51 protein-coding genes are annotated in these 55,905 nt (G+C 69.3%); 19 read left to right on the forward strand and 32 right to left on the reverse strand.

Going from position 1 to position 55,905, the window contains the following annotated elements:
• Window positions 1-76: 76 nt before the first annotated feature.
• Window positions 77-328, reverse strand: a complete 252-nt coding sequence (locus EPL03_RS19870; RefSeq protein ID WP_168216203.1) for a UPF0175 family protein — start codon at window positions 326-328, stop codon at window positions 77-79.
• Between the two features lie 64 nt (window positions 329-392).
• A complete protein-coding gene (locus EPL03_RS06750) occupies window positions 393-1,151 on the reverse strand; it encodes a GNAT family N-acetyltransferase (protein ID WP_244605216.1) in 759 nt (252 codons plus the stop codon).
• 199 nt (window positions 1,152-1,350) lie between these two features.
• On the opposite strand from EPL03_RS06750, the gene EPL03_RS06755 reads away from it, so the two are divergent.
• The 3 genes from EPL03_RS06755 to EPL03_RS06765 all read left to right on the forward strand — a co-directional run bounded on the left by EPL03_RS06755 (window position 1,351) and on the right by EPL03_RS06765 (window position 4,290).
• Window positions 1,351-2,340, forward strand: a complete 990-nt coding sequence (locus EPL03_RS06755) for an NAD-dependent epimerase/dehydratase family protein (RefSeq protein ID WP_135828600.1) — start codon at window positions 1,351-1,353, stop codon at window positions 2,338-2,340.
• Window positions 2,341-2,480: 140 nt separating this feature from the next.
• A complete protein-coding gene (locus tag EPL03_RS06760; protein WP_135828601.1) occupies window positions 2,481-3,146 on the forward strand; it encodes a hypothetical protein in 666 nt (221 codons plus the stop codon).
• 94 nt (window positions 3,147-3,240) lie between these two features.
• Window positions 3,241-4,290: an NAD(P)-dependent glycerol-1-phosphate dehydrogenase gene (locus tag EPL03_RS06765; RefSeq protein WP_135828602.1), complete on the forward strand. Its 1,050-nt coding sequence runs from the start codon at window positions 3,241-3,243 to the stop codon at window positions 4,288-4,290.
• A 390-nt stretch (window positions 4,291-4,680) separates the two neighbouring features.
• Here EPL03_RS06765 and EPL03_RS06770 read toward each other — a convergent pair whose 3' ends face one another.
• The 4 genes from EPL03_RS06770 to EPL03_RS06785 all read right to left on the reverse strand — a co-directional run bounded on the left by EPL03_RS06770 (window position 4,681) and on the right by EPL03_RS06785 (window position 7,915).
• The gene (locus EPL03_RS06770; protein ID WP_368277069.1) at window positions 4,681-5,145 is read right to left on the reverse strand and encodes a DoxX family protein; all 465 of its coding nucleotides are present in this window, start codon (window positions 5,143-5,145) and stop codon (window positions 4,681-4,683) included.
• 60 nt (window positions 5,146-5,205) lie between these two features.
• Complete coding sequence (locus EPL03_RS06775; protein WP_135828604.1) at window positions 5,206-5,628, reverse strand: PIN domain-containing protein; 423 nt, start codon at window positions 5,626-5,628, stop codon at window positions 5,206-5,208.
• Entirely contained in the window at window positions 5,625-5,882 is a 258-nt protein-coding gene (locus EPL03_RS06780; RefSeq protein ID WP_135828605.1) for an AbrB/MazE/SpoVT family DNA-binding domain-containing protein, read from the reverse strand. The genes EPL03_RS06775 and EPL03_RS06780 overlap by 4 nt, the downstream gene beginning before the upstream one ends.
• A gap of 218 nt (window positions 5,883-6,100) precedes the next feature.
• Window positions 6,101-7,915, reverse strand: a complete 1,815-nt coding sequence (locus tag EPL03_RS06785; protein ID WP_135828606.1) for a S9 family peptidase — start codon at window positions 7,913-7,915, stop codon at window positions 6,101-6,103.
• A 164-nt stretch (window positions 7,916-8,079) separates the two neighbouring features.
• Between EPL03_RS06785 and EPL03_RS06790 the strand changes: the two genes are divergently transcribed.
• Entirely contained in the window at window positions 8,080-8,643 is a 564-nt protein-coding gene (locus EPL03_RS06790) for a DUF7344 domain-containing protein (protein WP_135828607.1), read from the forward strand.
• A gap of 36 nt (window positions 8,644-8,679) precedes the next feature.
• Here the strand turns inward: EPL03_RS06790 and EPL03_RS06795 are convergent, their stop codons facing one another.
• From EPL03_RS06795 to EPL03_RS06855, 13 genes are all read right to left on the reverse strand, one after another.
• A complete protein-coding gene (locus EPL03_RS06795; RefSeq protein ID WP_135828608.1) occupies window positions 8,680-10,875 on the reverse strand; it encodes a type II secretion system F family protein in 2,196 nt (731 codons plus the stop codon).
• A complete protein-coding gene (locus EPL03_RS06800; protein ID WP_210424926.1) occupies window positions 10,875-12,533 on the reverse strand; it encodes a type II/IV secretion system ATPase subunit in 1,659 nt (552 codons plus the stop codon). The genes EPL03_RS06795 and EPL03_RS06800 overlap by 1 nt, the downstream gene beginning before the upstream one ends.
• 133 nt (window positions 12,534-12,666) lie before the next feature.
• The gene (gene cdd, locus EPL03_RS06805) at window positions 12,667-13,053 is read right to left on the reverse strand and encodes a cytidine deaminase (protein WP_135828609.1); all 387 of its coding nucleotides are present in this window, start codon (window positions 13,051-13,053) and stop codon (window positions 12,667-12,669) included.
• 503 nt (window positions 13,054-13,556) lie between these two features.
• Window positions 13,557-14,600: an ABC transporter permease gene (locus EPL03_RS06810; protein ID WP_135828610.1), complete on the reverse strand. Its 1,044-nt coding sequence runs from the start codon at window positions 14,598-14,600 to the stop codon at window positions 13,557-13,559.
• Window positions 14,597-15,949 (reverse strand): ABC transporter permease, encoded by a 1,353-nt coding sequence (locus EPL03_RS06815; RefSeq protein WP_135828611.1) that lies wholly within the window; start codon window positions 15,947-15,949, stop codon window positions 14,597-14,599. The genes EPL03_RS06810 and EPL03_RS06815 overlap by 4 nt, the downstream gene beginning before the upstream one ends.
• Window positions 15,946-17,502: an ABC transporter ATP-binding protein gene (locus EPL03_RS06820; RefSeq protein WP_135828612.1), complete on the reverse strand. Its 1,557-nt coding sequence runs from the start codon at window positions 17,500-17,502 to the stop codon at window positions 15,946-15,948. Before EPL03_RS06820 ends, EPL03_RS06815 begins: the two co-directional genes overlap by 4 nt.
• A 169-nt stretch (window positions 17,503-17,671) precedes the next feature.
• Window positions 17,672-18,859: a BMP family lipoprotein gene (locus tag EPL03_RS06825; protein ID WP_135828613.1), complete on the reverse strand. Its 1,188-nt coding sequence runs from the start codon at window positions 18,857-18,859 to the stop codon at window positions 17,672-17,674.
• Window positions 18,860-18,969: 110 nt separating this feature from the next.
• A complete protein-coding gene (locus tag EPL03_RS06830; protein ID WP_135828614.1) occupies window positions 18,970-20,334 on the reverse strand; it encodes a phosphopentomutase/phosphoglucosamine mutase in 1,365 nt (454 codons plus the stop codon).
• A gap of 195 nt (window positions 20,335-20,529) precedes the next feature.
• Window positions 20,530-21,675: a carboxylate--amine ligase gene (locus tag EPL03_RS06835; RefSeq protein WP_210424927.1), complete on the reverse strand. Its 1,146-nt coding sequence runs from the start codon at window positions 21,673-21,675 to the stop codon at window positions 20,530-20,532.
• 220 nt (window positions 21,676-21,895) lie between these two features.
• Entirely contained in the window at window positions 21,896-24,235 is a 2,340-nt protein-coding gene (locus EPL03_RS20300) for a DUF7282 domain-containing protein (protein WP_210424928.1), read from the reverse strand.
• 140 nt (window positions 24,236-24,375) lie between these two features.
• The gene (locus tag EPL03_RS06845; RefSeq protein WP_135828616.1) at window positions 24,376-24,933 is read right to left on the reverse strand and encodes a metal-dependent hydrolase; all 558 of its coding nucleotides are present in this window, start codon (window positions 24,931-24,933) and stop codon (window positions 24,376-24,378) included.
• A gap of 518 nt (window positions 24,934-25,451) precedes the next feature.
• Window positions 25,452-27,107: a gamma-glutamyltransferase gene (ggt, locus tag EPL03_RS06850; RefSeq protein WP_135828617.1), complete on the reverse strand. Its 1,656-nt coding sequence runs from the start codon at window positions 27,105-27,107 to the stop codon at window positions 25,452-25,454.
• A 91-nt stretch (window positions 27,108-27,198) separates the two neighbouring features.
• Window positions 27,199-28,527, reverse strand: coding sequence for a hypothetical protein (locus EPL03_RS06855; RefSeq protein ID WP_135828618.1), 1,329 nt, complete (start codon window positions 28,525-28,527; stop codon window positions 27,199-27,201).
• 117 nt (window positions 28,528-28,644) lie between these two features.
• Between EPL03_RS06855 and EPL03_RS06860 the strand changes: the two genes are divergently transcribed.
• From EPL03_RS06860 to EPL03_RS06885, 6 genes are all read left to right on the forward strand, one after another.
• Entirely contained in the window at window positions 28,645-28,857 is a 213-nt protein-coding gene (locus tag EPL03_RS06860; RefSeq protein WP_135828619.1) for a hypothetical protein, read from the forward strand.
• A gap of 126 nt (window positions 28,858-28,983) precedes the next feature.
• Window positions 28,984-29,763 carry a UTP--glucose-1-phosphate uridylyltransferase AglF gene (aglF, locus tag EPL03_RS06865; protein WP_135829519.1) on the forward strand — a complete coding sequence of 260 codons (780 nt, stop codon included), beginning with the start codon at window positions 28,984-28,986 and terminating at the stop codon, window positions 29,761-29,763.
• Between the two features lie 305 nt (window positions 29,764-30,068).
• The gene (locus EPL03_RS06870; RefSeq protein WP_135828620.1) at window positions 30,069-30,542 is read left to right on the forward strand and encodes a DUF5793 family protein; all 474 of its coding nucleotides are present in this window, start codon (window positions 30,069-30,071) and stop codon (window positions 30,540-30,542) included.
• Between the two features lie 274 nt (window positions 30,543-30,816).
• On the forward strand, window positions 30,817-31,668 hold the full coding sequence (locus tag EPL03_RS06875) for a UbiA family prenyltransferase (RefSeq protein ID WP_135828621.1): 852 nt from the start codon (window positions 30,817-30,819) through the stop codon (window positions 31,666-31,668).
• A 276-nt stretch (window positions 31,669-31,944) separates the two neighbouring features.
• Window positions 31,945-32,616 (forward strand): DUF7282 domain-containing protein, encoded by a 672-nt coding sequence (locus tag EPL03_RS06880; protein WP_135828622.1) that lies wholly within the window; start codon window positions 31,945-31,947, stop codon window positions 32,614-32,616.
• 244 nt (window positions 32,617-32,860) lie between these two features.
• The gene (locus EPL03_RS06885) at window positions 32,861-33,757 is read left to right on the forward strand and encodes an alpha/beta fold hydrolase (protein WP_135828623.1); all 897 of its coding nucleotides are present in this window, start codon (window positions 32,861-32,863) and stop codon (window positions 33,755-33,757) included.
• 24 nt (window positions 33,758-33,781) lie between these two features.
• Here the strand turns inward: EPL03_RS06885 and EPL03_RS06890 are convergent, their stop codons facing one another.
• Window positions 33,782-34,318 (reverse strand): hypothetical protein, encoded by a 537-nt coding sequence (locus EPL03_RS06890; protein WP_135828624.1) that lies wholly within the window; start codon window positions 34,316-34,318, stop codon window positions 33,782-33,784.
• A gap of 144 nt (window positions 34,319-34,462) precedes the next feature.
• Here EPL03_RS06890 and EPL03_RS06895 point away from each other — a divergent pair, with 144 nt between their 5' ends.
• Complete coding sequence (locus EPL03_RS06895; RefSeq protein WP_135828625.1) at window positions 34,463-35,098, forward strand: type 1 glutamine amidotransferase; 636 nt, start codon at window positions 34,463-34,465, stop codon at window positions 35,096-35,098.
• On the opposite strand, the gene EPL03_RS06900 is transcribed toward EPL03_RS06895, so the two are convergent.
• A complete protein-coding gene (locus EPL03_RS06900) occupies window positions 35,099-36,280 on the reverse strand; it encodes a redox-regulated ATPase YchF (RefSeq protein ID WP_135828626.1) in 1,182 nt (393 codons plus the stop codon).
• Window positions 36,281-36,399: 119 nt separating this feature from the next.
• Here EPL03_RS06900 and EPL03_RS06905 point away from each other — a divergent pair, with 119 nt between their 5' ends.
• The gene (locus EPL03_RS06905; protein WP_135828627.1) at window positions 36,400-37,587 is read left to right on the forward strand and encodes a tRNA sulfurtransferase; all 1,188 of its coding nucleotides are present in this window, start codon (window positions 36,400-36,402) and stop codon (window positions 37,585-37,587) included.
• A 111-nt stretch (window positions 37,588-37,698) separates the two neighbouring features.
• Window positions 37,699-38,154, forward strand: coding sequence for a DUF5804 family protein (locus tag EPL03_RS06910; RefSeq protein WP_135828628.1), 456 nt, complete (start codon window positions 37,699-37,701; stop codon window positions 38,152-38,154).
• A 15-nt stretch (window positions 38,155-38,169) separates the two neighbouring features.
• Here EPL03_RS06910 and EPL03_RS06915 read toward each other — a convergent pair whose 3' ends face one another.
• Together EPL03_RS06915 and EPL03_RS06920 are read right to left on the reverse strand one after the other, a co-directional pair.
• Window positions 38,170-38,469 (reverse strand): hypothetical protein, encoded by a 300-nt coding sequence (locus tag EPL03_RS06915; protein WP_135828629.1) that lies wholly within the window; start codon window positions 38,467-38,469, stop codon window positions 38,170-38,172.
• Window positions 38,470-38,558: 89 nt separating this feature from the next.
• A complete protein-coding gene (locus EPL03_RS06920; protein WP_135828630.1) occupies window positions 38,559-39,536 on the reverse strand; it encodes a PLP-dependent cysteine synthase family protein in 978 nt (325 codons plus the stop codon).
• A gap of 598 nt (window positions 39,537-40,134) precedes the next feature.
• On the opposite strand from EPL03_RS06920, the gene EPL03_RS06925 reads away from it, so the two are divergent.
• Window positions 40,135-40,518 carry a thioredoxin family protein gene (locus EPL03_RS06925; RefSeq protein ID WP_135828631.1) on the forward strand — a complete coding sequence of 128 codons (384 nt, stop codon included), beginning with the start codon at window positions 40,135-40,137 and terminating at the stop codon, window positions 40,516-40,518.
• Window positions 40,519-40,533: 15 nt separating this feature from the next.
• Here EPL03_RS06925 and EPL03_RS06930 read toward each other — a convergent pair whose 3' ends face one another.
• Together EPL03_RS06930 and EPL03_RS06935 are read right to left on the reverse strand one after the other, a co-directional pair.
• Window positions 40,534-42,666 (reverse strand): CHAT domain-containing protein, encoded by a 2,133-nt coding sequence (locus EPL03_RS06930; protein ID WP_135828632.1) that lies wholly within the window; start codon window positions 42,664-42,666, stop codon window positions 40,534-40,536.
• Window positions 42,667-42,714: 48 nt separating this feature from the next.
• A complete protein-coding gene (locus EPL03_RS06935) occupies window positions 42,715-43,446 on the reverse strand; it encodes a DUF7504 family protein (RefSeq protein WP_135828633.1) in 732 nt (243 codons plus the stop codon).
• 167 nt (window positions 43,447-43,613) lie between these two features.
• Here EPL03_RS06935 and EPL03_RS06940 point away from each other — a divergent pair, with 167 nt between their 5' ends.
• Window positions 43,614-43,757, forward strand: a complete 144-nt coding sequence (locus tag EPL03_RS06940) for a rubrerythrin-like domain-containing protein (protein WP_135828634.1) — start codon at window positions 43,614-43,616, stop codon at window positions 43,755-43,757.
• On the opposite strand, the gene EPL03_RS06945 is transcribed toward EPL03_RS06940, so the two are convergent.
• A complete protein-coding gene (locus tag EPL03_RS06945; protein WP_135828635.1) occupies window positions 43,758-45,944 on the reverse strand; it encodes a thioredoxin domain-containing protein in 2,187 nt (728 codons plus the stop codon).
• Between the two features lie 699 nt (window positions 45,945-46,643).
• On the opposite strand from EPL03_RS06945, the gene purD reads away from it, so the two are divergent.
• Together purD and EPL03_RS06955 are read left to right on the forward strand one after the other, a co-directional pair.
• Complete coding sequence (purD, locus tag EPL03_RS06950) at window positions 46,644-47,936, forward strand: phosphoribosylamine--glycine ligase (protein ID WP_135828636.1); 1,293 nt, start codon at window positions 46,644-46,646, stop codon at window positions 47,934-47,936.
• Window positions 47,937-48,019: 83 nt separating this feature from the next.
• Window positions 48,020-48,379 carry a DUF7344 domain-containing protein gene (locus EPL03_RS06955; RefSeq protein ID WP_135828637.1) on the forward strand — a complete coding sequence of 120 codons (360 nt, stop codon included), beginning with the start codon at window positions 48,020-48,022 and terminating at the stop codon, window positions 48,377-48,379.
• A 25-nt stretch (window positions 48,380-48,404) separates the two neighbouring features.
• Here the strand turns inward: EPL03_RS06955 and EPL03_RS06960 are convergent, their stop codons facing one another.
• From EPL03_RS06960 to EPL03_RS06970, 3 genes are all read right to left on the reverse strand, one after another.
• A complete protein-coding gene (locus tag EPL03_RS06960) occupies window positions 48,405-49,229 on the reverse strand; it encodes an HTTM domain-containing protein (RefSeq protein WP_135828638.1) in 825 nt (274 codons plus the stop codon).
• Window positions 49,226-49,801 (reverse strand): hypothetical protein, encoded by a 576-nt coding sequence (locus EPL03_RS06965; protein WP_135828639.1) that lies wholly within the window; start codon window positions 49,799-49,801, stop codon window positions 49,226-49,228. Before EPL03_RS06965 ends, EPL03_RS06960 begins: the two co-directional genes overlap by 4 nt.
• Before the next feature lie 151 nt (window positions 49,802-49,952).
• Window positions 49,953-50,264 (reverse strand): hypothetical protein, encoded by a 312-nt coding sequence (locus EPL03_RS06970; RefSeq protein ID WP_135828640.1) that lies wholly within the window; start codon window positions 50,262-50,264, stop codon window positions 49,953-49,955.
• A gap of 131 nt (window positions 50,265-50,395) precedes the next feature.
• Between EPL03_RS06970 and EPL03_RS06975 the strand changes: the two genes are divergently transcribed.
• Window positions 50,396-50,935, forward strand: a complete 540-nt coding sequence (locus EPL03_RS06975; protein WP_135828641.1) for an acyltransferase — start codon at window positions 50,396-50,398, stop codon at window positions 50,933-50,935.
• Window positions 50,936-50,988: 53 nt separating this feature from the next.
• Here EPL03_RS06975 and EPL03_RS06980 read toward each other — a convergent pair whose 3' ends face one another.
• The 3 genes from EPL03_RS06980 to EPL03_RS06990 form a co-directional block, all read right to left on the reverse strand.
• Window positions 50,989-51,294, reverse strand: coding sequence for a hypothetical protein (locus tag EPL03_RS06980; protein ID WP_135828642.1), 306 nt, complete (start codon window positions 51,292-51,294; stop codon window positions 50,989-50,991).
• A gap of 87 nt (window positions 51,295-51,381) precedes the next feature.
• Window positions 51,382-52,152 (reverse strand): TrmB family transcriptional regulator, encoded by a 771-nt coding sequence (locus tag EPL03_RS06985; RefSeq protein WP_135828643.1) that lies wholly within the window; start codon window positions 52,150-52,152, stop codon window positions 51,382-51,384.
• Window positions 52,152-55,373, reverse strand: a complete 3,222-nt coding sequence (locus EPL03_RS06990) for an MMPL family transporter (RefSeq protein ID WP_135829520.1) — start codon at window positions 55,371-55,373, stop codon at window positions 52,152-52,154. Before EPL03_RS06990 ends, EPL03_RS06985 begins: the two co-directional genes overlap by 1 nt.
• Before the next feature lie 244 nt (window positions 55,374-55,617).
• Here EPL03_RS06990 and EPL03_RS06995 point away from each other — a divergent pair, with 244 nt between their 5' ends.
• Complete coding sequence (locus EPL03_RS06995) at window positions 55,618-55,893, forward strand: HalOD1 output domain-containing protein (RefSeq protein ID WP_135828644.1); 276 nt, start codon at window positions 55,618-55,620, stop codon at window positions 55,891-55,893.
• Window positions 55,894-55,905: the final 12 nt, after the last annotated feature.

Genomic DNA, 55,905 nt, shown 5'->3' on the forward strand with positions numbered 1-55,905 from the left:
GCTGGCGACGTGGCGCCAGCAGGGACGCAACCCATACGAGGAACTTACGCGGGTTGTCCACGACAACGAAATGATCTCACGAGAGCAGACTGTGCCGGTTGTTGAGACCTCGGGGTAAACACGTACCGTAGTCATATCTCAGGCCACTGATTTCGGCCGCGCGATTGAGGCTCACGTCGCCCGTCTTGTAGCGTTCGACCGCGAGTTCGACCCGGAGTTCCGGGCGTTTGTCGAGGAGCGCGCGGAACGCCTCCTCCAGAAACTCCTCCTCCGAAGCGAACCGTCCGGACCGCCGAAGGAGGTCGATATCCCGCTTGATTTCGCTCATGGACTGAGTAGCTTCAGTGTCCCCAGTACCGTCTCGGGCTAATAAAAGCGGGGTGGACAACAGTCTACAGGTACGAGGCGTCCCACCGCACCGGCTTCTTCTGGTTGCCGCAGTCGTTGCACTCCAGTCGCTCCATCGAGTCCATCGCGGTGTCGAAGCTCTCGCAGTTCGAGCAGAACCAGCCGTAGAGTTCCTCGCCGTCCTCGTCGGTGTAGGCCGCGTAGAACGGCGCGTCCGACCCGCGCTCGCTCTCGGCCCAGTTGACGTAGAGGGTCCGGTCCTCGAACTCGCGGGGTTCGTACTTCACCCGTCCCTCGTGGACGTAGAGGTTCTCGACGTACGTCTCGTCGCCGATGGTCGTCTCGCGCTCGCTGACCTTCTCGAAGCCGTTGGCCTCGTAGAAGCCACAGCCGCGCTCGTTGGCGGCCAGCACCTCGGCCGCGATGCGGTCGACGCCGCGCTCCGAGAGGGTCGCCTGCGTGTGGTTCAGCAGCGTGCTCCCGACGTTCTGCTCGCGGTCGTCCGGGTCGACGTGGAGCCAGAGGACGGTACCGGTGCCGTCCGCGACGAGGCTCTGGGAGAAGCCGACCACCTCGTCGCCGGCCACCGCGACGACGTACACCATCCCCTCCTCGGCGAGTTCGGCGTCGAGGGCGTCCCCGCCGTACCAGTTGTCGACCGCCGCCTCGATTTCTCCGTCGTCGAGGACGTGGTCGTAGGAGGCGCGGAGCGACTGGAGCGCGACGCTCCGAATCCCCTCGGCGTCCCCCGACTCGGCTTCGCGGATTTCGATGCCGTCGGACTCGGCCTTGCTCTGACCCATGGACCCGTCCTACCACGTTCTCACTGATAAGCGTTGCACCCGATTCGGGAAAATTGGCGGGTAATTGGACGTTCAGTCGAGTATATCTCGAAAATCGACACGAACGTCGCAACTCGGGGATTTCGATTGGCGAGCGATGCATCCGGAAGCCCCGTCCGGCTTCGGTAGCGTTTTGCTGTCGGGCGGCCATTCCGGCGACATGGACTCCGCACTCGTCGTCGGCGGCACGCGATTCATCGGTCGCCACCTCGTCGAGGAACTGCTCGCACACGACTACGACGTCACCACCTTCAATCGCGGGAACCACGACGACCCCTTCGCCGAGGAGGACGCGGTCGACCGCGTCGAGGGCGACCGGACCGACGAGTCGGCCCTGAAGGCCGCGAAGCTGTCGGTCGAACCCGACGCCGTCTTCGACTGCGTGGCCTACGAGCCCGGCGAGGTTCGGACCGCGACCGAGATATTCTCGGACGTCGACGCCTACGTCTACATCTCCAGCGGCGACGCCTACGACGCCGAGGAGGTGCCGAAGCGCGAGGGCGAGACGCCGTTGCGGCCCTGCACGGACGAGCAGGCCGTCGACGACTCGGGCGAGACCTACGGCAACCGGAAGGCAGAGGGCGACCGCGCGGTGTTCGAGGCGGCCGAGCGCGGCGTGAACGCCCACAGCGTCCGCCCCTGCATCGTCTACGGCCCGCACGACTACACCGAACGCCTCGACTACTGGATAGACCGCGTCGCCAACTACGACCGAATCGTCGTGCCGGGGGACGGCGACAACCTCTGGCACCGCGCCTACGTCGAGGACGTGGCGAGCGCGCTCCGGGTCGTCGCCGAGGAGGGGACCCCGGGCGAGGCGTACAACGTCGGCGACCGCCGCGTGGTCACCATCGACGAGATGGTCGACCTCGTCGCGGACGCGCTCGATACTTCCGTCGACGTGGTCCACGCGGGCGAGCGCGAACTCGCGGCGGCGGACCTCTCGCCCGACGACTTCGTGCTGTATCGGGACTACCCCCACGTCCTCGACACCGACAAACTGGCCGCGCTGGGGTGGGAGTCGACCCCGCTCGACGAGGCGATGGCCCACACGGTCGACGAACACCTCGACAGCGACCGCGACGGGAGCGACTACGACCCCGGCCGGGACGCCGAGGAGCGCGTGCTGGGCGTGCTGGACACGGTGTGAGTCACCGTTAATCTCATCCGGAACCGCTCGCAGGGGCGCGCTACCGGTTTCAGGTAGCTGATAACAAACACCGCTCCGGACCTACGGTGGTCCATGTCGCGGACGCATCGCGGTCGAACGCCGCTCGACGGGGTTCGGCGATGATACGCGAGGCCATCCTGGTGACGGTCCGGGGAGTCGGCGTCCTCCTGTTGACGGCGGTCGAGGTCACGGCGCTGTCGGTCTGGCTCGGCATCGCGATCGACGCGCCACCCGCGTCGGCCGGCCTGGCGGTGGGCGTGGGCGCGCTCGCTGCCGGGATGCTGGTCGCCGGCCTGCTGTCCTACGTCACGGTCAACGGCTGGGGTCGTCCGATTCCGGCCCGGACCGTGGCGGCGCTGGCGCTGGTCGGGACCGCGCTGTGGGTCGGCTGGCTCGCGGCGGTCCAGTCGGCCGACGGGTTCGCGGGAATCGTTGCCGCCGGGGTCGGACTCGCGGCCGCGCTCGTGCCCCGCCACTCGGTCGCCGACAGCGCGGTCCGAGGGCGGCGACTGCTCGGCTCGCTCGTCCAGCGCGCGACCATCGGCCTCGCGGTGCTGGAGGCGGCGGGTGCGACCGCGTGGTTCCTCGTCGTCACCGGCACCGTCCCCGTCCCGGCGTGGGTCGCGCCGGTGCCGCCGTTCTCGCCCGCCGCCTTTGTGGGCCTGCTCGTCCTAGCGGCCGTGACGTTCGTCAAGCACCTGCTGGCGGTGCGCCACGCGCTCCGACCGACGCGGCAGTCGAGCGACGCCGGGTGGGGTTCGTCGCGGGGGACGCTCCGGGAGTAGGCTCGCTCCGTGCGCCCAGAGCGGGACGGGGAGCCGCGGGCCGGCCCTCCCGGAGAGGTAAACTGTTTTGCCCGCCCGCGAGAGACTGGTGAGTATGTTCGACAAGTCGACGTGGATTCGGCTCCCGCGCAACGTGGTGGTCGGCCACGGCGTCCTCGACCGGACGGTCGAGGCGGTGTCGGAGCTCCACCTCCACGGGCGGCCGCTGGTGGTCACCAGCCCGACGCCCCGCGAGGTGGCGGCCGACCGCGTGGCGGCCGACTTCGAGGCGGCCGGCGAGGACCCCGCGCTGGTCGAGATCGAGACGGCCAGCTTCGAGGCGGTCCAGCGCGTCATCGAGGTGGCCCGCGAGGCCGAGGCGGGCTACCTCGTCGGCGTCGGCGGCGGGAAGGCCATCGACGTCGCCAAGATGGCGAGCCACGACCTCGAAACCGGCTTCGTCTCGGTGCCGACCGCCGCCAGCCACGACGGCATCGTCTCGGGCCGGGGGTCGGTGCCGGAGGGCGACACCCGCCACAGCGTCGCGGCCGCGCCGCCGCTGGCGGTCGTGGCGGACACCGAGATTCTGGCCGACGCGCCGTGGCGGCTCACCACGGCGGGCTGTGCGGACATCATCAGCAACTACACCGCGGTCGAGGACTGGCGGCTGGCCAACCGGCTCCAGAACGTCGAGTACTCCCACTACGCCGCCGCGCTGGCCGAGATGACCGCCGAGATGCTGGTCGACAACGCCGACTCCATCAAGCAGGGGTTAGAGGAGTCGGCGTGGGTGGTCGTGAAGGCGCTGGTCTCCTCGGGCGTGGCGATGTCCATCGCCGACTCCTCGCGGCCCGCCTCGGGCGCGGAACACCTCTTTTCCCACCAGCTCGACCGGATGGTCCCCGACGCCGCGCTCCACGGCCATCAGGTCGGCGTGGGCACGATAATCGCCGAGTACCTCCACGGCGGCAACTGGGAAGGCGTCCGAGGCGCGCTGGCGACCATCGGCGCGCCGACCACGGCGGCCGAACTCGGCGTCGACGACGACACGGTCATCGAGGCGCTGACCTCGGCCCACGAGATACGCGACCGCTACACGATTCTGGGCAACGGGATGAACGAGGCGGCGGCGGTCGAGGCCGCCGAGACGACGGGCGTCATCTGAGGTGTCGCTTCGGGTCGCTGCGCGCCGGCCTCACGTTCCGGTTCGGCGCGGGCTGGCGCGCTCTCTCGTGAGCGCGCCAGCCCGTGCGAGGTCTGCGCAAGCGAAGCGCGCGCAGGCTCGTCGGAGCGTGTCTCCGACGGTGGCGGGGCGCGTTCGTGCGCCCCGAGGCTGGGGAGGTGTGAGGCTCTCGCGGTGCTGTGCGGTTTCTCATAGGCCTCGGCAGTAGTTCGCTCGGAACTGACTCCGGAGTCGACACCGACGCGAAGCTAGCTACTGCTTGAGCCTAGGGGACACCGCACAGCACCGCGACCACTACCGCATCCGCGACCACTACCGCATCCGCATCCGCGACCGTGACCACAACCCCACCGCAGCGAGGGAATCCTATCGCTACTCGTCGTCGGCGACCCGAAGGAACGCCAGCGCCGCGCCCAGCAGCGCGGCGTTCTTCAGGAAGTGAATCTGCTGCTGTTGGGCCTCCTCGGCGTCGTCTATCGCCCAGAAGTCGTGCATGACCGGCGTGATGGAGACGAAGAACGTCGCGGCCGCACCCGCCGCCAGACGCGGCAGTTTCCAGAGGGCGACCCCGAGCCCGCCGAACAGCAACGTCCCGCTGATGGCCGGCACCGTGGTCTCGGCCATCGGCGCGCCCTCGCTCTCGGCGTACCCGACCATTTGCTCGCTGTTCCGGAGGTTGTCGGTCGCCATGAACGCCAGCACGCCGCCGTACAGCAGGCGGGCGAGTCTGAACGCGGTCGAGTCGACGTCGGTTCCGGACTCGTCCCGGACCGTCTCGACCGCGCGCTCTGCGGTTTCCGCGAGGCGCTCGGTGGATTCGCTCTGACGTAGTTGCACGGACCACGGTAGCCCGGCCAGCGACTTACGTCTGTTCGCCGCGTTCGGACCTGCTCCGCGTCAGTCCCAGACGGTGGGCGCGTCCCCGTCCTCGATTGCCCCGTCGGTCGTCAGTATCGCGTCCGTATTTCGGGTCTCGTGGCTGGCGACTATCATCGCGTCGTGGATGGACAACGAGTCCATCCGTCGGGTGACGCGGCGAACTTCGTCGTATCCGGTTTCGACCAGTTCGAGCGGCGACCCTCGTTCTATCGTCGCGAGAACGGCTTCGACGTCCGCCGGTTCGGAAACGTCCCGGACGTCGGTCCCCCGTATCTCGTCGCGTTTTTTCAGGATGAACGCGGTTTCGACCAAGACGATGGCCGGTACTTCGAGTCGCACCGCTCCGGATTCGGCTCGCTTGACTATGCCCGACGCTCGGTCCGGCAGGATGTCGAGTAGATAGTGGAGGAGCGCGACCGAGTCGACGGTGTACGATTTCATTCGACGGTCCACTCCTCGTCGCGCTTCGAACGTATCTCCGCCCCGAGTTCCTCCGCAATCGCGCGTCGCTCGTCCTCGCTCATCTCACCGGCGAGCAGTCCTCTGGCCTCGGTGCGGTCGTGCTTTTTGACCACGATTCCGTCGTCGGTGTCCTCCCAGACGACCGTATCTCCCGGTTCGAGTCCGTACTCCTCGCGCAACTCCTGTGGAATGGTCGTCTGACCCTTTCGGGTGATCCGGGTGGTTTCGCCCATACTGAGTATTACTGCCTGTAGTACTAAAGCGTTTTTCCGCGCTCGCCATCCGCTCGGCCACTCCGAAGTCGGCTCCACCACCGGCGAGAAAAGCGGGATTTAGCCGGAGCGAGGGCTGCAGCTCGTCCGAGCACTCATCGCCAACCAATGGGCGCTTGATCCGGTTAGGCACGCCCTACCGGCGGTCGAATTCGGACGTCTCCGGCGAACGCCGTCCCTCAAACGTGTTCGTCGAGGAAGTCCGCGACCGCCGTGTACGCCTCGATGCGGTTTTCGAGCTTCGAGAAGCCGTGGCCCTCGTCCTCGAAGATGAGCTTTTCCACGGGGACGCCCTGCTCGGCCGCGATGTCGGCGATCTGTTCGGCCTCGCCGACCGGGACGCGGGGGTCGTTCGCGCCGTGGAGCACCATCAGCGGGGCCGCGATGTTCTCGGCGTTGTTGATAGGGCTGATGGATTCGAGCAACTCGCGGTCCTCGGAGAGACTCCCGTACTCGGCCTCGCGGTGTTCGCGCCGCCAGTCGCCGGTGTTTTCGAGGAACGTGACGAAGTTGGCGATGCCGACGACGTCGACGCCCGCGGCCCACAGCGCCGGGTACTCGGTCAGCGCGGCCAGCACCATGAACCCGCCGTACGAGCCACCGAGCGCCACGATTCGGTCGGGGTTGACCTCGCGGCGGTCCCGAAGCCACTCGACGCCCGCTTTCAGGTCGGCCACCGAGTCCATGCGCTTGTCGACGTCGTCGAGATGGGTGTAGGCTGTCCCGTAGCCCGCCGACCCCCGGACGTTCGGCTCGAAGACGGCGTACCCCCGATTCAGGTAATACTGCTTGGTCGCGCGGAACGAGGGGCGGCGCTGGCCCTCGGGGCCGCCGTGGATGTCCACGATGACGGGGATTCCGTCCTGCTCGCCGCCCTCGACGTCGTCGGGGGTCGAGAAGAACGCCGGAATCTCCCTGCCGTCGAACGTCTCGTAGTGGACGAGTTCGGGCGCGACGAACGACGATTCGGGCAGGCCCGCCGTCGAGGCGTCGGTCCAGCGCGCGACCGCGCCGGTCTCGACGTCGACCACGTAGACGTTGGCGTTCTCGGTGCTGCCCGTAACCGTCACGGCGACGCGCTCGGCGTCGTCGTCGAACGACCCGCCGCCGACGACGCCGCCCGGGAACTCGGGCGCGGACAGCTCCCGGTAGTCGGCCGGGCCCGTGAGTTCGCCGAGGGTCAGCTCGGAGTAGCCGTCGACGTTCCGGCCGACGAGCAGCCGGCCGGTGTCCTCGTCGACCCGGACCGTCTCGACGTTCCACTCCCCGCCGTCCTCGACCACGTCGAGCTCGCGGGTGTCGACGTCGAGCCGGGCGAGGTACTTGGTGTCGGCGTCGGCGTCGGTCGCCAGATAGAGGGCGTCGCCGTCGGGACCCCAGTTGACCGACGAGTAGCGCACGTCGCCCTCGTGGGGCGTGACGTGGTCGAAGTCGCCGGTATCGAGGTCGAGGACGTACAGGTCGGTGTCGAAGCTGGAGTGGGCCTCCCGGACCGCCAGATAGCGGTCGTCCGGGCTCCACCCGACGACCGAGAGCCAGCCGTCGCCCTCGTGGACCAGTTCGGCGTCGTCGCCGCGCTCGTCGCGGCCCTGCACGTAGACGTCGAACACCGACTCGTCGCGGCGGTTCGACGCGAACGCGAACTTCGACCCGTCGGCGTTCCAGCCGCCCCAGTAGTGGATGGCGTCGGGGCGGTCCGTGAGGGGCGTGACGGTCTCGCCGTCACCGTCGAGCCGGAACAGCTGGGTGCGCTCGTCGCCGCCCTGGTCCATCCCGAAGACGAGTTCGTCGCGCTCGGGCGACCACGACGCGAAGCTCACCGCGTCCTCCTCGAAGGTGAGCTGGGTCGGCCACTCGCGGGGGTCGTCGAGCCGCCACACCTGCGGGACGCCCGTGGTGTCCATCAGGAACGAGACCCGCTCGCCGTCCGGGCCGAACGACGGCGCGTGGGCGGCCCGAACGTTGAGATAGCGCTCGAAGTCGTAGGTCGGCATGGGAACTGGTTCCAATCCGAACGGGATAGCCCTTTGGACTCCGGAACGGGAAGTTTCCCCTGTGCCGTCGGGCACAATTTTCGGTTGAAAGCGTGAACCGTCGGAGCGGTCGGTGAACGGTGAGAGCGGTTTATGCCCGCGTCGGCCGTCACGCTGGTTCGGTAATGAGTTCCCGGAGCACGCGACCGTCCCGCGAGGAGGTGTTCGACGCCGTCAAGAACCTGCGTCGCCGGTACGTCCTCTACTACCTCCAGCGGTACGGCGGCCCCGTGGAACTGGGACCGCTCGCCGAGCAGGTGGCGGCGTGGGAGAACGACGCGACCGTCCCGGAGGTGTCGCCCAGCCAGCGCAAGTCGGTGTACAGCGCGCTCCACCAGACTCACCTCCCGAAACTGGAGGCGGCCGGCGTCCTGGACTACGACGCCGACCGGGGACTGGTGTCGCCGACCGAGCGTGCGGCGAACCTCGACCTCCGACTGGCGAGCGACCCGCAGGCCTCGGTCCCGTGGCACCACCTCTACCTCGCGCTGTCGGCCGTGAGCCTCCTCGCGCTGGCCACGGTCCGGGCCGGGGTGTCCCCGCTCGGGCCGCTCTCGGGCACGGAGTACGGCCTGCTGGTCGTGGTCGCGTTCGGCGCGACGGCGCTGGGTCACACCTACGACCTCCGGCGGTGGCGGCGGCGCGCGAATCAGGCCGCGCCCGACTTCATCCTCGAACTCGACGAGTGAGCGCCGCGTCGCGTCCGGCCGAGCGCCCGGGACGGCTCACGGCAGGGCGAGAAACAGGCCGTACGCGACCGTCAGCAGGACGGTGGCGTGCTTGGCCCCGTTCCGGACGCTCCCCTCGGCCATCTGGCCGGCGACCAGGCCGGAACAGACCGCCTGTATCAGCGCGGTGTGGAAGAAGAGCAGGGTGTAGGCGTCCACGTTCACGTCCGAGATGCCGCCTATCGGTCCGCTCACGCCGATTTGGCTCCCGCCGGCGGGCATGCTCACGCCGGTCGGGAGGTTGGGGATGAGGATGCTGTCGAGCGACACCACGATGACGAGGAAGACCAGAAACGAGAGGTAGATGATGACGTTGTAGGTCATCAGTTCCTGGCGGCGCTTGCGTTCGAGTCGGCGGGTGTCCTGCGCGTCGTCGGCCGCGATGCGGAGCACCCGCGAGAGGTTGCCGCTGGCGTGCATCGCGTTGGCCAGCAGGGTGACGACGCGGGTGATGATGGGCGTGTCGATGCGGTCTTCGAACCGGTAGAGCGCGGTCTCGGCGTCGACGCCCCACTCGACGTCGGTCCACAGCTTCGCGACCTCGTCGTCGAGCGCGCCGAGGTCGCTCCGGTTGACCCGACCGAGGCTCTCGATGATCGACATGCCCGCCTCGTTGGTGCTGGCCAGTCGGTCGAGGAAGTCGGGGACGGCGGCCGAGATGGCCGCGATGCGTCGCCGGTGGAGCTCCTGTACCACGGAGAACGCGACGAGGACGAAGAGCGCGGCCTGCACCACGAAGTCGTCGAGGACCCGCGGCGTGACCGTCCCGGCCGTGAGGTGGGGCCACGCGCGGACGACCACCGAGAGCAGGCCCAGCGGGACCGTGGCGTACAGCACCACGTCGGGGTCGTCCCGGAGCGTCTTGACGGGGTCGGTCAGCCACTCGCGGAGCCAGTGCACGCGCTCGAAGACGTCGAGGCGCTCGAAGTTGACGACGCCCCCGCCGGCCGAGGCCGACCCCGCGCCGTCGTTCGGTCCCGCGTCGGCCGCCGAGGGGTCGGCGTCCGCGACCGATTCGCCGCCGTCCGAGCGCACCGCGGCCAGGTCCTCGGGCCGCTCGATTCCGGCGCGCTCGGAGTCCGGGTCGCCGGTCCGCCGGACGCCGGCCAGCGACGCGGCCGCGAGGGTCACGTCGCGGTCGCTCCGCGAGGCGCTCAGCGACTCGGTGATGCTGTCGAGGTAGACGACGAACCCGACGGTCGCCAGCGGGATGGCGACGTACGCGATGACCCGGAGCAGGTCCAGCGTGTCGCCAAGCGCCATCAGCCCCATCACGACGAGGATGGTGATGAAAAGCAGCGGCGCGACCACGAACACCGAGACGTACGCTTCGGCGAGCGTCGCCAGCAGTTCGAGAAACGACTCCTGCTGGGCCTCGGCGTCCTCCTGATAGCGCTCGTACTGGCCGTCGAGGTACGCCGAGACGTTCTGGCCGCTCTGGAGGACGCTGGCGAGGTTGTCCGCGAACTCGCCGAACTTCTCGCTGGGCGTGCGTTCGGAGAGGCGCTCGATGGCCGTCAGCATGTCGAGCCCGCCGTAGTCCATGGCCTGCACGGCCACGGACACCTCCGTTGCCGCCTCGCCGTACACGTCCCGGTTGCGCGACAGGGTGCGCAACACGTCGGTAAACGCCATCCCGCTCCGGGAGAGCGCGTAGACGAACGCCACCGTGCGCGCGAGGCTCTCGTCTATCTGGCGCTCGCGGGCGTTCGCCCGGTAGCTCAGGTTCTCCCAGCGCAGCCAGTAGGTCACCCCGGCCGACGCCACGCCGAGGGTGGCGCTGCTGGCCAGCAGGATGACGAACAGTTGCCCCGCAGAGAGGTCGGGGAGGACGAGCAGGCCCGCGAGGAAGTTGAGCTGACCGGGCAGCACCTCGCGCATCGTCTCGGGCGAGATACGCAGGATGGCCAGCCCGCCCGCGACCAGATACACGCCGAGGACGCTGCCCGCGATGGCGGCGATGCCGGTGTACAGCAGCGTCTTCGAGGCGAACATCCGGTAGGTCTCGCGGGCGTGGACCGACTGGAGCAGCGTCCGGCGGGCGTCGCGGTTTCTGCCGTGGTCGGTGACCCAGTCGCCGAACCCGGCGAGCGCGACCCGGGTGACGAAGTGGTCGAACCGGCGCGAGACCGGCGCGAACGCGACCGGAACCAACACGAGCGCCACCAGCGCGAGCGGGACGAGCCAGAGCATCAGTCGAAGCCGGTCGTGACCCCGTCGTCCAGTTCGATGGTGTCCAGCACGCGCTCGGGGTGGGCGTAGTACTCGTTTATCATCGCGGTGAACCGTCGGTAGTCGGTGACCTCCTGGTCGCAGAGGTACCGGAGGACGCGCTTTCGGTTCCGGAGCTCCTCGAGGAGTTCGGCCCGCGACCATCCCTTCTCGGACTGTATCTCGTCGAGGATGGTGCTGTCGTTCTGTCGGAACGAGTCGTCGGCGGCCCGCCACGAGAACGTCGTGGAGTAGTCGAGGTCGCCGGTGCGCTGGTCGATGCCCTCGATTTCCGCGATGACGTCGCTGCGGCGCACGCGCTCGTCGCCGACGTAGGTGAGCGTCTGGACCGAGAGGATGTCGAGGCTCTGTATCATCGCCCGGGGCACGTTGATGGGCTCGTTCTCCAGCCGGTTGATGACGGTCTGGACCGAGTCGGCGTGCATGGTCGAGTAGGTGGTGTGGCCCGTGTTCATCGCCTGAAACAGCGTCATCGCCTCCTCGCCGCGCACCTCGCCGACGACGATGTACTCCGGGCGGTGGCGCAGCGCCGACCGCAGCAGGTCGTACATCGTGATGTCGGCGCTCTCGCCCCGGCGCTCGCGGGTGACCGACGACAGCCAGTTGTCGTGGTACAGCGCCAGCTCGCGGGTGTCCTCGATGGTCAGCACCTTCGAGCGCGGCGGGACGAACATCGAGATGGCGTTCATCGAGGTGGTCTTACCCGACGCGGTCCCGCCGGCGAAGATGAGCGACCGGTTGTTCTCGATGGCGAGCCAGAGGTACGCCATCTGGTCGAGGTTGAAGGTGCCGTACTGTATCAGGTCGACCGGCGTGAACGGCTCGTCGGCGTACTTCCGGATGGTGAACGCCGACCCGCGCGGGGTGACCTCCTCGCCGAGCGCGAGTTCCGCGCGCGAGCCGTCGGGCAGGGTGGTCTCGACCACGGGCTCGCCGATGCTGACGTGGCGGCCCGACTGCTGGGCCAGCCTGACCACGAGGTTGTCGAGCTCCGTCTGGCCGTACGTCAGGTTGGTCTCGATGTCGGTGTACTCGTCGTGATAGACGAACAGCGGCAGGTCGTAGCCGTCACACGAGATGTCCTCGATGTGCGGGTCGGCCATCAGGGGGTCGAGCTTGCCGAACCCCTGGAACGACCGGTAGAGGTAGTAGAACAGCCGGTAGAAGCTCGCGGGGTCGACCTCGACGCCGTACACCGACAGCAGGTCGCGGAGTTCGGCCTTCAACACCGCCTCGGGGTCCGCGCCGTCCGCGGTCGCGTCCCCGGACGCTCGCCGACTGACCAGCGAGTCCCGGACGTCTTCGAACAGCCGGTCGAGCAGTTCGGCTTCGAGGTCGTCGAGGTCGGGTTCGACGACGTGGTAGCGGTGCTCGTTCTCCACGTCGTCGTAGTTTATCGAGACGAACGCGAACGGGGCGTTCACCCAGTAGCGGTCGACCTCCTCGAACCCGACCAGTCCGGAGAACGACACCAGCGGCTCGTGTGCGGCGGGGTCGTACTCGCCGACGTCGACCGACGACCCGCGGAGTACCTCGACGGTCCGGCGGAGCGTGCGCTCGAACTCCCGGACGCGAACCCGAACCTCGTCGGTCCACTCGGACAGGGGTGACTGTGACATGGGTGGCGTTCGATGCTCGCGGCACTCCCTGCGTGCGTCAGTTCACGCACCACGTCTCGTCGCCAGTACTTAAATCACCGGTCAGACGAGTCGCGGAACGGGACGGCGCTTGGAGCCGGGTCGATGCGCCCGGTCAGTCCAGCATCTCCTCGCTGATGGTGTCGGGCAGGAGTTCGCCGAGCGTGTACTCGCGCACCCCCTCGCCCGCGTCGCAGACGACGCGCAGGTCGTCGTCGCAGAACTCCGCGAGCGTCTGGCGACACATCCCACAGGGGGTTACGCCGTCGCGGCGCTCGGAACTCACCGCCAGCGCCGCGAACTCGCGGTGGCCTTCCTTGACGGCCTCGGCGACGGCGACCTCCTCGGCGTGGAGGCTGTTGCTGTAGTTGGCGTTCTCGATGTTACACCCGACGTACACCGTGCCGTCGGCGGTCCGGAGCGCCGCGCCGACAGGGTAGTCGGAGTACGGGACGTGGGCGTCGGCCTGCACTTCGCGGGCGGCGTCGATGAGGTCGTCCATGTGCGATACTTGGAGGGCACCGTCAAATATCTCTCGTCTGGAACCATCGACCACAGAAAGACACCGGAACGCTCGCGGGGTGAACCTTTAAATACGAGAGCGGGGCGAAACAGGGTTGGACGCCTCGTGCGGTCGCGGGCAGCTCGCCGGCGAGTCAGCCGGCGCAGTCGACGACCCCGCGACCGCCAGTCCGACTAACCCGAGAGGGCTGCGCCAACGCTTCCGTCGACCGTCGCTCCCGCAATCCCACGCGTCGGAAGTGACGACACTCCACGGCATCCACGCGACGGCGGGAATCGAGAGGGGCAAACCGTCGCCGAGGTCGAGGGGAAACCGCACCGCGACCGCATCCGCACGGGACTGCCACCGCATCCGCACGGGACGGGGACCGCACGGCACCGGGCCGCGAGAGCCTCACGCGCCCCAGCCTCGGGGCGCACGAGCGCGCCCCGCCACCGTCAGGGACACGCTCCGACGAGCCTGCGCGCGCCGAGGTGGGCCGGTCACTCCTCGCCGGACTCGTAGTGGTCCCCGGCCTCCGAGGGCGTGCGGGTGTGGCCGACGAACGCCAGCACCACGACCACCGTCAGGTAGGGGATGATGCCGATGAGTTCGCTCGGGACGTTGTATCCGACCTGCTGGAGCCGAATCTGGAGCGCGTCGAGGCTCGCGAACAGGAACGACGCACCGAACGCGCCCAGCGGGTTGTAGTTGCCGAACAGGTAGGCCACGATGCCGATCCAGCCCCGGCCGCTTATCATCGTCTCGCCGCCGCCGATGAACTGACCGACGCGGCCGAGCGCCAGCCCCGCGCCGCCGAGTCCCGAGAAGAACCCCGAGAGCAGGACGCCGGTGTACCGGACCTTCCGGACGTCGACGCCCACGGTGTCGAGCGCCTTCGGGTTCTCGCCGCTGGCCTCTATCCACCGGCCGAACGCGGTGCGGTTGAGCGCGTACCACGCCAGCGGGACCGAGACGAGCATCATGAACACCGGCGGGCTGGCCGCGAACAGGACGACGTCGGTGAACGGAACGGAGAGCGTCCAGCCGTCGAGCGTCCCGATGGGCGGGCTGTTGACCTGGCCCCAGATGACGTTGCTGGTGAACGGCGCGAGTCCGAGCGCGATGAGCCACACCGCTAGCCCCGCGATGATCTGGTCGGCCTTGAACTCGATGCAGACGACCGCGAACAGCAGCGCGAACAGCACGCTCGCCAGCACCGCCACCCAGAAGCCGATCCACAGTTGGGGCTGGGTGGGCGAACCGCCGCCGAGCAGGCCCGCGACCGCGATGGAGGTGAACGCCGAGATGATGAGCAGGCCCTCGAGGCCGATGTTGATGACGCCGCTCTTCTCGGCGAAGATGCCCCCGAGCGCCGCGAACGCGATGGGGACCGTGAGCCGCAGGACCGCCTGCAGGTAGTTCGCGTCGACGATGCGGACGAGTTCGCCGACGAACGGCGAGACGAACTGGAGCGCGGCGACGCCGGCGACGAGGAGGACGAGCGCGACCAACCACCGGCGGCCCCGCGAGTCGGCGTAGCTCATCGGCGGTCACCTCCCGCGTCGTCGGTAGAATCGGGCGTCCCGCCGGCCCCGTCGTCGCCGCGAGCGACCGGGTCGTCAACGCCGTCGTCGTGACGAACCGGGCCGCCGGCCCCGTCAGTGGCCACGCTGGGTTCTCCCTCGCCGAACCGGAACCGCTTGCCTATCATCCGGAAGAACTCCGGCATGGCGACGAACAGGATGACCAGCCCGCGCAGCACGCCGACCAACTGCTGTGGGACCGACAGCTGGAACTCGATTGCGAGGCTGCCGCCCTTCAGCGCGCCGAACAGCAGCGCGGCCGGCACCACGCCGAGCGGGTTGTTGCCCGCGAGGATCGAGACCGTGATGCCGTCGAAACCCAGCGACGGAATGCCGTTCTGCCAGTAGCCGGCGACCATCATCACGTACACCGCGCCGCCGAGGCCACCGAGCGCGCCCGACAGCGTCATGCTCGACACCATCATCCGCTTCGAGTCGACCCCGCCGTACTCGGCGGCCTCCGCCTGGACGCCGCTGGTCCGGAGGTCGTAGCCGAACGCGGTGCCGTTGAGCAGCCAGTAGATGCCGACCGCGAACGCGAGCGCGATGAGCAGCGCGAATATCGAGAAGACCGTGGTGTCGAAAAACACCGGCTGGAGCTGGGCGTACTCGGGGAGCGCCCGGGTCTGGACCGTCGGGCTCTCGGGGTCCTTGAACACCTCGGAGACGAGCGTGAACGCGACGCCGGTCGCCACGAAGTTGAGCATGATGGTCGTGATGACCTCGTTGGCGTCGGCGTAGGCCTTGAGCGCGCCGGGAATCGCGCCCCACACGCCGCCCGCGACCGCGCCGACGAGCAGACCGAACGGAATCAGGACCAGCGACCCCACGAGCCCGGCCGGGACGAACGGCGCGACCCACAGCACCGCCAGCGCGGTGGCGAGCGCGCCCAGGACGAGTTGACCCTGCGTCCCGATGTTGAACATCCCCGCGCGGAACGCTACTGCGACCGCCAGGCCGGTGAACAGCAACAGCGTGGTCTCCTTGAGCGTGACCGCGACGTTGTACGGCGGCCACACCGCGCCCTGGAAGAGGACGTAGTACACCGAGACGGGGTCGTAGCAGAACGAGCCCACGCCCGGGACCGCGAAGAACGGCGAGTCGCAGGTCGCCAGCAGCCCCGAGACGAGGATGACGAGCGCGCCGACCAGCACCGAGAGTACGAGCGCCGCGACGCTGATGAGGATGCGCTCGGCTGCCGAGGCGTCGACGAGTCGTCCGAGCGTGCGGTCGGCCCGGTCGCGCCACGAGTCGTCCGAATCCGGGCCGCTCGGCTCGTCGTCCGGCCCCGTCTCGCCGGCCTCGCTCATGGCTCACCCCCGGGAGCGTCGGCGATGCTCGGCGCGTCCTCGGGGATTTGGCCGGCCATCAGCAGGCCGAGTTCCTCCTCGGTCACGCGGTCGGGGTCGACCACGTCGACGAGTTCGCCCTCGTACAGCACCCCGAGCCGGTCCGAGAGCTGCTGGACCTCGTCGAGCTTCGAGGAGACCAAAAGCACCGTCTTGCCCGCCCGCCGGAGGTCGAGGATGCGGTCGTGGATGAACTCGATGCTCCCCACGTCGACCCCCCGAGTCGGGTGGGACGCGACCACGACTTCCGGGTCGCGGGCGAACTCCCGACCGACCACGAACTTCTGCTGGTTGCCCCCCGACAGCGACTCGGCGTCGGCGTCGGCGTTGCGGGGTCGCACGTCGTACTCCTCGATGACCTCCTCGGCGTGGTCGCGGGTCCGCGCCCAGTCGATGCGTCCGCCCTCGGCGAACTCCCGCGTGTGCTGGCTCCCGAGCAGGCCGTTCTCCACCAGGTCGAACTCCATCACCAGCCCGCGCTTCTGGCGGTCCTCGGGGACGTAGGCCATCCCGGCCTCGATTCGCTCGCGCCGCGAGAGGTCGGTCACCGCCCGGCCCGCGAGCTCGACCGCGCCGGTCTCGGGCGTCCGCAGGCCGGTGATGGCCTCCACGAGCTCCGACTGGCCGTTGCCGTCCACCCCGGCGATGCCGAACACCTCGCCCTCGCGGACGTCGAGGTCGACGCCCCCGACCTGCTCGACGCCCCGGTCGTCGGTGACCCGGAGGTCCGACACCGACAGGCCGACGTCGCCGGGGTCGGCCGGCTCCTTGTCGGCTTCGAGCAGGACCTCCCGACCCACCATGAGCTCGGCGAGCTCCTCGCGGGTGGTGTCGTCGGCGTCCACGGTGCCGACGTTTTGCCCGTCCCGCAACACCGTGATGTCGTCGGCGGCGTCCATCGCCTCGCCCAGCTTGTGAGTGATGAAGATGATGGTCTTGTCCTCGGCCGCGAGTTCCTCGAACACGCCGAACAGGTCCTCGACCTCCTGGGGCGTGAGGACGGCGGTCGGCTCGTCGAGAATGAGCACGTCCGCCCCGCCGTACAGCGCCTTCAGAATCTCGGCCCGCTGCTGGACGCCCACGCTGACGTCCTCGACGCGGGCCTCCGGGTCGACGTCGAAGCCGTAGCGGTCGGCCAGCTCGCGGACCTCGCGGTCGGCCCGGGCGCGGTCCATCGCGAGCCCGAACCACTTGCGAGGTTCGTGTCCGAGCGCGATGTTCTCGGCGATGGTCAGCGTGTCCACGAGCATGAAGTGCTGGTGTATCATGCCCACGCCCGCGTCGATGGCGTCGCGTGGCGTGTCGAACTCCCGCGGTCGCCCGTGGAGGTGGACGGTGCCGCCCTCCGGCTGGTAGAGCCCGTAGAGGACGTTCATCAGCGTGGTCTTGCCCGCACCGTTCTCCCCGAGGAGGGCGTGGACGCTCCCCTCCTCGACTTCGAGGTCGACCTGGTCGTTGGCGACGACCCCGGGGAATCGCTTGGTGATTCCCTCGAGGTGGACGGCTACGCTCATCTTTGGTCGGTGTTCTCGATGCCCCCGCTTAAACGGCCCGGATTTGGCGGGCGTCTCTCGGCTGGAATACGTTTTCGACCGACTGAATCCCGCGTATTCGGGCGCTTCCGCGGTGGAAACAATCCGAGGCGATTCGGGCCCGAGCGACCGACGTCGCGGCGGTCCCGACCTACCGGTCGGTCGTGGTCGCGCCGACCTCGCCGGGTCGAGTCGGAACCTCGATGTCGCCCGCGACGATGGCCTCGCGGGACTCGTCGAGCGCGGATTTGACCTCGTCGGGGATTTCGGACCCGAGTTGCTGGCCGTACACCGCCTCGACCCCGTTCTGTTCGAGGCCGAGTTCGTTGACCCCGCCGCCGTCGAACTCCCCGTTCACCACGTTTGCGACCGACTGGAAGACGGCTTCGTCGACGTGCTTGACCATGCTGGCGAGGATGACGTCGCTGTACTCGGGCAGGCTCTGGGACTGGTCGGCGTCGACCCCGATGGCGTAGCGGCCCTGCTCTTGGGCCGCCTGGAACACGCCGTTGCCGGTGCCACCTGCGGCGTGGTAGACGATGTCGGCACCCTCGTCGTACATGGAGTTGGCGATGGACTGGCCCGTCCCCGGGTCGTTGTACGCGCCCGCGTACGCCGACCGCACCTCGACGTCCTCGCTGGCGTGGGCCGCACCGGCCCGGTAGCCGGCCTCGAAGCGCTTGATGAGCGGCGTCTCCTCGCCGCCGACGAAGCCCAGTATCGCGTCGTCGGTGGTCTCGCCCGCGCCCGCGCTGAAGTCCTGCTGGGTGAGCAGGCCCGCGAGGTGGCCGACCTGGAACGAGCCCTGGTGTTCGAGGAAGGTGTAGTTCGACACGTTGTCCCGCTCCACGACGGAGTCGACCAGCATGAACCGCTGGTCGGAGAAGCGCTCGGCGTTGGTTTCGAGCGCGCTCGTCTGGACGTACCCGATACAACACACCAGGTCGTAGTCGCTCCCCTGGGCGAACCGGCGCTGGAGCGACTCGACGTCGCTCTGGCTCTCGGGTTCGGCGTTCTGGTAGGAGACGCCGTACTCGGACTCGGCGTCCTGGACGCCCCGGTGGGCCATGTCGTTGAACGAGTTGTCCCCGAGCCCGCCGGTCGCGTACACCATCCCGACGTCGATGGAGTCGGACGACGCCGTGGTCTCGTCGCCCTCGGCGTCGGTGGTCTCCCCGCCGTCGTCGGCGTCCGCGCCCGATTCGGTCTCGTCGTCGGAGCCGGACCCCTCGGTGGTCGTCTCGCTCCCGTCGCCTCCGCCGCCGAGACAACCCGCCAGTCCCGTTCCGAACAGCCCCGCACCGCCGACTCTCAGTAGCTGTCGCCGCCGTTCGTCCATATCGGACATGCTACTCCAAAGGGCTCAATAGTACTCTATAAAACCGTCGCTTCGGGGGAAGCGCAGCCACCGTCGAACCGACGACGACGCTCGCGAGGGCGGGAACCGCGTCAGACGCGAACCGCCGCGACCGCCTCTTCGACGGCGTCGGTCGCCTCGGCGACCAGTTGCTCGACGTCGCCGCTCTCGGCGTAGACGCGGATGTACGGCTCGGTGCCGCTGGGCCGGACCAGCACCCACGACCCGTCGGGGAACGTCGCCCGGACGCCGTACTCGGTGGCGACCGACGCCTCGGGGAACCGCTCGGGCACGGCGGTCTCCAGTCGCGCCATCGCCCGCTCTTTTGCCTCGTCGGGACACGAGACGCTGACCTTGCGGTAGGGTCGCTCGGTCACGGGCTCGCGGAGGGGCGCGAGTCCGCCGGCGTCGGCCACGAGTCGGGCGACGACGGCCGCGCTGGTCACGCCGTCTATCCAGCCGCCGAACCGGGTGTGGACGTGCTTCCACGGTTCGGCCGCGAAGACCACCTCGATCCCTTCGTCGCCGTCCTCGCGGGCGGCCGCGATGCCCTCGTGGAGCGCGCCGAGTCGGACGCGCTCGACCCGGCCGCCGGCGGCCTCGACCCGCTCGTCGATGCGCCCCGAGGCGTTGGGCGTCGTCACCACCACGGGGTCGTCGGCCTCGCTCCGCTCGGTGTAGTGGGCCGCCAGCATCGCGACCACGGTGTCCTCGTGGACGACCTCGCCGTCGCCGTCCACGAGTACGATGCGGTCGGCGTCGCCGTCGTGACCGATGCCGAAGTCGGCGTCGGCGTCCTCGCGGACGAACGCCCGGAGGTCCGCGAGCGTCTCGGGCGTGGGCTTGCTCTCGCGGCCGGGGAAGTGCCCGTCGACGTTGCCGTTGAGCGTGACGACCGTCGCGCCGAGTTCCCGGAGCACCTGCGGCGTTGCGACAGACGCCATCCCGTTGCCGCAGTCGACCACGACCCGGAGGCCGTCGAGCGGTGCGCCGTGCCGGCGGGCGTAGTCGGCGACGGCGGCCCGGTAGTCGTCGAGGACGTCCGCGCGCTCGCCGCGACCCCACTCGTCCCACGCCACCGGCGGGTCGTCGGCCTCGACGCGGCGGTCGACCGCCCGCTCGGCCTCGCGGTCGTACTCCTCGCCGTCGACGAACAGTTTGATGCCGTTGTCGGTCGGCGGGTTGTGGCTCGCGGTCAGCATCGCGCCGCGACGACCCCGCGAGGCGAACGCCAGCGCGGGGGTCGGGAGCCGGCCCACCCGGCGGACGTCGGCCCCGGCGCTCTCCAGTCCGGCCTCCATCGCGGCCGCCAGCGCGGGGCCGGTCTCCCGGCCGTCGCGGGCCACCACGAACTCCCGGCCGTCGCGGCCGGCCGCCCGCCCGACCGCCAGCGCCAGCGCCGGCGTCACCGTCTCGACCGCGTCGCCGCGAATCCCCGCAGTTCCGAAGAGGTCCATGCCCCGAGTTCGGGGTGCCGGACACTTAGCTTTCCGCGATTCGGCGCGAGCGATGTCCGACCTGGCCCGCTCGACACCGCACAGAGACCGGAGCGACGTCGGTGATTCGCCCGGTCGAAGGTGTCGCTGTCGGGGCGGGCCGAGACCCGTCCGAGTCGGTCCGCCCGAGAGACGCACCACGGCGGACGGCGGCGGTCATTCGGCTCGACGCGACTCGATTCGTCGTCGAAGCCCGGACTGTACGCCGTGGACGAACGGGCCGGGATCGTCGAATCGGAGCATATCGAACCGCGGTTCTCTGAGACACGAGAGCGCCACGTCCCCCATGGCGGCGTAGAGGTTCGGCCGCTCGACGTACGGGGAGTCGTCGTTTCGGATGCTCTTCAGGTGCGCGACTTCACCCTTCAGCAGGTGACTCCCGACGCCCGTCTCGTAGTCGGGGTCGATCAGGTCGGGCCGTCCCACCGCGAGGAGCCAGTAGTAGTACGGGAAGTCGATGCCCGCTCTCACGGTGGGTCCGATCGACTGCCAGATTCGGGGGTTGATCTCGGTCAGCTTGAACTCCCCGGTCTCGGCGTCTTCCATGTATTCGACGCAGGCGAGCCCGTGCCAGTCGAGTTCCGCGAGCAGGTCGCACACGACGTCGTCGAGTTCCGGGTCGTAGATGGACCGCCGGTAGACCCCGCCCCCGCCGGTGTACGAGTCCTCCCGAACCTGGTGGAGCTGTATCGTCGCGAGCGGTTCGCCGTGCTCGCAGATAGCGCCGACCATGTACTCGTCCGTCCACGGCACGAACTCCTGGACGATCGGGACGTGGTCCATCTCGGCGACGAGTCGGTCGACGTCCGGTTTCTCCCCTTCCCGGAGGTGTTCGACCAGGTCGGCGGTCCCGGTTCGGTTCGGCGGATACGAATCGACGTACTCGCTCGCGAGGAGGTTGTACCGAGATTTGACGAGCAGCTTGCGATCCCACTCCTCGACGTCGGTGAGGAGTTTCGTCTCCGGAACCGGAACGCCAGCGCGTTCGGCGGCCTCGACCAGTCGGACGCGGTCGTGGACGTTTCGGAGCCGCTCGAAGTCGGGAACCGCGAGGTCGACGTGGTCGGCGAACTCCTGGTAGTACCGCGACAACGCGAACACCGTCTCCTCCCAGACCGGGAGAATCGTCCGGACGTCCGGTCGGGCCGCGAGCTCCAGCAGCGCTTCCTTGTAGGCCGTGAAGTCCTCCCGCGTGAACTCCAGGGGCACCGTCTCCCCACAGTACCGAGACGTCGCTTCCGACGTCGACGTCCCGTCGACGCCCAAGACCGTGTTGATTCCCCGCTTTCCCAGCGAACGCACGCACTGATACCCGGGCGTCCCTCCGTGCGGTATCAACGCCGACTGCCCCCGTCCATTCCCGCGCATACCGCGAAACGAACGACGCATCGAAGCTTAAGGTTACCGCCGACCGGCGTCTCGCCTGCGGCCGGACGGGACCGGGTCTCCGCGCTAGCTCGGGAGGTCACGGGCGGCCGAGTACGAGGAGCGTGGTCCCGTCGCTCGGTCCGGTCGTCGCCTCTCAGTCGCTCGACTCTTCCTCGACGGTCACGGTGATGGACTCGCCGTACTCGCGCGTGAGCACTTCGAGGAACGCTTCGCCGGGCGCGAGGTCGAGGTCCGCTTCGCTGACCTCGAACTCGACGGTCTCGGTCTCGCCGGGTCCGACCTCGACTTCCTGCTCGGCGACGACCGTCCCGTTCACCCGGAGCTGTGCCGTGTCGGTCACGGTCTCCTCGCCGGGATTCCGGAGGTCCGCGCTCGCGGCCAGCGTCCCGTCGTCGAGGACGATAGCGCCGGGCGCGTCGAGCCCGGACACGCGCAGCGAGGCCTCGTCCGCGTCCTCCGCTTCCTCCTCGGTGGTGGTCTCGTCGGCCTCAGTGGTCGTTTCCTCGGTCTCCGTCGTCGTATCGTCGGTCTCCTCGGTGGTCGTCTCGGTCGGCTCTTCGGTGGTGGTCTCCCCCGTCGTTTCGGTCGGTTCCTCGGTCGTGGTCCCGTCGTCGGCGTCGCCCGTCTCGCGGACGTCGACGACGCCGACCTGCCCGTAGTCGCGGGTCAGCACGCCGACGAACGTCTCGCCCGGTTCGACGTCGAGTTCGGAACTCTCGAGCCGGAACTGGACCGACTCGGTCTCGCCGGGTCCGACCTCGACTTCCTGCTCGGCGACGACCGTGCCGCCGACGCGGAGCTGTGCCGTGTCGGTCACGGTCCCCTCGCCGGGGTTGTCCAGTCGGGCGTTCACGACCAGCTCGCCCTCGTCGAGAACGACGGTGCTGGGAACGCTGAGGTCCGTGACGCGGAGCGATTCGACGTCCGCGTCGGGGCCGCCGGGCGCGGTCGTGGTTTCGGTCTGCTCTTCGGTGGTCGTCGTCCCGTCAGTGGTGGTCTCCCCCGTGGTGGTCGTGGTCGCTTCGGTCGTGGTCTCCTCCGTAGTCGTGGTCGCTTCGGTCGTGGTCTCCTCCGTAGTCGTGGTCGCTTCGGTCGTGGTCTCCTCCGTAGTCATCGTCTCCTCCGTAGTCGTCGTCTCTTCGGGGAGTTCCTCGCCGTCGTACGCCAGCGGCAGGTCCTCGGGAACCGTGAGGACGAAGTCGACGTTCTGGACCGTGACGTTCCGGAAGACGAACCGGACCGTCTGTCCGGTCGACGCGTCGGAGTCCGCCCCGTCGCTGGCGTCGCCCTCGTCGTACAGGAACTCCGTGACGTCGAGTTCGAGCGTCCGGTCGGCCACGGTCGCGTCCTCGACCGCGACGGTCCGGTCGACCTCGCCCTCGCCAGCGACGAACGAGAGGTGTTCGACGTGGACGTTGTCGACGGAGAACTCGACCTGTCGCTCCTCCACCGACGGTTCGGGCTCTTCGGTCGTGGTCGTCTCCTCAGTCGTGGTCGTCGTTTCGGTAGTCGTAGTGGTCTCCGTCGTCTCCTCGGTCGTAGTCGTCTCCTCGGTCGTCGTAATCTCCTCGGTCGTAGTCGTCTCCTCAGTCGTGGTCGTCTCCTCAGTCGTGGTCGTCGTTTCGGTAGTCGTAGTGGTCTCCGTCGTCTCCTCGGTCGTCGTAATCTCCTCGGTCGTTGTAATCTCCTCGGTCGTAGTCGTCTCCTCCGGCGTCGTCTCCGTGGGCTCTTCCGTGGTCGGCTCGGCCGTAGTCGGCTCCTCGGTAGTGGTCGGCGTCACCGTCTCGACCGTCGTCTCCGTGGATTCCTCGGTGGTGGTCTCCGCCGTCGTTTCGGTCGATTCCTCGGTCGTCGTCTCTTCGGTCGTAGTGGTCTCCGCTGTGGTAGTCGCCGTGGGTTCCCCGGTGGTGGTCTCCTCGGTCGGCGTTTCCGCGTCCGCCTCGACGGTCACCTGAGCGGTGGCGGTGACGATCTGCTGGCCCTGGCTCAGGTACGCGCCGTCCGTGGCTCCCTCGGACTCGGCGAAGTCGAACTCCTCGTCGTCGTCGGTGTCGCTGTACGCGACCGCGATGAGCTGCTGTGACTCGTCGAGCGACTCGTCGAGTTCCACGGTCACGTTCTCGGTGCTCCCCGGGTCGAGGTACGCCGAGACGCCGACAACGCTGTCGAGGACCGACCCGTTCAGGAGTTCGGTGGTGTGGACGGCGACGAACCCGCCGTCGCTCAGATTCGCCTCCGCGACGGTGACCGCGGTCCCGTTCGAGGGCTGGTCCTCGAAGGTCACCGTCGCGTTCTGTTCCTGCACAGCGGGCCCGACGTCCGCCTGTGTAGCCGCGTCGAGCTCTGTTCCCCCCGTTCTCTCGATGGCATCAGTCGCCGCCCCGTCGTCGGCCCCCACCGCACCGAGCGTGGTGGGCACCCCGCCGACGACGACGGCTATCGCTACGAGAAGTGTCGCGTGCTTGCGTCGCATTCGATTTCTCCCCCGAGGGAGAGACGACCACGACGACAATAAATCCGCTGGCGTCCGATAGCGACCGTCTCAGACGCCGTACGTCGCCCCGCGTGCGATTTCCGACGACCGTCCACTCGGACGGGATACTGGGATTTCCGTCACGTCGACAGCTTCCGGCCGACCCAGCGCGGCACCGCCGCGGCGGTGCGAGCGCCCGGCGCGCCGTCGACCAGCCAGAGCGCGACCACGGCCGCCGCGAGGCCGAACTCGACGGAGACGACCGCGTCGAGCCCGAGTTCTCCGAGGTGGGCCGCGAAGCTCTGCTCGGTCCCGTACTCGACGGGCGGCGCGAGCGGCCACGCCAGGAACCCCAGCGCGTCGACGTCGCCCGACACCGCCGGCGGGAGCGCGTCGCCGAACAGGTGCGTGAGGTAGCCGACGCCGAACGCGGTCGCGACGCCGCCACGATGCCAGCGCCGGAGGACCACCCCGACCGCGACGACGACGAGTAGCGCCGCGAGCAGCGAGTGGGCCAGCGACCGACCGTTCGGGAGGAGGTCGACGGTCCACGCCAGGGGCTTGTCCACGAGGTCGGGAAACTGGGTGCCGAACGCGAGGGCTATCGCGGCCGGCCCGGTCGGCGGTCGGCGTTCCCGGAGGCGGACCGCCAGCGAGTAGACGAGATACCCCACCGCGAGATGCCCCCACGGCCACATGACACTCGGTTGGCGACGCGCGAGGTTAGGTCTTCGGGGGGGACTGGCTGTGGAGGTGGTTCGGGGGGACTGGCTGTGGACGTGATTCGGGCGGACTGTGTGGCTGCGACTGTGGTGCTGTGCGGTCTCCTCGGCTCAAGCAGAAATCAGACCCCTGAATCGTCTGTAGGGGGTGACGTGAGAGTGTCTCCGCCATCGGGGCGGGATGAGCGACGAGGGAGCTAGCTACTACCTCGACAAGTGAGTGACCGCACAGCACCGCCGCACGGCGGGAGCCGCATCCCTCCCCAGCCTCGGCGACCGCATGAACGCGGTCGCCTCCCTCGCGCGTTGCGTGCGGCCACGAGGGCCGCACGGCGCGCGCCGACGCCGTTGGAATCACCGAACACGCACGTTAGAATCACCGAACACGCACGTTAGAATCACCGAACACGCACGTTAGAATCACCGAACACGAACGAAACGAGGTCACAGACCGATAGACTCGTAGAACGGACGACCGGCCGAGTCGACCGGTCTCAGTACCCCGTCGCGGTGCCGTCCTTCCGTGGCTCGGTCGCGCCCGAGAGCGTCCCGCCCCGCCGGCGGGTGACCTGCGCGCCGCCGAACATCACCGGCGGGAGCACGCGCACGTCGTGGCCCATCCGGGCGAGTTTCGACGCGGTCGCGCCGTCGACCCGGCCCTCGATTGCGAGCTCGCCCGACTCGCGGTAGCGCCACCTCGGGTGGTCGAGGGCGGCCTGCAGGGGCATGTCGTAGTCCACGACGTTCGAGATGACCTGGACGTGGCCCTGCGGTTGCATGAACCCGCCCATCACGCCGAACGCCGCCCAGTCGTCCTCGCCGAACCGCGCCATCGCGGGAATCAGCGTGTGGAACGGCCGCTTGCCGGGTTCGAGGCTGTTGGGATGCTCGCGGTCGAGCGAGAATGAGGCCCCGCGATTCTGGAGCGCGATGCCCGTCTCGCCCGCGACCAGTCCCGACCCGAAGCCGGCGAACCGGGAGTTGATGTACGACACCACGTTGCCCTCGTCGTCGGCCGCCGTGAGCAACACGGTGTCGGCGTCCTCGGCGTGGGAGTCGGGCACGCCGAACGACACGTCGTGGTCGGGCGTCTCGTCGATGCCTTTCGCGCGCTGGGCGGCCCACTTCTTCGACCCGAGCGCCGGAACGTCCTCGTACTCGGGGTCGGTGACGTAGCGGTGGCCGTCGTGGAACGCGCGCTTGGTCGCCTCCGCGAAGTAGTGGATGCGCTCGGGCGAGTCGAGCGGATAGTCGCCCGCGCCGAGTTCCTCCGCGATGTTCAGCGCCTCTAACGCGATGAGACCCTGATTGTTCGGCGGCAACTCGAAAATCTCCGCGCCGTTGTAGGTGGTCGAGACCGGCTCGACGAACTCCGGTTCGAAGGCCGCCAGGTCGTCGACCGTCATGAATCCGCCGTGGTCCTGTACCTCGGCCGCGATCTGCTCGGCGATTTCGCCCTCGTAGACCACATCAGCGCCGCGCTCGGCTATCGTCCGCAGCGACTCGCCGAGCCGGGGCAACCGCATCGTCTCGCCGACGCCGGGCGCGCGGCCGTCCTTCAGGAACGCCTCGCGGGCGTGGTCGTCGGTAAAGAGGTCCTCCGCGCCCGTCCAGTGGGAGGCGATGATCTCCGAGACGGGATACCCCTCGGTGGCGTACTCGATTGCGGGTCCGAGCGCGTCCGCGAGGGTGAGTTTCCCCAACTCCTGCACGGTCGTCTCCCAGCCCCGCGCCGTGCCGGGCACCGTCACCGCGTGGGGCCCGAGGAACGGCATCCCGGCCTCGCCGTCGGCGTCGGTGGCGTACCCCCGCGAGGCGGGGTAGTACTCGTCGGCGTCCGGGTCCTCGCGAAGCGCCTCGCGGACGTTCGCTATCGTCGCGTCGGCCGGCGCGCCGCCACAGGAGCGCAGCGCGCCCACCTCGCCGTCGGCGGTCCGGTAGCACGCGAACACGTCGCCGCCGAGGCCGGTGCTCGTGGGTTCGACCACGTTGAGCGCGGCGGCGGTCGCGACCGCCGCGTCGAAGGCGTTGCCGCCCTCGCGGAGCATCTGGACGCCCGCCTCGGCGGCGAGCGGTTGGCTGGTGGCGACCAGTCCGTTCGGCGCGTAGACGGTCGAGCGGCGCGAACCGAATCGGTCGGGGTCGGTCATGGCAGGGGGTTGCGCGCCGGGGGTCAAAAGCGACGGGGAAGGGGCAGCGTGGGGACTGGCGGACCGCTCCTCGCGACGGGAGCGCGTCGACTCACGGCAGGAGCAGGTCGCGCACGTCCGGCGTGGCACGTGCGATCTCGCTCCCGAGCAGGTACATCACGTACGCCTCGGCGTTGGGGTACTCGTGGTCGCCCGACGACCCCCACTCGTAGGGCCAGTCGCCGATGACGACCTCCTCGCGCGGCCGGGCGGCGAGTTCGCGCGTCAGCGGGTCGTCGGCGTCGGCGAGCAGCTCCCGAAGCCGCCCGGTCGCCTCGCGCTTCGTGCGGGCCGCCAGCGTCGCGTCGACCGCGTCGTCGGCGAACGCGGCGTCGAGTCGCTCTATCGCCGACTGGAAGGCGCGGCCGTGCTGGAGCGCCTTGGCGTGTTCGAGCGCGGCGCGGGCCAGCAGTCCGCCCCGGAGGCCGTCGGTCGGCGGTCGGGCGTCGTAGGCCTGATACAGCCCGTCGTGGAGCAGTTCGGAGACCGCGCGGCTCTGCGCGCCCTCGTCGTCGCGCTCGGCGTACCTGTCGAGGGCGGCGTCTCGGTCGGGGAACTCCTCGTCGATTCGCGCCGCGAGGTCCCGCCACGTCCGGTCGAGGTGGGCTTCGAGGTCGGCGACCTCGCTCGCGGACGCCTCGTCGACGTTCGACCGGTGGGCCTCGTAGATGGCCCGCGCGTCGCCGAGCCAGCGCCGGCCGTCTATCGCGCCCCGAATCGCCTCGACGGCCTCGCGGTAGTCGTACTCCTCCTTGGCGACCGCCTCGCCCGACACGTACACCTGCCCGTAGGCCTTCATCCGGGCGAAGTAGAGCGCGCGCTCGGTCCGGGCGAGGACGGCCAGCCCCCGGCGCGGGTCGGCGACCCCGTAGCCCATCCGGTCCGCGAAGTCGTTCGCGTCGTCGTGGAGGGCGGTCGAGCGCTCGTTCAACTCCTCGGCGGTGTAGTCGTCGGCGATCGCTCGCGCGGCCCCGAGCGACCACGCCGCGCGGTTCACGCCGAACCGGAGCGTCCGGAGCGCGTCCGTGGTCGGGTCGGCTCCCTCGGCCGCGTCGAGTTGCTCGCGGGCGGTGTCGAGGGTGCTTTCGAGGCCCCGGTCGAACTCCTCGTTCTGGGTCTCGACGTCCGCGTCCTCGACCGCGTCCCACGCCGACTCGGCGCGGTCGATTACGTCCCGGAGGTGCTCGCGCGAGTCGTCGAGGGCGTCGGGCGAGACCGCCAGCGCGGTGTCGACCTCGGGCACGGGCCTGCGCTCGGTCCGGAGGCGGAGAACGGGGTCCGGGAGGAGGGTCGGCGGCAGGAGTCGGTAGCCCGCGAAGCCGGCCGCGCTCCCGCCCGCGAGTCCGCCGAGGACTCGTCTGCGAGTGAGTCTGGAGGGCATGGAGGGCGTCGAGTAGGGCTGTTCGGTGAGCCAGCAAATGTCTTGTGGAGCGCATTCGCCGCTCGGCGGCGTCCCAAAGCCTATATCAGGGGAGTACATGGAGTCGCTTGACACACGATGGCGCTCGGGTCGAACCAGTGGGAGTGCAAGGACTGCGGGCGAAAGCACCGCACCGACCGCAAGCAGTGCGTCGAGTGTGGCTACACCGTGCTCGTGCCCGTCGACCAGGAGCAGCGGCTCGACCGGCTCTCGTCCGCCCTGCTGGCGCTCCTGCCCGCCCTGCTCTCGTTGCTCACGATGGGCGTGCTGGCGTGGGTGCTGTTCGCCTGACCGACCCACTGGATTCGCCCCGACGCCGCGATTCGGGCTCCCGTCCCGTCGCGGTGGCGGCCCCGAGATTTCAAATAGCCGTGGTTTATTTAATAGCTGACGGCGTCGTGGCGGTTGGGAATGGGAATGAAAGCAGTCGTGCTGGCCGCCGGGGAGGGGACCCGATTGCGGCCGCTCACGGAGGACAAGCCCAAGGGCATGGTCGAGGTGGACGGCGAGCCCATCTTGACCCACTGCTTCGAGCAACTGGCGGAACTGGGCGCGGACGAGTTCGTGGTGGTGGTGGGGTATCGCAAGCAGGACATCATCGAGCACTACGGCGACGCGTTCGACGGGATTCCGGTGACGTACGCCCACCAGCGCGAGCAGAAGGGGCTGGCTCACGCCTTACTGACGGTCGAGGAGTACGTCGACGACGATTTCATGCTGATGCTGGGCGACAACGTCTTCGACGCGAATCTGGGCGACGTCGTGAATCGCCACCAGGAGGACCGAGCGGACGCCGCGTTCCTGACCGAAGAGGTCCCCGACGAGGAGGCGGGGCGGTACGGCGTCTGCGACACGAACGACTACGGCGAGATTACGGACGTGGTCGAGAAGCCCGACGACCCGCCGTCGAATCTGGTGATGACCGGCTTCTACACGTTCACGCCCGCTATCTTCCACGCGTGTCACCTGGTCCAGCCGTCGAACCGCGGCGAGTACGAGATCAGCGAGGCGGTCGACCTGCTCATCCGGAGCGGGCGGACCATCGACGCCATCCGGATGGACGGCTGGCGGGTCGACGTCGGCTACCCCGAGGACCGCGAGCGGGCCGAGCGGCTCCTCCGGGGCGAGGACCCCGAGGACGTCGAGTCCGCCGAGGCGGAAGCTGGGGAGTCCGCCGCCGAGACGTCGGCCGACTGAGACCAGGCGACCCGGACCGACCGACGGCGGGGCCCCCGGAGACCTAGGCCCCAGACGTCGAGCGCGACCGTCGGGATACCGACGCCCGACCCTTCTGGAAGTCCGTGACGTGCACGAGACAGCGACCGGGGACGCGCTCGTAACGGGTGACGAGCCCAAGCGCCGAGGCCTCGACGAGGACTGCACCCGGGTCCCAGCGGGAGTCGGGCCGACGACGGCGCTCCGAACCGACCGCCGTGGTTCGACCTCGACGGTTCCGGTGGCGTTACGTTCATGACGGGGCGGGCCGTAGTACGACGTACGGAATGAGGCGCGACTACTTCACGCTGGACGCTCGGAACGTCGATTGGGTCGAGGACGGCGACGACGCGAGGAAGCCGACAGTACACATCGACTTCGAGGGTCCGGCCTCGACCCTCCGCGAGCGCCTCACGGGGACGGGTGACGAACTGCTCGACGCGGGGGAGACCGACGTCGCGTACCGGCTTCAGGGGCCGGTCGACGGCGGGGACACCGCGGGCGTCGTCAGCGTCACCAACCGCATCACCGGCGACTTCGTGCTCGAACTCAACCAGGACGCCGACGACGTGCTCAAGTTCATCACGGCGGCCCGCGAGTACGGCAAGGAGACCGGCGACATGGACGGGCGCTACCACGTCGAGATAACCATCGACGGCGAGGACCTCGTCGAGTACGACAAGGCCACGTTCCTCGTGTACAACGACGAGGGGAACCTGCTCCGCAAGCACAGCCTCATCCCCAGCGGCGTCGAACTCTGAGTCGCGGGCCGACCCACGCGGTCGTCGGGCGCGCGTCAGAGCGACCCGAACGCCAGCAACGCCCCGAGGACGACGGCCGAGAGCACGACGATGAGTGCGATGAGCGTGTCGAACAACCCCTGCGGTTCGGTGATCTTCGGAAGGTCCATATCGGAGGCTATGGCGCTCCCCGGCTTAGTGGTAGGGGATTTCGGTCCGGCGCGACCGCCCACGGACGCCACACCCCGGACGCCACCCTGAGCGTTTATTGGGCAGGCTCCCGTTCGAGTGGACCATGCCCATCTCGCGACGGGGGTCCGGCGTCGGTCCCGCGACCCGCGCGCTCGCGTCGCAGGTCCACCCCGTGTTCATGCTCCCGCCGGTCGCGTGCTCGCTGTTCGGCGGCGTGCTCGCGGGCGCGTTCGCGCCCGGCCCGGGAGCGCTCCACGCGGTCGCCATCTTCGCGGCGGTGTACACCGCCCACGTCAAGGACGGCTACGTCGACTTCCACGTCCGCGACGAGGACGACGACCATCCGCTCACCGCGGTCGGGTGCCGTGGGGCGCTGGTCGGTTCCACGGCGCTGTTCGTCGCGTGCCTGCTCGGCCTCTGGGCGGTCGCCGGGGCGGGGGCGGCCCTCCTGACCCTGCCGACGTGGCTCGTCGCCTACCACCACGCGCCCCAGCTGGACACGAACCCCGTGACCGCGACGACGGGCTACCCGCTGGGGGTCGCGCTCGCCATCCTCGGCGGGTTCTACGCGCAGGCCGGCGGACTCGGAGCCGTCCCCCTCGCGTTCGCGCTCGTCTTCTTGCTCGTGCTGTCGGGCGTGAAGGTCGTCGACGACGCGCAGGACTTCGACTACGACCGCTCGATTCGCAAGCGCACCGTGGCGGTGGCGCTCGGCCCGCGACGCGCCCGGACCGCCGCCTACGCCCTGATGGCGGCCGGACTGGCGGTCGTGGTCGCACTCGCGGCGCTGGCGGTGTTTCCGCCGAGCAGCGTCGCCGCGGTCGCGGGGTTCGGCGTCGTCGCGGTCGTGGCCCGCCGAGCGGACCCAGAACTGGCGACGATGCTGTTGGTCCGGGGGTCGTACGTGTTCCTCGCGCTGTTGCTCGTCGCGGTGTGGTTCCGGCCGCTGGGATGATTCGGAGACGGAGCGACGGGCGATACGTATCCTCGAACGCGCTGGTCGAACTCGAGCCGGGGCCGAACGCCCCGACGACGCGCGGGAAACCGAGGGTTTCCCGGCGACGAGGCGGCGTAATCCGCGTTCGACGCGGGTAACCGCGACGACGAGACTGCACGGGTCGCGTTACCCGAACGTAGCCACGGCGTACGTCTCGGGTAGTCGGCCGTTCGCCCGTGAACGATTGGACCCCTTCTTTCCGAACTCGGTCGTATCCCACTTGAGGTTCGTAGAATGACACGAAAAGCAACGCTCGTAGCGATAGTCGCGATGCTCGCGGTTGGAACGTCCGCAGCGCTGGTGGTCGGTGCCGGCGCGACCGGCGACGCCGCGATGGCACAGGAGACGACAATGGAGGAGACGACGACGGCGATGACCCAGGAGACGACTGCGGCCGAGAGCGCCAGCGTCACCGTCGAGGACCAGTCCTCGAACGGTAGCACGGTGACGGTCGACGAGGTGATGGTTCCCGAGGGCGGGTTCGTGGTAATCCACGCCGCCGAGGGGACGGCGACCGAGACCATGATGGAGGACGAAACCACGATGGAGACGGAGATGGCGACCGAGACCGAGATGGACACCGCGATGGAGACCGACGCGGGCGAGGGGATGGCCCAGGAGTACACCGCGGGCGAGGTCCTCGGTAACTCGACGTACCTCGAGGCCGGGACCCACGAGAACGTGACGGTCGAACTCGACGCGCCGCTCGACGAGAGTCAGGTCGTGATCGCCATGGCCCACCTCGACACCAACGACAACCAGATGTACGAGTTCCCCGAGGCCGACGACCCCTACACCGAGGACGGCGCGGCCGTCGTCGACTGGGCGAACGTGACCGTCGAGGACGCGGGCGAGACCACCGCCGCCGACGAGGAGGACGCCGAAACCACGACCGAAGAAGCGTAGGCGCGAGCGGTCCGCAGTCGGATTCGTTTTTTCGCTCGGAATCGGCGAGTTCGCGGCATCGCCCGACCCACTGCGCTTCGAGTTCGTCGACGCTCAGCGCCCGCCCCGTCAGGTCCGCGATTCCGGTGACGCCGTCCGCCCGCACGGGGATTTCGATGTCGTCGCGGCTGGAGGCCCGGGAATCGTCGGCGATGCCGGCCGGTTTCACCTCAACGTTTAATCCGGTTTCGCTCGCACGTCCGGTATGGCACTCGACGGACGGTGGAGCCACGAACAGTTGATCGCGAACGACGTTCGACTCCACTGCGTGACCGCCGGGGACGAGGCCGACCCGCTCGTTGTCCTGCTCCACGGGTTCCCGGAGTTCTGGTACTCGTGGCGACGCCAGATTCCCGCGCTGGCCGACGCCGGGTTCCGCGTGGTCGCCCCGGACATGCGGGGGTACAACCGGTCGGAAAAACCCCACGGCGTCGACAGCTACGCGGTCGAGCGACTGGTCGGGGACGTGGCGGGGCTGGTCGACCAGTTCGACCGCGAGCGGGCACACGTCGTCGGCCACGACTGGGGCGGCGTCGTGGCGTGGGAGACCGCGATTCGCCGGCCCGAGGTGGTCGACCGACTCGCGGTGCTGAACGCGCCCCACCCGGGACGCTATCGGGCGGTCCTGCGTTCGAGCCCCGAGCAACGTCGGCGGTCGCTGTACGCCCTCGCCTTCCAGCTTCCGTGGCTCCCGGAGGCCACGCTGGGGGCGTTGGGCGGGCGGGGACTCACGGCGATGCTCCGGAGCGCCTCCAAGCCCGACACGTTCGACGGGACCGACCTGCGGCGCTACCGCCGGGCGGCGAGTCGGCCGGGCGCGCTCACCGCCGCGCTGAACTACTACCGGGCGCTGTTCCGCGCGGGCGTCCGCGAGGAGGTCCGTGCGCTCGTCGCCGACGAACGCCCGAAGCGGACGGTCCGCGTCCCGACCCTCCTGCTCTGGGGCGAGGACGACGTCGCGCTCGGCCCGGAGTTGACCGAGGGGCTGGAGCGGTGGGTGCCCGACCTCCGAATCGAACGCTTCCCCGACGCGACCCACTGGCTCCAGAACGACCGCGCCGACGCGGTGACCGAGTCGCTGGTCGCGTTCTTCGAGGAGTAGCGACTCGCGGCCGAACGGGTCGAGTCAGTCCTCGGGCAGCCGGACTATCTCCTCGGGGTTCTGGAAGGCGTACAGCACGACGTCGCCGGCCAGCCGCTGGTCCCGGAGCATCTGGGCGGCCCGCGACCGGTCGACGTCGGCGATTATCTCGACCGCCGTCAGCAGGTCCGCTTGCCGGATGCCGAGCCGGTCGCGCTCGACCTCGACGCCCTCGGGAGCGCGCACGCTCTCGAGCATCACCTCGACGTACGCCGCGAGGTCGGTGGTGTCGGCGAGCTGCTGGTGCCACGACGGCGGGTAGACGCTGAGGTCGCCGTCGACCTCGTAAAGTCGCTCGCCGGGCTGCCACGTCTCGGCGTCGGTCAACCGGTCGTCGAGCGACGTCTCGAACCGGTCGCGGTCGTAGTCGAGTTCCTCGGCGTAGGCTTCGACGAGGTCGCGGGGCACGCCGGGGCCCTCGACGGGGTGGTGGCGTTCGAGGTATCGAACGAGGTCCTTCGCGGTGAAGTACTCGTCGTGGCGGGCGAGCCGGTCCACGAGGTCCGGGTCGACGGATGGCATGGCATCGACGCACGACGGCGAGGGGCAAAAGCACTCGCCTAAGGATTCCGAGAGGCGGGCCGGTCGACCGCTCGCGCCGCCGAACGTCGCGGGGATTTCCCCAGCGGACAGGCTTTTGACGCCGCGCCACGCGGTTTCGACCGGATGTTACTCGTCCTCGAAAACGAGGTGGACCCCGACGCGCGCTACTTCGTCCCCGAAATCGTCCGGTACCTCTCGGAGTACGAGGTGTACACCTACGCCGACGAGGGGGGCCAACCCTCGCTGGCGGGCGTGGACGGCGTCGTGATGAGCGGCAGCACTGCGGGCGTGTACGACCGCGACGACTACCCGTGGATGGCCGAGCAAGCCGACCTCGTCCGAGAATTGGTCGAGCGCGAGGTTCCGACGCTCGGAATCTGTTTCGGCCACCAGATGGTCAACCACGCGCTCGGCGGCCGAGTCGAACACCGTGGCCCGACCCACCGGCTCGTCCGCGCGGACCTCGCCGACGACCCGGTGTTCGAGGGTGTCGGCGACGTGATTCCGATGGTCCACGGCGACCACGTGGTCGAGCGCGGCGAGGGGATGGCGCGAATCGGGTCGGCCGACTACTACCCGAACCTCGCCACGCGACACTGCGACGCGCCGGTCTGGACCGTCCAGTACCACCCGGAGTTCACCGACCGACTCCTCGACCGGATTCGGGCGGACTTCGGCTGGACGGAGACCGACCTGTCGTTCTCGGACGTGAGCGTCGAGGAGACGCTCCGGAACTTCGAGCGACTGGCGGGCGAGTGACTACGACGCCGTGCTCACGATCTTTATCACGTCGCCCTCCTCCAGTTCGTAGCTCTCTCCCACCTCGCGGTCGGTCTTCCCGTCGACCGCGTGGAGGTAGCCGTCGCCGATGTCGGAGTGGACCGCGTACGCGAGGTCCGGCGGCGTCGACCCGCGCGGGAGGAGGAAGGCGTCGGGCAGGACGGTCCCGGTCGCGTCGGTCCACCGGGTCTCGTTCTGGACCGGGTAGGCCGTAATCCGGTCGAGCAGGCCGTACACCGCCTCGTTGAGCGCGGTCTGGACGCCGGTACCGTCGTACTCGCCCATCACCTCGCGTATCGTTTCGAGGCCCGCCGCCTGCTCGTCGCTCAGGTCGCCGACCACCTCGAAGTCCGGGTCGCCGGGGTCGTACTCGATTGCGCCGGCCTCGGCGGCCTGCCGGAGCGCGAGTTCCCCTTCGGCGGTCGCGGGAATCACGGGCTTGCCGGTCTCGCGCAGGCGGTCGAGGTTCTCCGGGGGCGCGACGTCGGCCTTGTTGGCGACGAGGACGATGGGCTTGGTCCGCGCCCGGACGTCGCGGGCCAGCGCCTCGCGGTGGTCGTCGGTCCACTGGATGGGGTCCTCGGGATAGTCGAGGTCGCGCAGGCTGACGGCCACGTCGGCCTCGCTCGCGCCGAACCCGGTGAGCATCTCGGCCAGCGCCTCGTCGACGTCGAAGTCGGGCGAGCGCGACTGGCGCTCGACGGTCTCCCAGTTGCGCTCGACGATGCCCGCGAGCCACTGGTCCATCTCCTCCTCGACGAAGTCGACCTCCTCGACCGGGTCGTACGTGCCGACCTCGACGGGTTCGCCCTCCTCGTTCGTGCCGCCCGACGCGTCGACCACGTTCACGATGACGTCGGCGTTGGTCAACTCGTCGAGGAACTGGTTGCCCAGCCCCCGGCCCTCGTGTGCGCCCGGCACGAGTCCGGCCACGTCGAGCAACTCGACGGGGACGTAGCGCTTGCCGTCCTCGCAGTTGTCGGCGTCACACCGCTCGTCGCGGTCGAGACACGGGCAGTCGGTTCGGACGTGGCTCACGCCCCGGTTGGCGTCGATGGTCGTGAACGGGTAGTTGGCCACGTCCACGTCGGCCATCGTCGCCGCCTTGTAGAAGGTGGACTTGCCCGCGTTGGGCTTGCCAGCCAGCGCGACGGTAATCATGCCCCAGGGTACTGGCGTTCGGGGCAACTGCCTTTCGGTTCGGCGGACGCGGCGTCCACATCGCCCGAGGCTGCACTCCAATCGAAGCCCGTTTATCCGCCTCGCGTCTATCCCCGACCATGATTCCGCCGGGAGCCGACACCGTCCTCGTCAGACACGCCGACGTGGGCGTCAAGAGCGGGAAGGTCCAGACCGAGATGGAGCGTCGGCTCCGGGACAACGTCGCGGCCCTGCTCGACGACCGCGGCGTCGACGCCGAAGTCGAGCGCCGGTGGTCGCGGCTCCTCGTCCACGCCGACGAGTCGTCCGTCGACGCCGCGACCGACGCGGCGGCCGACGCCTTCGGCGTCCAGTCGGCCAGCGCGGCGCTGGTCGTCCCGCCCGAGGAGGACGCCATCGTCGACGCGCTGGCCAGGACAGCACGCGAGTACGCCGCGACCGACGCCGCGGGCGACACCTTCGCGGTGGACGCCAGGCGCGCCGGCGAACCAGAGGCTCACCCGTTCACGAGCAAGGATCTCGAGAACGAGGGGGGCGCGGCGGTGTTCGCGGAACTCGACGACCCCGAGGTCGACCTCGACGACCCCGACGCCACGTTCTTCGTGGAGTGTCGCGAGGACGAGGCGTTCGTCTTCACCGAGCAGCGGGCCGGTCCCGGCGGCCTCCCGCTGGGCTCACAGGGCAAGGTGGTCGCGCTGGTCAGCGGCGGCATCGACTCGCCGGTCGCGGCGTGGGAGATGATGAAGCGCGGCGCGCCGCTCGTCCCCGTCTACCTCGAACTCGGCGACTACGGCGGCCCGGACCACGAGGCCCGCGCGATGGAGACGGTCCGGCGACTCGCCGACTACGCGCCCAACTTCGAGATGGCCGTCCGACGGGTGCCGGCCGGCGACGTGATGGCGCTACTCGACGAGGAGGTCGGCCCGGCCCGCATGCTGGTGTATCGGCGGTTCATGTACCGCGTCGCCGAACACGTCGCCCGCGAGACCAACGCCGCAGGAATCGTGACGGGCGAGGCCGTCGGCCAGAAGTCCTCCCAGACGACGCGGAACCTCGCGGCCACCAGCGTCGCCACCGACCTGCCGATTCACCGACCCCTCCTCTCGATGGACAAGCCCGAGATAACCGAGCGCGCCCGTCGTATCGGCACGTTCCGCGACTCCACGATTCCGGCCGGGTGCAACCGCATCGCGCCCGACTTCCCGGAGACCAACGCCACGCCCGGGATAGTCGACGAGGCCCAACCAGAGGGGCTGTACGACCGAGCGCGCGAAGCCGCCGCGAACGCGACGCTGGTCGAACTCTGAGTCCGGCCGACGCCGGCATCGACCCCTCCCCGGGCGGAATCCGCCGACTAGCCGGCCGAGACCCCGACCGGGAGCGAAATCGCTTTACGACGCCCTCTCCACCCGCGAACTGTGACTCGGGTCTGTCTCGTCGGTTCGGAGGACGTCCGCCTCCGTGGCGAACTCCTCTCGCGAGAGACCGCCCGCGAGGCGCTCGCGACCTACGACCTCCGGGAGCCGTACCGCAACACCGTGGGCGTCGAGACCATCAGCCTCGGCGCGGCGGTCGCGCTGTGCAACGACCTCGACTGGTATCTCGTGCGATTCGCCGAGGACGCGCTCGTGCTCGAACCCAGCGTGAGCGAGACCGACTGGCTCTCGCGGGACCTCGCGGAGGCGGTTCGGGACGGCCAAATCGAGCCCGAGGCCACCGACGAGTACCTCAAGGTGTACGGGCTGACCGACGACGACGAACTGGTCGAGCCGATGTACCTCGCGCGCCGCGACGGCGAGCTTCCCGACTACGACCTGCGCGAGGTGTCCGACACGGTGGTCGTCCGCGTCACCGAGTCGGAGTTCGCCGGCTGATTCCCGAGCGAAGCGTCAACACTCCGCGTCGGCGACGTGTCTCGCGAGGTCGTTGACCCGCTCGCGGAGGGTCGAGACCGACTCGTCGGACGACTGGAAGCAGACCCACTCGCGGTACGACCCCGGGTCGTGGCGCTCGCGACGGCGTTTCCTCCGAGCGCCGGCCACGGGCGCGTCGTCGAGCGCCGGGTCGGCCAAGCCTGCGTCGACCGCCACCAGGCCGCGATACGCGCACTCGCCCGCCACGCTGGCGCGCTGTATCTCGCAGCTTCGGCCTCTGTACGTCCATCGCTTCGCAGTCTGCCAGTGTATCATCGTGGTCGCTCTGGCTACGTCGAATAGAGAACTCGCTTCAACCTTTCGGTGGCTCGGACTCGGAGCGTCGGCCAAAAATCGGCCTCCACTCAGTCGAACATCCCGGTCGAGAGGTAGCGCTCGCCGCTGTCGGGGAACACCGTCACGACCAGCGGGCAGTCGTCGTAGCCGTCGAGCGCGCCGCCGTCGGACGCGAGCATCTCCTCGAACTCGTCGGGGGCCTCCGGGCAGTCGAGGTGGGGCTGGGCGATGCGCTCGGCGACCCGGCGGGCCGCGACCGACGCCGCGCCCGACGACTGGCCGACGAGGACGCCCTCCTCGCGAGCGAGTCGTCGGGCCTCGCGCTCGGCGTCGTCCAGCGCGACCGTCTCGACCGAATCGAGCAGGTCGACGTCCAGCACGTCGCTGACGAACCCCGGGCCCATCCCCTGATAGTCGTCGTCGCCGGACTCGCCCGTGGACAGCACCGAATTGCGCTCGGGTTCGACCGCCACGACCTCCATCTCGGGGAACGCCTCGCGGAGTCGGGTCGCGGTGCCCGTGATGGTGCCGCCGGTGCCCACGCCCGCCACGAAGGCGTCGATTTCGCGGCCCTCGACCTGTTCGAGTATCTCCTCGGCCGTGGTCCGGTAGTGGGCCTCGGCGTTCGCCGGGTTCTCGAACTGGCCCATCTCGACCGCGCCGTCGGACGCCGCGATTTCGGCGGCGCGCTCGCGGGCGTCGTCCATGTCGCCGTCGACGAGTTCGAGGTCCGCGCCGTACGCCCGGAGGAGCTGGCGGCGCTCGGGCGACTTCGAGGCGGGCATTACGATAGTGAGGTCGTAGCCCCGCGCCGCCGCGACCACTGCGAGGCCGATGCCGGTGTTCCCGCTGGTCGGTTCGACCAGGCGGTCGCCCGGCGAGATTTCGCCGGCGCGCTCGGCCGCCGCCACCATCTCGCGGGCCGGACGGTCCTTCGCCGAGCCGCCGGGATTGAACCCCTCCAGCTTTGCCGCGACGGTCGCGCCCTCGGGCGAGGCGGTCCTGACGAGCGGCGACCCCACCGCATCGAGAACGGAGTCTTTCATTGGTGCAGGGTAGGTATTGGGCGTATAAACGAGTGACGCCCCGCGACACATCGTGCCGGTACTCCGCGAGCGGGGTGCCGGATGGAGTGCGATTTCGACGCGGTCGTGGCGCTTGCGGGAACTGCGGCGCGGCCATGGTACTGGCGGAGTGGTTGCGGTGCTGTCGGGGTGGTTGCGGAGCGGTCGCGGTGTGGTTGCGGTGCTGTCGGGGTGCGGTGTAGTTGCGGTGCTGGCGGGGTGGTTGCGGGGCGGTCGCGGTGCTGTTTCTCATAGGTCCCGGCAGTAGCTAGCTTCGTCGCTGCCGTCAACGAGGACGTAGAGGCGGCACCGTCGACGAGGACGTAGAGACCGCCACAGCAACGAGGACGTAGAGACCGCCATGGGAACGACCGCTACTATCGCTTGAGCCACTGAGAGCCGCGACTGTACCGGTGACCGCGACCGCCACTGTGCTTGAGCCTGTGAGACCCGCACCGCACACAGCATCCGCGTCCGCGACCGCACACAGCATCCACATCCGCGACCGCACCGCCTCCGCGACTCGACGGAACCTGCCACCACCCCTGCGATTAAGCCCGTCGAGCGACAATCCGCGCCCATGGAGACGACGGAACCGACCCCGACGTGGGACGCCGAGGCGCACAGCGAGGTCGTCGACGCCATCGAGGCCGCGGTCGGCGAGGTCACCTATCGAGTCTGGGGAGCCGACTGGTGTGGCGACTGCCGGGCCGTCCTGCCCGACTTCTTCGCTGCGCTCGACGCGGCGGGCGTCCCGGACGAGGAAGTCGCGGTCCACGAGGTCGACCGGGACAAGCAGGGCGAGGGGGTCGACGCCTACGACGTGACGCTCATCCCGACCATCGTGGTCGAGCGCGACGGCGAGGACGGGACGACCGAGATCGCCCGGTTCGAGGAGAGCGAGGGCCGCCCGGCGGCCCAGTACGTCGCCGACCGGCTGCTCGACGCCGACGTGCTGGCCTGACGCGGCGACACCGACCTACTCCTCGCCGGCGTCGAGCCACTCGGTCGACCACCGCAACGTTCCGTCCACGTCGACGGCGATGGGGGAGTCGCCGATGACCTCCCGGAGCTCCGAGCCCGTGTTCGTGAACGTCGCGAGTTTGCCGGGGATGAGGTAGAAGTCCGCGCCGTCCTCCTTCGGGAAGTACGGTTCGTTGACGCCGCCGATGCTGACCTGGGGCGTGGTCTGGGTGGTGACGGTGACGTCGAGCGCTTCGTCCGCGGCCGGCGGGTCGTCCGCGTCGTCGCCGACGCGACACCACAACGGGTTGCTGTCGACGCACTGGGCGACGGTGACGCCGGGGTCGCCGACCACGACGTAGTGTCGGCCGATGGCCGTGAACTCCTCGACGATTTCGAGCGCGCCGCCGACGGTGAACCCGTAGTCGAGCAGGCGCGCGAACGTCTCGCCGACCTCGACAGCGCCGTGGTTGTCCACGTCGGCCCAGCTCACGATGGCGGCCCGAGCGCCCGCCTCGACCAGCGCGACGCCCTGGTCGTGGGACCGACACGCGTTGAGCAACACCGTGGTCGCGCCGGTCCGGTCGACCGTCTCGGCGTCGACGACGCCGTCCGGGCACTGGAGCCCGCGCCCGTCGACGTGGCCCACGAAGTGGAACACGTCGTGGTCGTCGGCCAGCAGCCCCCGGAGGTCGTCGGTCGACACCCCGAACCGACAGTCCACGTCGAACGGAGCGACGTCGCTGGTCTCGCCGGTGCCGTACGCCTCCGAGACGGCGTTCCACTCCTCGCGCATCCCCTCGTCGTTGCACACCACGGTCACGTCGACGACGCCGTCGGTCGGGTCGGACTCGTCGCGGTCGAACGCCGTCCGGAGCAGCTTCGCGCCGTGGACGGGCGTCCCCTCGCCGACCCACGCTCGCTCGACGGCGTCGGACTCCGGAAGCGGCACGTACTCGTCGGGGTCCGGGACGCCGGCGTCGCGGCGCTCGGCGGCGGGCAAGCCTCGCTTGAACGAGTTCACCGCGGCCCGGTCGGGGTCCGGGTCGGCCGCGGTCACCCCCGACGAGTCGCCCGCGGGCGAGGCCACCCGGACGAGCGAGAAATCGTTGACCACGTACGGCAGGAGCTCGACCGTCTCGGCGTCGGGCCGGACGTGAGTGACTCGGTGCCACGTCGGCGTCGCCTCCCGGACCGGCTCGTCGGGCACCGAGCAGTAGGCCGCCAGCTGGTCGCCCAGCGGCGCACCGTACAGGGCCGCGAAGTCGAGGTCGACGGCCGGGTCGGCTTCGAGCAGTCGTCGTTCGTGGAGGTCCATCGGGTGAAAGCCCTCGGTTCGGACCACGCAGTCGAGGACGAACGCGCGCTTCAGGAACCGAATCGCCTCGTCCTCGAACCCCCGCTCGGTGTCGAACCGGTAGGTGAACCCGCCGTCCACGGTCAGTCGGGGCGTCCCGTCGGCGACGAGGTCGGCTCCGAAGTAGTACGCCAGCGGCGCGGCGGCGAACACGTACTCGTAGTCGGGCGGAAGGTGGAGCGTGACGCCCGAATCGGGCGCGTCGAGTCCGTCGGGAATCGAGAGCTCGTCGCCGAGTTCGACGCGGGGCGGATGCCCGCGCAGGCTCGGCCACGACCGCTCGCAGGAGGTGGTCTTGAGCGCGGAGCCGAACGTCGAGACCGCTCTCATCGCCGCGCGCGGGTCGTCGGGGACCGTGACGGTCGCGGCCGGCGACGCGTGGTGGGACCGCGCGCCGAGTTCGAGCCGGGACGGGCCGGCGAACTCGAAGGCGATGTGATCGGTGGTCGCGTCGACGGTGAGCGCCGACTCCACGCGGAGGTAGAGCTTCATCGGCGCGTTGACTTCGAGCAGGTAGTCGTCGGCCTCCAGCTCGTGGCGACCCTCGTAGCCCACGTCGAGGATATGCGAGCCGTCGGCCGCGTCCCGGACCGCGGCGGTGACCGTGTAGGGAAACGCCAGTTCGCTGGCGACGAACTCGTGTGCGACCGACACCGGAAACGCGAACGAGCCGGTGTCGCCGCGGGTCGGCGTCACGTCCTCGTCGGTGTAGAGCAGAAATCGACGGCCCTCGATCGGGTCGAGTATCTCCACGCCGGCCCGGTCGTCGAGCGGTTCAACGCGTGGCTGCATTGTGGAATCGCTCCCGGGGGTTCGAACGCCGTTCGGTGGGCCGTCGACTCATATCGGCAGCCAGTCGGTTGCGAGGCCGCGGCTCGGAACGTGCCAGCGCTCCTCTGCGTGGTGGCCGCGTCCGGCCGAGTCGACCGGCCGGAGTTCTATCACCGCGTCGAACCGTTCGACGAGCGACTGGACGCGCTCGGTCTCGAACGGTTCCATCAGGACGTAGTGACCCATGGCGTCGTAGTCGCTCACGTAGCCGGTGACGACCTGGAGACAGCGCTCGACGACTCCCCGGTCGTAGTGTTCGAGCAGCGCGCCCAGCGAGTCGACGCCGACCCGGAGCTGTGCCGGGGCGAGGCCGCCCGCCCGCCGGTCGAACGTCGCCATCGCCTCCGCGAGTTCGGCCTGCAGTCCGCCGAGCTGCGGGTCTATCACCCGCCGCTCGGACAGTTCGCCCACCGACTCACGGCCGGAGCCACCGCCCGCCTCCACCACCGACCGGGGCGGGGACGCGTGGTTGATTATCTCGGTCGTCTCGGCGGGCGGTTCCGACGCCCCGTCGGCGGTCGGAAGTCGCTCGACGACGCTCCGAGCGCTGGCGTCGGTGACCGCCAACAGCCGGTAGCGGCGCTCGTCGGTCCCGCCGAGGAGGCTCGCGCTCGCCTCGGTGAACAGCCGTCGCGGGGCGTCGCCGACGACGAGCAGGTTACAGCCGTCGGCCTTCAGCTCCCGTAGCACGTCCCGGAATTCGCCCCCGTCGTCCCGTTCGCCCGAACGCCCGTCGGTCATTGGCGAGACCGTAGCGGATGTAGTGTTAATAAACTTTCGCCGGCTGGCGGCGGGAAATATGCGTGGACGCGGACGCCAGCGCGTTCGTGTGGGATTAAATGCCTAGTATCGATTCGAACCCAATTAGGGAAACGCTTAACGGTGAATCCGCCCCACATCGTGATAGAATGTCACAAAGTAACACGCGCGATTCGAGTACCGCGACCTACGAGTGTCACGAGTGCCGAAACCGCGTCGAGGCCGCCGGGTTCCCGGGGCCCTGCCCCGAGTGCGAGGGGCCGATGCGGAACATCGCGGTCCCGCGAGAGTAGTCACGTCCCGTCGTCGGCCCAGTCGAGCGCTGCCGCGAGGTCGCTCCGCGGAGGCGAACACGCGAACTTCTCGCAGACGTACGCGGTCGGCGCGTCGCCCTCGGCGTCTCTGTCCGCCCAGATCGGCGGCGCGCCGTCGAGTCCGAGCCGGTCCAACCACGCGGTCAGGTCGTCGTCGCCGGGGGGTCGACGCGACAGCAGCCGCGCGGGCAGGTAGCGGTCGGCCAGTTCCTCGCGCCACGACTCGGGGAGGTCGTCGGCCACGGCGGTCACCTCCAGCGAGCCGTGCGCATAGCGGTCGGCCGCCAGCGCGAGCGAGGCGTGCTGGAGCGGGTTCGACCGAATCGCTCGCCCCCGCGTTTCGAGCACGCGCTCGGCGATTTCCTCGAACCGGTCGTCTGGGGTGAACGCCGACACCGCGAGCAGGAGGTCGGTCGCCACGCCGAGACTGGCGGGCGTCGACTGGTCGCGGGGTTCCTGCGGGCGCGCGACCAGTTCCTCGCCGCGGTCGGGCGTGAAGTAGACGGTGCCGGCGTCGGCGTCCCAGAACTCGGCCGCGATGGCCGCCGCGAGGTCGAGCGCGAACCCGAGGTGGTCGGGGTCGCCGGTCGCCTCGTAGCAGTTCAACGCGCCGCGCGCGAGGAAGGCGTAGTCCTCGAGGTAGCCCTCGATGGCGACGTTCCCGTCCTTGTACCGGCGGCGCAGCCGGCCTTCCTCGGCGTTCCAGAGGTGCTCGCGGACGAAGTCGAGCGCGTCTTCCGCGAGGCCGGCCCACCGGTCGCCGTCGTCCAGCACCAGCGCGCCCTCCGCGAGCGCCGAGACGAGCAGGCCGTTCCAGCCCGCCAGCACCTTCTCGTCGCGCCGGGGCCGGGCCCGCCGCTCGCGCGCGTCGAAGACCCGCTTGCGGGCCTCGCCCAGCGTCTCCCCGACCTCGCGGTCGCTCATGTCGTACGCGTCGGCGAGCGCCGGAACCGACTCGCTGACCGTCAGCACCGTCTTCCCCTCGAAATTACCCGACGCGGTGACGCCGTAGCGGTCGCAGAACAGCTCCGTGGCGGTGTCGGCGTCGACTCCGCCGGCGGTCCAGTCGCCGTCCGCGACCGCCTCCCGTACCTGCTCGGGCGTCCAGACGTAGAAGGTGCCCTCCTCGCCCTCGCTCTGGGCGTCGAGCGTGCTGTAGAACCCGCCGTCCGGATGGGTCAGCTCGCGCTCGACGAACTCGAACGTCCGACGGGCGGCCTCGGCGAATCGGTCGTCGCCGGTGACCTGATAGCCCGCGAGCATCGCGCGGGGAATCTCGGCGTTGTCGTACAGCATCTTCTCGAAGTGAGGCACGACCCACTCGCGGTCGACGGTGTAGCGGTGGAAGCCGCCGCCGACGTGGTCGAACAGCCCGCCATCGGCCATCGCGGAGAGGGCCTCGGTCGCGACCTCGCGGTACTCGGCGGCGGTCTCGTCGTCGCTCGCGCGGTCGGCGGCGCGCAAGAGCAGGTGGATTCGGCCGGGCTGGGGGAACTTCTGGCCGGTTCCCCACCCACCGTACTCGCGGTCGGCACCCCGGACGGCGGCGTCGGCGGCGCTCGCCAGCAGGTCCTCGCCGGGCGTCTCGCCGGGGTCGGGCACGCTTTCGAGTTCGTCCTCGATGGCGTCGGTCCACTGGTCGGCGCGGCGCTCCATCTCCCGGCGGTCCTCCTCGTCGGCCCACGACGCCGCGATGTCCGCCAACAGGTCGGGGAACGCGGGCTGGCCGCGCTTGGGTTCGTCGGGGAAGTAGGTGCCGACGTAGAACGGTCGACCGTCGGGCGTGAGCCAGACCGACAGGGGCCAGCCGCCCCGCCCGGAGACGGCCTGACAGATGGTCTGGTAGACGCTGTCGAGGTCCGGGCGCTCCTCGCGGTCGACCTTGACGGGGACGAAGTTCTCGTTGAGCAGTTCGGCGACCTCCTCGTCCTCGAAGCTCTCCTCTTCCATGACGTGACACCAGTGGCAGGCCGAGTAGCCCACCGACAGGAAGATGGGCACGTCGCGCTCGGCGGCGGCGTCGAGCGCCGCGTCGTCCCACGGCTGCCAGTGCACGGGGTTGTCGGCGTGCTGGCGGAGGTACGGGCTCTCCTCCTCGTCGAGCCGGTTTCGGGCGGTGGGGTCGCCTTCGGTAGAATCGGTGTCGGTCGCGTCGGCGTCGGTCATGCCCCACACGAGGGGTTCCAGCGGGGTAAAGTCGGGGCTTTCGGCGAGCAGGGACGGGGGATAGTCGGCGCGTGCTCCGTCGTCCTCTCCGTCTTGGTGCGCACTCTATCGAACCCTCCGCTCGGCGTGCGCTCGGTCGGTCTCTCCGTCTCGGCGCGCGCTGGCGCGACCTCGTGTCGCGCCAACTCGTGCGAGGGAGGCGAGCGCGTTCAGGCGCTCGCCGAGGCTGGGGAGGGATGAGGCTCCCGCTGTGCGGTCGCGGTGAGGGCGGTTGCCGTCGCGGTGCGGGGCGGTCACTCATTTGTCGAGGCAGTAGCTAGCTTCTCCAACTGCCCTCGTGAGGAAGTTGACGGCAACAGGAAGCTAGCTACTGCTTGAGCCACTGAGTGACCGCAACCGCACCACACTCGCGAGTCTCACGCCGCCCCAGCCTCTTCCTCCTTCGCTCCCTTCGGTCGCGTCAGTCGTCCCTCGCGCACGTTGCTCGCTCGCGCCGGATTCAAAATTAGCAGTTCGGCTCGAAGCTGGCGTCGACCTCGAAGCAGGCGTCACGGTCCTCGTCGATGCGTCCGTCCCTGATTCGTCGTTGGGGGTAGCGTCGAGGAGTCGAGCGCGAGTAGCGCACCTAATGCGTATGTTTGCATACTTCCCGAGTTCCCAAAAGCAACCTTTACACTCCCATGCCCACATCCTCCGGGTATGACCGAGACAGTCCTGCTGGTCGGCGGCGGCGGACGCGAACACGCCATCGCCCGAGCCCTGAGCGACAGCGACGCGGCCCTCTACGCCTGCGCGGGCAACCGCAACCCCGGCATCGCGGCGCTGGCCGAGGGGTTCGAGGCGGTCGAGACCACCGACCCCGAGGCGGTCGTCGCCTACGCCGAGGACGTGGGCGCGACCCTCGCGGTCGTCGGCCCGGAGGGGCCGCTCGCGGCCGGGGTCGCCGACGCGCTCGACGACGCCGGCGTCTACGCCTTCGGCCCGCGCGAGGCCGAGGCCCGCATCGAGACCGACAAGGCCTACCAGCGCCGGTTCATGCGCGAGAACGAGATTCCGGGCTGTCCCGAGTTCGAGACGTTCGACGAGACGGCGGCGGCCTGCGAGTTCATCGACGAGTACGACGGCGACCTCGCGGTGAAACCGGCCGGGCTCACCGGCGGCAAAGGCGTCCGGGTCATCGGCGACCAGGTGACCGCCGAGCAAGCCAAGGCGTACCTCCGGGACGCCGACTACGACCGCGTGGTGCTCGAAGAGCGCCTCGTCGGCGAGGAGTTCACCGTGCAGGCGCTCGTGGCGAACGGCGACCTGCGGACGACCCCGGCCGTGCAGGACCACAAGCGCGCCTACGAGGGCGACGAAGGGCCCAACACCGGCGGGATGGGCAGTTACAGCGACGCCACCGACGAACTGCCGTTCATGACCGAGGCCGACTACCGCGAGGCGGTCGAGATTCTGGAGGCGACCGTCGACGCGCTCGACGGCTACAAGGGCGTCCTCTACGGCCAGTTCATGCTCACGGCCGACGGCGTTCGGGTCGTCGAGTTCAACGCCCGCTTCGGCGACCCCGAGGCGATGAACACCCTGCCGGTGCTCGACACCGACTTCCTCGACGTGCTGGTGGCGGCCCGCGAGGGCGAGGCCCTGCCCGACCTGTCGTTCGCGTCACGGGCGACGGTCTGCAAGTACGCCGTCCCCGAAGGCTATCCGACCGACCCGCAAGCGGGCGCGACGGTCGAAATCGATGCGGACAGCGCCGGCGACGCCCTGCTCTTCTACGCCAGCGTCGACGAGCGCGAGGACGGCATCTACACCACCACCTCGCGGGCGTTCGCGGTCGTCGGCGTCGCCGACACCATCACCGAGGCCGAGGGGATAGCCGAGGACGCGCTCGCGTTCGCGGGCGAGGAGGGACTCGACGTGCGCCACGACATCGGCAAACCCGATCTCGTCCAGCGGCGAATCGACCACGTGGCCGAGCTACGCGGGGAGTAAGTCGGGCCTGACGCCGTCACAGTCGCATCTTTCGACCCCGAACGCGACGCATAACAAACCCCGTTCTGGTCGTCGGCACACGCATGCCCGACTCCGACGCCGCCGAGTTGCCGACCGACCGTGCGTTCGACCTGCTCGGGGACGCCACCCGCCGACGGACCGTGGCGGCGCTCCGAGCGGCCGACGGGGCCGTGGCGCTCGACGACCTCGTCGACGACGTCGTCGAGCGGGTGTCCGACGGGACGCCCGGGGACGTTCCCTCGGACCGCCGCGAGCGGGTCGCCGCGTCGTTACACCACTGTCACTTGCCCAAGCTCGACGACGCCGACGTGGTGGCGTACGACCCGACGGAGAACCGAGTGGCCGTGACGCCGGACGCCGACGAGCTCGCCCCGTTCCTCGACGCCATCGAGACCGGCGTCGAGCGCGTCCGACGCGAGTAGCGACCCCCGCGAGACTCGGCCCGAGTCAGGTGACAGACCACGGGACCAGCTGATTCGCGTAGTAGATGGCGGGGTATGTCGCGGGAAACATCAGCATGAAACTGTTGATGCCTACGACCGCGCCGTTCGCGAAGTGGAACGCGAACGCCGCGACGAACACCGCGAGGAGCGCGGACGGGTCCAGAAAGAGGACCACCGGGAACAGCACCTCGAACCCGATGACGCTCCACGAGAACAGTCGCTTCGTCGACGGGTACGCCGCGACGAAGCGATAGAGTCGGTCGTCGCCCCACGTCTTGGTCGAGACCACCATCTCGATGGCGTCGCCGTTTCGCCACTGTCGGCCCGCCACTTTCGCCACCCCGGCGAGGAAGTAGCCCAGAATCCCCTGGACCGCGATGAACAGGACCGCCGCGAGCTGTTCGGTGCTCCCGTCCGGAAACACCGTCGCGATCAGCAGCCCGAAGTTGGTGACCACCGACATGTCGAACGCGCCGCTCAGCCCGATGGAGTGGCGAACCTTGACGAGAACGTCGTTCAGGAGCGCGAGGAGTACGACCGCCGGCAAGGCGACGTCGGGAACCGACCCCGTCAAATCGAAGGCCCCGAGCGCGACCAGCGCGCTCCCGACGAGGATGCGGCCCACCAGAACTATCGGGAACGCACCGAACAGGGGTCTCAGCGCTCTCGACCAGCGCGTGGCGTTCAGATCGAGGCTCCGAACCTCCCAACTGAACAGGCCGCCGTCGTCGTACTGCCGGCGGAGAGACAGCAGTTCGACGCCGGTGTAGATGGCGTGGACGCCGGTTCCGAGCGCGACGAGTGCGATGACGGTAGGGACCAGGCTCATAGTTCGTGGAAGTTCGAGACGAACTGCGGGGTCGCTTCCTCCTCGCGGAGGCTACTCTGCATCAGCATGAACTGGGTCCTTCTCGCGTCGTCGTCGTGGTCGGCCCCCGAGACGACGTTGAGTAACAACAGGTACTGGGTGCTCAGGAGGTGGTCGTCGGACTCGATGGGCTGTAGGCCCTCCGAGCCCGACGACTCGTCGACTTCGGCGAGTTCGGAGCCCTCGAGGTGCCGTTTCAGCGCCTGGTTGAGGTCGAACAGGCCCTTCGCCTTGTACAGCGACGGGTTCCACACCCACTTGAGTCGCTGGCGCGTCTGCGTGACGTCGGTAACCTCGGTCCACTGGGTCACGGTCCCGTCGGCCAGTTCGTCCCGGTACAGCAGATGGGTGTCCCACTGGCCGGGATGGGGCGCGAAGAAGTTCCAGTTGGGCGCGAGGAGCTTCAGGTGCAACCGCTGCAACCAGTCGGTGACGGTCGACCGTTCGGTCAGCGACTCGACGGTGGCACCGATCGTCGCCAGCGCGAGGAGAGACAGCACCGCGGGAACGAGAACGGCTGTTACGGTCGTCATTCGACATCAGATACCCGAGAACAGGACTTAAAATTTATCAGTTTCAAGAAAAATGTAATTGGGCAGTTACGATTCGGTCGACGGACGGACGCGGTCGAACCCGGAGGCCGTACCGTGACCGACCGGGAAGACGACGGTTCGGGGCTGCCGACTACGTGAGGTCGCGTCGGGCCTCGACGAGTGCGTCCGCGGACGCACCCTCGAGGTCCTCCACCACTTCCTCGTCGACGGACTCCACCGAGGCGTCCGCGGCGACACCAGCGACTGCCACGATCGTCGGGGTCGTCGTTACCGACGGGGCCACGAGAACGGGGGAAATCGTCGAGTCGATAGCGACCACAGCGTCCCATTCGGCGTCGGCTGATACGACGCCCTCGACCGTCCGCTGGACGCCCTCGCGGGCGGTGCGTTCGGCTTTAGTCAACTGGTCACTACTCTCGCCCGAAGCGCTTTCTTCTACCATGAAATCAAAATTAAATTACTACATTATATTTGTTTTGGTTACTATACTAGATATTTAATTTTGCCGACGCGGCGTGGAACTCGACGGCGGAACCAGCTACTTTCAAGGTCGAACCTCCCGAACGTCCCGCCGTGACCGACGCGAGCGAGGGGCCGTCCGACGACGCCACGCCACGCCACCAACGCATCGCGCGCCACGCCACGCCGGGGCCGGGAAACTCGCTCCGGTCGTGGCCCAGCGCCAAGCACCCCCTGCGGGTCGCGCTCAACTACGTGGTCGTCGTTCTCGCGCGCATCTGTCCCAGCCTCCGGGTCAAGAACCTCCTCTTGCGGTCCATCGGCGTGACGGTCGGCGAGGGCGTGTCGTGGGGGCTCGAATCCACGCCCGACGTGTTCTGGCCCGAACTCGTCACGGTCGAGGACCACGCGATAATCGGGTACGACGCCACCATCCTGTGCCACGAGTTCCTCCAGGAGGAGTACCGGACGGGCGAGGTCGTCGTCGGCGAGGAGGCGATGGTCGGCGCTGGCGCGGTACTCCTGCCCGGCGTCGAGGTCGGCGCTGGCGCGAGCGTCGCGGCCAACTCGCTGGTGACCCGCGACGTTCCGCCCGGCGCCACGGTCGCCGGCGTCCCGGCCGAACCGATGGGCCGCGACGAGCGCGGGGAGTGACCCGCGGGCCGACTCGACCGGACCGCGAAGAGAACCCCGCCGGAGCGCGACACCTACGCCAGGTCGCGTCGGGCCTCGATGAGCGTGCTCGCGCTCGCGTCGTGGAACTCGTCGGTTATCCCGTCGCCGGACTCGGCCGACCGGTCCGACGCGGCCCCCGCGACGACGGTTACCGTCGAGGTGGTGATGCCCGGCGCGACGAGCACGGGGGCGACCGTCGGCTCGACGACGACAGCCTCGTCCGCTTCGGTCGCGTCCGCCACGACGCTTTCCACCGATTCCGGGACGCTATCGCGGGCGGCCCGCTCGGCCCTGGTCAGTTCGATTTCGCCGCCGCCGGAACTATTTTCAACAGACATGGAAATTAAATACTCCTCGTCGATTAAATAGTTTCTCCGCGAGCGGCGGCGCGCGCTCGACGCGAGCGTGTGCCGGCGGGCCGGTCGTCAGACCGACACCAGGTCGCCGAGCCCGCCGTCGACGAGTTGGATGAGGACGGCCGCGATGCCGGTTCGCGACGACCAGATGGCGGTCTCCTCCGCGAGGTCGGCGTCGTCACGCTCGCCGAGGACGCTGAGCAGGACCGTCTCGTCGTCGACCACCACGACCTGGCCGACCGGCGCGTCGGGGTGGGTCTGGTCCGAGGCGATGTCGACGCCCCGAACCGCGCTGTCGGCGAAGGCGTCCTCGACCGACTCGCCGCCGACGACGACCACGTCGACGCCGGCGTCGGCGCGCTCGCGCAGGATGTCGGCGACGGCGGCGTCCGGGCGACCGGCCCCCTTGCCCACCGCCATCACGACCTGGCGCTCGGCCTCGGAGACGAGTTGCTCGACCCGGCCGTCGATGCTCGTCCGGCCGTGGACCGTCCAGATGTCCTCGCGCTCCTCGGCGGCCTCGCCGCGCTGCTGGCGCGCGGATTCGAGGTAGTCGAACGCCCGCTGCTGGGTGCGCTCGAACTCGCCCCGGAGGTGCGACCGGGCGGCGTCGAGGCTGACCGGCCGGTACTGGATGGGCTTTGACTGCTGGACCTCCACGAGACCGCGGTCCTGGAGGGACTCGGCCGCGCCGTACACCTGCGACCGGGGTACGTCGGTCGCGCGGTGGACGTCCCGGGCGGTCCCGGTGCCCAGCCGCTGGAGCGCGGCGAACACCTTCGCCTCGTAGTTCGACAGGCCGAGCCCTTCGAGCGCTTCGATGGCGTCGTCCTCGTCCATCACTCGTCCTCCGGTCGGTCGTCGGTCGCCCGGTCGTCGATTCCTGGCTCGTCGGGTCGGGGACCGCCCTCGTCGGGGTCCCGCACGTTTGCTCCGAACTCCCAGTCGTCGGGTCGGTCGGTCGGGCCGCCGCCCGCCGCGTCCGCACTGCCGTCGCTGGTCGCGCTCGCGCTGCCGCCGTTCGCCACGGCGGGGCTCGGCTCGACGGCGGCGGCCTCGCCCGGCCCGAGGTAGCGAGTCCACAGCACCAGCAGGCTCGGCAGCACCAGCACGCTGGCGAGGAACGCGTAGACGATGGTCAGCCCGGTGATGATGCCGAACTGCTCGAGCGCGGGCAGGATGGCGAAGTAGAGCACGCCGAAGCCACCGACCGTGGTCGCGGCGCTGCCCAGCAGCGCGCCCCCGGTGCCGGTGACGCTGGTCCGCATGGCCGACCAGATGGTGTCCTGCCGGGCGAGTTCGACGTTGTACCGCTCGCTGAGGTGGATGCTGTAGGCGACGCCCATCCCCACCGTGAGGCTGGTAATCATCCCCGTCATGACGTTGAACGGCATCTCCAGCACGTACATCGTCCCGAGAATCCACGAGACGCTGAACGCCACCGGGAGCAGGGTGACCGCCCCGAGGAGCGCGCTCCCGTGGGTCAGCCGGTAGGCGACCATCAGGAACGTGAACGTCGCTGCGAGCGTGATGAGCAGGCTCTCGATGACCGTGTCGAGTAGCTGCTGTTGGACGATCTCGAACACGACGGACTGGCCGGTCGCGGTCGCTTCGAGGTCGTCGCCGTCGAAGACCGTCGCCACGTCGCGCATCTGCTCGGTCACGTCGGCCGACGCCGCACCGCCCTGCACCGAGACGACCATCCGGACGGCCGCGTAGTCGCCGTCGTCGGTCCGGTGGACGACGCCCTCGGCCTCGTCGGGCGCGACCCGGAACAGTTCGTCGTAGACGGCCGTGACGTTCTCGTCGGGCACGTCGTCGCCGTCGGTGTCCGCGGCCGCGAGCGTCTCGTTGAACGACTCGTTCTGGGCCGCGACCTGCTCCATCACCGAGAGGGGACTCCGAATCTGGGCCTCGTCGTTCGAGAGGACGACCGTAACGTTCTTGCCGGCGGCCCGGTCGGTCGCGGCCTCGAGTTGGTCCATCGCCTCCGGCGTGTCGACCGCGCCCTCGACGAGTATCTGGGCCTGTGAGTCCTCGCGGACGAAGTTCTTGTTGACGTAGTCGAGGTTGGCCTTCATCGTGTACTCGCCGGGCCGGATGGGCTCGGGCAGGTTGTCCATCCACGCCGGCGGGTCCTCCGCGAGGAAGTCCTCCTGCTGGAAGCTGGTGTCGACCTGCGTCGCGCCGTACGCACCGCCGGCCGAGATGACGAGCGTGAGCGCGAGGACCACGAGCGGTGCCTTCCGGGCCGCGACCGCGCCGACCGACAGCAGCGAGCCGAGCGTCCCGCCGCCGGTGCCGAACGCCCGCTTGCGACGGTCGGAGCCGCGATTTTCGAGGAAGCCGTCGATCTCGACCTTGAGCGCCGGAATCAGCCCGCCGAACACCAGCAGGGCCGTCCCGATGCCGATCGAGCTCACGATGCCGAACTCCTGTATCGGCGGAATCGGGCTCACGAGGTTCGAGAGGAAGCCGATGACCGTGGTGGCGGTCACCCAGACCAGCGCGACGCCCACGCTGGCGAGCGCGACCGACATCCCGGTGCGGACGTCGCCGCCGGTCTCCTCGCGCTGTTCGCGGTGGCGCATGAAGACGTGGATGGCGTAGTCGATGGACAGCCCGATGAGCAACACCGGCACCGCCACGAATATCTGGTTGAACGCGATGTCGAGCCACCCCATCGCGCCGAACGTCCACACCAGCACCACGAGGATGCCGACCACGCCCAGCAGGATGTCGAGCAGGTCCCGATAGGCGATGACGAGCGTGACGATAACGAACAGCAGCGCCATGGGTCCGACCACGGCGAGGCTGTCGGTCATCGACTGCTCTATCTCGTCGCTCATGATGCCCGCGCCGAACACCAGCACCTCGGCGTCGGTCGACGACTGGGCCACGCTCCGGATGGCCTTCTGGGACTCGACGAGCTCGGACGACCCCATCGCTCCCATCGAGTCGCCGCCACCGTCCTGCATCACGACGAGCATCGTGGCGTTGGACTCGGCGGCCCCCGGCTCGTAGCTCTGGGGCATGAACGAGAACGCCCCGTTCGACTGGCCGTCGTCGCTCGCGCTCAGCACTTGCTCGACCGTCGACTCGACCGCCGACTCGTTCATCGACGCCAACTGCTCGCGCTGGTCGGCGAGCGACGGCTGGGAACCGTTCCGGAGCTCCTGTTGGCGCTCCTGAAGTCGCTCGCCGTCCTCGCGGAGCTGTTCACCGCGCTCGGCCAGCTCCTCGCCGCGCGCTTCGAGGTCCTGGTACTCGTCGGCCAGCACGCCCTGCGTGCCCAGCCGGTAGACCTCCCCGAACTGCGATTGAATCTCCGCGGCGCGCTCCTGGTAGGTCGACTGGTTGACCTCGCCCGCCTGGAGCGACGCGTTGAGTTGGCTCAGTTGCGCCTGCAACCCGCGAACCTGCCGGTTTGCCTCGAGGAACGTCGACGCCTGCTCGTCGGTCAGGTTCGCGGTCGCGGCGGTCCGGACCGACCGGAGTCGCTCCTCGACGTCGGCCGACCGCTGGGCGTACGCCGAGTCGTTCACTTGGCCGGACTGGTACGACGCGTTGAGCCGGTCGTACCGCGACTGGAGCTCGCGGGTCCGGTTGAGCGCGTCGCTCAACTCGGCGGCCGTCCGGTTGAGTTCGGCGCTCCGGCGTTCGAGCTGTGCGCGGTCGTCCTGGAGCGTCTGATTGCGCTGTTCGAGTTCGCTGGCGCGTTCCTGAAGTTCGGACGCCCGCTCTTGCTGTATCGCCGCGATGGCGACGACGTTCGAGACGCCCGACGTGGGCGTCCCGTCGGCGAGCGACCGATTGACCGTCTCGTTGTCCCGGAGCGCCTGCTGGAGGTCCAGCGACTCCACCAGCGCCGCCTTCGAGAGCACGTTGTCGTCCCGAATGACGAGCTGGACCGTCGTGCCGTTCTGTTGGCCGGAGCTGAAGTTGTCCTCGATGTAGGCCTGTTTGTCGGCGGCCGTGCTGTCGCTCTGGAACTGGTCGAGCGACGACGACTGTTCGAGCCCAGTCGCGCCCGCGCCGAGCACTGCGGTCAGCACGAGCATGACAGTGATGACGATGCGGCTGTGGGCGGTGACGACGCCGAAGACGTCACTCGGTCTCACGACGCGACCCTCCGCGCGAATGGTTGACGGAACATGGATTGGGTACTGTTGTTAGAAAGGTACTAACAGCGAGTTCATAAAGGGACCGGATTCGGTCAGCGTTGCGGCGACCCCGCGAGTCGAGTTCCGACAAACGCCACCGCGCTCGTTAGCTTTTAGGCGGTCGGGTCCTCAGTGTGGGGGGATGACAGTGTCTCGAGCCGCCATCGACAACCACCGGAACGTGAGTACGGTCGTGGTCGAGGCGGTAGCCGAATCCATGGGGGTGTCGCCGCTCGAACTCGATCCGCCGCTGCACCGAGTCGTGGACCCGGACGCGCTCGACGACCTGTTCGGTCCGACCGGAGCCGCGACGGAGCCGACACGGGTGTCGTTCACGTACGCCGGTCACGAGGTCACGGTCCAGGGACGTGGCGACGTCGAGGTCCGGCCCGCGTCCGAATCCGAACCCGTCGCCTGACGCCGGCGGTCC

This window comes from Halorussus halobius (assembly GCF_004765805.1).
Classification (GTDB): domain Archaea; phylum Halobacteriota; class Halobacteria; order Halobacteriales; family Haladaptataceae; genus Halorussus; species Halorussus halobius.

Coding starts and splice junctions, on each gene's coding strand:
- EPL03_RS06875 (WP_135828621.1), top strand. CDS start 30,817: ATGCCCATCTCGCGACGGGGGTCCGGCGTCGGTCCCGCGACCCGCGCG.
- EPL03_RS06885 (WP_135828623.1), top strand. CDS start 32,861: ATGGCACTCGACGGACGGTGGAGCCACGAACAGTTGATCGCGAACGAC.
- cdd (WP_135828609.1), bottom strand. CDS start 13,053: ATGGACGACCTCATCGACGCCGCCCGCGAAGTGCAGGCCGACGCCCAC.
- ggt (WP_135828617.1), bottom strand. CDS start 27,107: ATGACCGACCCCGACCGATTCGGTTCGCGCCGCTCGACCGTCTACGCG.
- EPL03_RS06765 (WP_135828602.1), top strand. CDS start 3,241: ATGTTCGACAAGTCGACGTGGATTCGGCTCCCGCGCAACGTGGTGGTC.
- EPL03_RS06915 (WP_135828629.1), bottom strand. CDS start 38,469: ATGATACACTGGCAGACTGCGAAGCGATGGACGTACAGAGGCCGAAGC.
- EPL03_RS06845 (WP_135828616.1), bottom strand. CDS start 24,933: ATGTGGCCGTGGGGGCATCTCGCGGTGGGGTATCTCGTCTACTCGCTG.
- EPL03_RS06930 (WP_135828632.1), bottom strand. CDS start 42,666: ATGCAGCCACGCGTTGAACCGCTCGACGACCGGGCCGGCGTGGAGATA.
- EPL03_RS06820 (WP_135828612.1), bottom strand. CDS start 17,502: ATGAGCGTAGCCGTCCACCTCGAGGGAATCACCAAGCGATTCCCCGGG.
- EPL03_RS06965 (WP_135828639.1), bottom strand. CDS start 49,801: ATGACGACCGTAACAGCCGTTCTCGTTCCCGCGGTGCTGTCTCTCCTC.
- EPL03_RS06990 (WP_135829520.1), bottom strand. CDS start 55,373: ATGCTCGTGCTGACCGCAGTGCTCGGCGCGGGCGCGACTGGGCTCGAA.
- EPL03_RS06855 (WP_135828618.1), bottom strand. CDS start 28,527: ATGCCCTCCAGACTCACTCGCAGACGAGTCCTCGGCGGACTCGCGGGC.
- EPL03_RS06790 (WP_135828607.1), top strand. CDS start 8,080: ATGAGTTCCCGGAGCACGCGACCGTCCCGCGAGGAGGTGTTCGACGCC.
- EPL03_RS06780 (WP_135828605.1), bottom strand. CDS start 5,882: ATGGGCGAAACCACCCGGATCACCCGAAAGGGTCAGACGACCATTCCA.
- EPL03_RS06795 (WP_135828608.1), bottom strand. CDS start 10,875: ATGCTCTGGCTCGTCCCGCTCGCGCTGGTGGCGCTCGTGTTGGTTCCG.
- EPL03_RS06900 (WP_135828626.1), bottom strand. CDS start 36,280: ATGATTACCGTCGCGCTGGCTGGCAAGCCCAACGCGGGCAAGTCCACC.
- aglF (WP_135829519.1), top strand. CDS start 28,984: ATGAAAGCAGTCGTGCTGGCCGCCGGGGAGGGGACCCGATTGCGGCCG.
- EPL03_RS06925 (WP_135828631.1), top strand. CDS start 40,135: ATGGAGACGACGGAACCGACCCCGACGTGGGACGCCGAGGCGCACAGC.
- EPL03_RS06760 (WP_135828601.1), top strand. CDS start 2,481: ATGATACGCGAGGCCATCCTGGTGACGGTCCGGGGAGTCGGCGTCCTC.
- EPL03_RS06810 (WP_135828610.1), bottom strand. CDS start 14,600: ATGAGCTACGCCGACTCGCGGGGCCGCCGGTGGTTGGTCGCGCTCGTC.
- EPL03_RS06955 (WP_135828637.1), top strand. CDS start 48,020: ATGCCCGACTCCGACGCCGCCGAGTTGCCGACCGACCGTGCGTTCGAC.
- EPL03_RS06970 (WP_135828640.1), bottom strand. CDS start 50,264: ATGGTAGAAGAAAGCGCTTCGGGCGAGAGTAGTGACCAGTTGACTAAA.
- EPL03_RS06755 (WP_135828600.1), top strand. CDS start 1,351: ATGGACTCCGCACTCGTCGTCGGCGGCACGCGATTCATCGGTCGCCAC.
- EPL03_RS06995 (WP_135828644.1), top strand. CDS start 55,618: ATGACAGTGTCTCGAGCCGCCATCGACAACCACCGGAACGTGAGTACG.
- EPL03_RS06980 (WP_135828642.1), bottom strand. CDS start 51,294: ATGTCTGTTGAAAATAGTTCCGGCGGCGGCGAAATCGAACTGACCAGG.
- EPL03_RS06775 (WP_135828604.1), bottom strand. CDS start 5,628: ATGAAATCGTACACCGTCGACTCGGTCGCGCTCCTCCACTATCTACTC.
- EPL03_RS06940 (WP_135828634.1), top strand. CDS start 43,614: ATGTCACAAAGTAACACGCGCGATTCGAGTACCGCGACCTACGAGTGT.
- EPL03_RS06880 (WP_135828622.1), top strand. CDS start 31,945: ATGACACGAAAAGCAACGCTCGTAGCGATAGTCGCGATGCTCGCGGTT.
- EPL03_RS06960 (WP_135828638.1), bottom strand. CDS start 49,229: ATGAGCCTGGTCCCTACCGTCATCGCACTCGTCGCGCTCGGAACCGGC.
- EPL03_RS20300 (WP_210424928.1), bottom strand. CDS start 24,235: ATGCGACGCAAGCACGCGACACTTCTCGTAGCGATAGCCGTCGTCGTC.
- EPL03_RS06920 (WP_135828630.1), bottom strand. CDS start 39,536: ATGAAAGACTCCGTTCTCGATGCGGTGGGGTCGCCGCTCGTCAGGACC.
- EPL03_RS06985 (WP_135828643.1), bottom strand. CDS start 52,152: ATGGACGAGGACGACGCCATCGAAGCGCTCGAAGGGCTCGGCCTGTCG.
- EPL03_RS06785 (WP_135828606.1), bottom strand. CDS start 7,915: ATGCCGACCTACGACTTCGAGCGCTATCTCAACGTTCGGGCCGCCCAC.
- EPL03_RS06945 (WP_135828635.1), bottom strand. CDS start 45,944: ATGACCGACGCCGACGCGACCGACACCGATTCTACCGAAGGCGACCCC.
- EPL03_RS06935 (WP_135828633.1), bottom strand. CDS start 43,446: ATGACCGACGGGCGTTCGGGCGAACGGGACGACGGGGGCGAATTCCGG.
- EPL03_RS06825 (WP_135828613.1), bottom strand. CDS start 18,859: ATGGACGAACGGCGGCGACAGCTACTGAGAGTCGGCGGTGCGGGGCTG.
- EPL03_RS19870 (WP_168216203.1), bottom strand. CDS start 328: ATGAGCGAAATCAAGCGGGATATCGACCTCCTTCGGCGGTCCGGACGG.
- EPL03_RS06815 (WP_135828611.1), bottom strand. CDS start 15,949: ATGAGCGAGGCCGGCGAGACGGGGCCGGACGACGAGCCGAGCGGCCCG.
- EPL03_RS06905 (WP_135828627.1), top strand. CDS start 36,400: ATGATTCCGCCGGGAGCCGACACCGTCCTCGTCAGACACGCCGACGTG.
- purD (WP_135828636.1), top strand. CDS start 46,644: ATGACCGAGACAGTCCTGCTGGTCGGCGGCGGCGGACGCGAACACGCC.
- EPL03_RS06890 (WP_135828624.1), bottom strand. CDS start 34,318: ATGCCATCCGTCGACCCGGACCTCGTGGACCGGCTCGCCCGCCACGAC.
- EPL03_RS06830 (WP_135828614.1), bottom strand. CDS start 20,334: ATGGACCTCTTCGGAACTGCGGGGATTCGCGGCGACGCGGTCGAGACG.
- EPL03_RS06800 (WP_210424926.1), bottom strand. CDS start 12,533: ATGTCACAGTCACCCCTGTCCGAGTGGACCGACGAGGTTCGGGTTCGC.
- EPL03_RS06895 (WP_135828625.1), top strand. CDS start 34,463: ATGTTACTCGTCCTCGAAAACGAGGTGGACCCCGACGCGCGCTACTTC.
- EPL03_RS06870 (WP_135828620.1), top strand. CDS start 30,069: ATGAGGCGCGACTACTTCACGCTGGACGCTCGGAACGTCGATTGGGTC.
- EPL03_RS06750 (WP_244605216.1), bottom strand. CDS start 1,151: ATGGGTCAGAGCAAGGCCGAGTCCGACGGCATCGAAATCCGCGAAGCC.
- EPL03_RS06860 (WP_135828619.1), top strand. CDS start 28,645: ATGGCGCTCGGGTCGAACCAGTGGGAGTGCAAGGACTGCGGGCGAAAG.